The sequence below is a fragment of the Pseudomonas sp. SG20052 genome, assembly GCF_031766055.1.
Lineage (GTDB): Bacteria > Pseudomonadota > Gammaproteobacteria > Pseudomonadales > Pseudomonadaceae > Aquipseudomonas > Aquipseudomonas mandelii.
On sequence record NZ_CP134498.1, the window covers coordinates 2,227,220 to 2,282,905 of the forward strand.

Sequence of the window (55,686 nt, forward strand, 5' to 3'; positions counted from 1 at the left end):
GCAAGGGCGAACTGCGCTACCTGGCGGTCAGCACCCAGCAATCGCCGGAGATTTGCGAGTACCCGGATTCCGGCAAATACGTGGTGATGGACCACTTCAAGGTCGACGCCGAAGGTAATCCCTCAGGCTTCGTCGCCATCGCCCGGCCGGGCGATGGCGTGGATTACTGGGACGGCGAGTAGCACTCCCTTTAGTAGGCGCGAGGCTTGCCCGCGAAGGCGATTTTCAGTTCGACGATAATGTTGAATCGCTTTCGCGGGCAAGCTCCTACAAATCACAACGTTGGTTATTCGAGGCGCGCCAGGCGCTCTTCGAGTGCGGCAATCCGCGCTTCGAGCTCTTCGATTCGTTCAACCGACACACCGCTACCGGCACTGCGTTCGGCCGGGTTTTGCCGGGCGGCGAGGATGACTTCGATATCCGCCGGATCCCCCAGCGCATGCATATAGCGGTCTTCCCGCTGGCCGGACTGACGCGGAATCAGCAGTGCCAATCCGCGAGCAATCAGACGTTCCAGTTGATGCACAACCTGCTCGGCATCTTCAAACTCATGCATGCGTGCGCTGCGGGTCAGCAGTTCATTGACCGTCTGCGGACCGCGCAAAAACAACAGCCCCGTCAGAATCACCTGGGCTGGCACCAGTTCCAGCGCCTTGTCGACCTTATGTTCCCAGCGATCGGCACGGCTGCCCATCACCAGTTTGGTAAACCCGCGGACTTCAAGGGCGCGCAGGCTCTGGCCGACCTGGCCCTGAGTGAGGTTCATCACCGGTTCGCGACTGGTTTTCTGGTTGCAGGCAATCACCAGCGCATTGAGGGTCAGCGGATAGGTTTCCGGGCTGGTGGCCTGCTTCTCGATCAACGAGCCCAGAATGCGGATTTCCGTGCTGTTGAGGCGCGGCTCGTCGAAGGTCGTTTCTTGCTCAGTGCTCATCGCGCTTTTCCCTATGCAATCGAAGCATGCAGTCGAAGCCGCCTAGCCTAATCCTTGCTGGATAAAAGACAAGCCGCAGGAGGGGCGGGCATGGCTATAATCGGCCCACGTTTTCCTCCTGTCACCACACGAGACTGTCATGACTATTTCCCTGTATGCCGCTTCCGTTCCTGTTTTCAAACAAATGCTCAGCGCCCTGAGCGACGTTCTGAACAAGGCCGAAGCCCACGCCACCGCCAAGAACATCGACCCGAACGCATTCCTGCAAGCCCGCCTGTACCCGGACATGTTCCCGCTGGTGCGTCAGGTGCAGATCGCCGTTGATTTCGCCAAAGGCGTATCCTCGCGCCTGGCCGAGATCGAAGTGCCGAAGTACGACGACACCGAAACCACCTTCGCTGAACTGCAAGCCCTGATCACCAAGGTTCTGGCCTACATCGGCGAGATCAAGCCAGAGCAGATCGACGGCAAGGAAGGCATCGAGATCGTGACGCGTCCAGGCACGCCAAAAGAGAAGCGCTTCAGTGGCCAGGCTTACCTGCTGACCTACGGCCTGCCGCAGTTCTTCTTCCACGTCACCACCGCTTACGCACTGCTGCGTCACAACGGTGTGGAAGTGGGCAAGCGCGATTACATGGGCGCGTTCTAAACCGCCCGCGCACAAAAAAGCCCGCCAAGGTACAAGCCTTGGCGGGCTTTTTTGTGCGCTTGGCGGCTCACGCCAAAGCTGTAGGAGCCAGGCCAGGCGAAGGCGTCATTGAGATCGCCTTCGCCGGCAAGCCTGGCTCCTACAAGGGGCGGGGTCAGGCCAGGCGTTCGGCTTTTGCTTCTTCACCCAGGCAAGCCGCGGCGGTGAACAGCACGTCAGTGGACGAGTTCAGCGCCGTCTCCGCAGAATCCTGCAACACACCAATAATGAAACCCACCGCTACCACCTGCATGGCGATTTCACTCGGAATGCCAAACAGGCTGCACGCCAGCGGGATCAGCAACAACGAACCACCGGCCACGCCCGAAGCACCACACGCACAGATCGCCGCCACCAAACTGAGCAGAATGGCTGTCGGGATATCCACGGCGATGCCCAAGGTATGCACGGCCGCCAGGGTCAGCACGGTGATGGTAATCGCCGCGCCGGCCATGTTGATGGTGGCACCCAGCGGGATCGATACCGAGTAAGTGTCTTCATGCAGGCCCAGGCGCTTGCTCAATTCCAGGTTGACCGGAATGTTCGCCGCCGAGCTGCGGGTAAAGAACGCGGTGATGCCGCTTTCTCGCAAGCACATCAGCACCAGAGGATACGGGTTGCGGCGCAGTTTCCAGAACACGATCAGTGGATTCATCACCAGCGCGACAAACAACATGCAGCCCAGCAGCACGGCCAGCAGATGCACGTAGCCGATCAACGCCCCGAAGCCAGACGTGGCCAAGGTCGACGCGACCAGGCCGAAGATCCCCAGCGGTGCGAAACGAATCACCAGGCGCACGATCAGGGTCACGCCATTGGACAGGTCGCCGAGCACTTCGCGAGTGGTGTCACCGGCATGGCGAATCGCAACGCCCATGCCGATCGCCCAGGCCAGAATGCCGATGAAGTTGGCGTTCATCAGCGCACTGACCGGGTTGTCGACCACACTGAGCAGCAGACTTTGCAGCACTTCGCTGATGCCGCCCGGCGCAGTCACGGCGACGTCATGACTGGACAGCACCAGACTGGACGGGAACATCATGCTGGCAACCACCGCGACAACCGAGGCGGCAAACGTCCCCAGCAAGTACAAAAACAGAATCGGCCGGATGTGGGTTTCCTGGCCGTGCTTATGGTTGGCGATCGACGCCATCACCAGCACGAACACCAGAATCGGCGCGACGGCTTTGAGTGCCGAAACGAAGACCTTGCCGATGAATGCCGTGGATTTCGCCACCTCAGGCGCGATCAGCGCCAGGGCAATCCCGGCGATCAGGCCGATGACGATTTGCGAGACCAGGCTCAAGCGTTTCAAGCGTTGCAATAGCGAAGGGGATGAAGCAGTCATAAAACGGCATCTCTGATTATTAGGTGCGGGGGTGTCGCGACATCAATGCCAGTGAATGGCCGATGAACAAGGTGTACGTATCGCAGGGCGCGGACTTTATCACAGCGTGGTCTTGATCCTTCAGACCTGTGACGATCTGCCGCCCGCACGTTCAACGAGATCGGCAGGTTCGTGCAACCCTGATCGGAAACACTCTGTTAAGATTGCGCATCCTCATTTTCAAGTCATGCCAGTGGGCCTTCGGGTTATCGCTGGTGTCGTCGTTTTCTGGAGTTCTGCATGCTGTTGCCCATCCTTCTGTTGTCGGCCGCCGGTTTTACCGTGCTGACCACGGAATTCGTCATCGTCGGCCTGTTGCCGGCGATTGCCCGAGACCTTGAAGTCAGCATCCCCCAAGCAGGTTTGCTCGTGACCCTGTTCGCCTTTACCGTCGCCGCGTTCGGGCCGTTCCTGACCGCGTACTTCGCAAGGTTCGAGCGGCGCAAGCTTTTCATCTCGGTGCTGATCATGTTCGGCCTGGCCAACACCCTCGCGGCGTTTGCGCCGAACATCTGGGTGATGGCCATCGCCCGCTTGATCCCCGCGTTGGGGTTGCCGGTTTTCTGGGCGCTGGCCAGTGAAACCGCCGTGGACATCGTCGGGCCGGATTACGCCGGGCGGGCAATTGCCAAAATCGGTTTCGGCATTGTCTGTGCCACGGTGTTCGGCATTCCGGTGGGCACGTTGATTTCCGATGCGTTCGGCTGGCGCAGTGCCTTCGGCATTCTGGCGGTGATCGCCTTTGCCAAGGCGTTGCTGCTGTTTATCTACCTGCCGAAAACCAACCTGCATCAGCATCAGGTGAGCTTCCGTTCGCAGTTCAAGATCTTGCGCAGCCCGTTGATGCTGGGCCATGTGCTCCTGTCGATCCTGGTGTTCAGCGGCATGTTTACCGCTTACACCTACCTGGCGGACATCCTTGAACGCCTCGCCGGTTTCAACGGTACGGTGGTCGGCTGGTGCCTGATGGGCTTCGGCGCGGTCGGTCTGATCGGCAACTCGTTGGGTGGTCGCGCGGTGGATCGTCATCCGTTGATGGCTTCGATGATGTTCTGCACGTTCATGATCGCCGGCATGGTGGCGTTGGTACCGAACATTCATTCGCCGCTCGGTCTGGCGGCGGCGATGGGCATCTGGGGCGTGACTCAGGCGGCGTTGTTCCTGGTCAGTCATGTGCGATTGATGAAGGCCGCGCCCGAGGCACCGGCCTTTGCCGCGTCGCTGAACATCGCCGGGGCCAACCTCGGGATCGGCCTGGGTGCGATGGTCGGTGGACGGGTGATCGACAGCGTTGGCCTGGGCGGGCTGGGTTTTGCGGCTGCCGCGTTTATCCTGGTTTCGATTCTCCTGGCCATGGCGCTGATGACCATGAAACCTCGGGAAATCTGCGCCTGACCTTCACAGCTCGGTAAACAGCTCGCGTCGGGCACCTTCGGTAATCGCCACGATGCCGGGGTGCTTGACCTTGCGTTCCACGGAAATGGCGTAGAACGACTCCGTCACAGCGTCGGTCTGGCCAATCAACTCCACGCCGTATTGGCGTTTCACTTCGTCGGCAATCACGCTCGGGCCGATGAAAATCCCGCTGCCCGATTGACCGAAAGCCTGCATCAGCGCGCTGTCGTCGAACTCGCCGACAATGCGCGGCTGGATTTGCTGCTCGGCAAACCAGCGCTGCAAGCGACTGCGCACCACGGTTTCCGGCCCGGGAATCAGCAGTGGTGCGCCGTGCAGGCTGCGTGGGAAATCCTGACCGTACTGTGCTGCCAGCTCGGCGGTGGCGAAGAAGCTGATCCCGCATTCACCGAGTTTCTGGCTGTAACCCTTGATGTCCAGGTGCGAGGGCATCGGGCTGTCGGAAATCACCAGGTCCAGCCGCTGGATCGCCAGGTCGGCGAGCAGCCGTTCCAGTTTGTCTTCGCGGCAGGTGATGCGCAGCGGTTCACTCAACTCCATGGTCGGTGCGATCAGGCGATAGACGATGGATTTGGGCACCACATCGGCGACGCCCACCCGAAACAGGATCTGCTGTTCATTGGGTTGCGCCCGCAGCATCAACTCCAGTTCGCCGCCCAGCTGAAACATTTGCTCGGCGTAGGGCAGGGTCTGACGCCCGGCCTCCGTCAGCTCAAGCTGGCGACCGACCCGCCTGAACAGCTCGATGCCATAGGTTTGTTCGAGCAGGGAAATCTGCCCGCTGATGGTCTGGGGCGTCAGGTTCAGCTGCTCGCAGGCGCGCACGATGCTGCCGGTCTTGGCCACCACCCAGAAGTAATGCAATTGCCGATAGTTGAGCATGACGGCCTACAGTTCGTGAAAATCGAAGTATAACCGCTAAAAATACGAATTTTCCTGAAGTGTTTGCCTCCCTAGAATGCCTCGCTATCAACGGGCCATCGTTTCGGCCCGTTTTGTTCTATCGAGGAAAGCATCATGAAGCTTAAAACCACGGCACTGTTGATTGCGTCTTTACTGGTATTGGCCGGTTGCGACCAGGCCGAGAAAAGCGCGCAGCAATTGATGGGCAAGGCTGCCGAAACCGCCAAACAGGCGATCGACGACACCCACAAAGCCGCCGAACAAGCGATCAGTGATGCCACCGGCGGCCTGATCAGCAAGAAAGAACCATCGGCCGAAGACCAGCGCAAAACCGAATCTTCGTCCCAGGAAATCTAAACCGTCTACAACGAGTCAGGACTGACCCATGGAATACCTTTTAGAACTTGCTGCAAGCCCCACCGCCTGGGTCGCCCTGGCCACTTTGATCGTCATGGAGATCGTGCTCGGCATCGATAACCTGATCTTCATCTCGATCCTGACCAACAAGCTGCCCGAGCAGCATCGGCAGAAAGCACGCCGCATCGGTATCGGCATGGCGCTGATTCTGCGACTGGGCCTGCTGAGCACTATCGCGTTCATCGTCCAGTTGACCGAGCCTGTGATCGATATTCTCGGCCATGCGTTCTCCTGGAAGGACATGATCCTGATCGCCGGTGGCCTGTTCCTGTTGTGGAAGGCGACTACCGAGATCCATCACAGCATGGACCCGGCCCCGGATGATCCGATGTCGGCGACCTCGACCGTGACCCTGGGCTTTGCTGCCGCGATCGGTCAGATCCTGATGCTGGACATGGTGTTTTCCATCGACAGCATCATTACCGCTGTGGGCATGACCGAGCATTTGCCGATCATGATCATCGCCGTAGTGGTGTCGGTGCTGGTGATGTTGCTGGCGGCTGATCCTCTGGCCAAATTCATCAACGACAACCCGACCGTGGTGATGCTGGCGCTGGGCTTCCTGATCATGATCGGTATGACACTGATCGCTGAAGGTTTCGGGGCTCACGTGCCTAAAGGCTACGTCTATGCGGCCATGGCTTTCTCGGCGACCATCGAGGGCTTGAACATGATGTCGCGTCGGGCCAAGCAGAAGAAAATAGCGGCTGAAGCTTAACCCGCGGAAAAATGAAACGGCCGCCTGCGCTCGAAAGAGCCCAGGCGGCCGTTTTTGTTGGCGAATCCGAAGGATCAGTGCGCGGTCGCGTGGTGGACCGGTGGTTTATCGGTCTTCGCCAAAGGCGCCGATTGAACGGGGTGGTGATGGTGCCGACGGGTAATCCGCAAAACGCCCCACAGCATGGCGGCGGCCACGGCCAGCCAGCCGGAAATCAACATCACGATTGTCATTGTCAGGCTCATCAGTGCCTCCTCTTTGCCCTGCATCGGGCACACACTCTTTGCAAATGACAGTCTAGTCGCTGCTGTGTTTCAGGCTATTGACCAAAGGTCGGCTGTCATCAACCAGTTCGCTCTATCGAATGCACTCAACTGTAGGTTAAGGCTATACCGCCGCCGCGTGGCGTCCTATGATCGACGGCCAAGCCGGGAGCGTATTAACTGGCGTCTGAACAAGAGAGTGATGATCGTGCGGGTATTTTCTCGAATTCGAGCGGCGGCGCTGATTGTCGGCTGCGTTGCAGGTTTGGCCGGATGCGCGGGGACTGTGGCGCCGGAGATCAAGCGGTTGCCCGAGCGGGTAGAACTCAGCGGCACGTTCTACCGTGGCCAGGACTATCAGAGCGGACCACAGGTATTGGCCAGCATGCTGGCACAGCAGGGCATCGTGATTACGCCCGGGTTGCTGCAAAAACCCCTGCACTTGCCCGGCGCCGAAGCACAACTGCAACAGAATATGCAAAACCTGGCGCGTGAGTACGGGATGGTGGTGTATCCCCTCGACGCCCATTTGCCGGCGCTGTTGACCCAGGTCGCGGCCGGTTATCCGGTGATGGTGCGCTTCACTGAAGGCTCGGCGCTCTGGGCTGAGCCGCGTTACGCCATTCTCGCCGGATACAATCGCCAGAAGCAGACGGTGTTGCTGCGTGCCGGGATGAATCGCCGGAATTTGATGAGCTTCAGTTCGTTTGAGTCCTCTTTCAAGGATGCTGGCGGCTGGGCCGTGTTGATTCAGAAACCCAATCAGATCCCTGCCAACGTTGATCAGCAGCGCTGGCTGAAGGCGGCGAGCGATCTTGGCCAGGCCGGTCAGGAACAGGCTGCTGCCCGCGCGAAGAAGGCGTTGACCGCACAATAAGCTTCCGTTCGTCATGTGCCCGGCACCGTCGGGCATGCCTGGCCTCTAAAGGACAAGACCCGGTTTCTCCGGGCCAGATCCCAGGAGGCGCCCCATGGCACATTCCAATACCCCCGACGGCCCGCATTCATCCGAACATTCTTCGGGCGACGAATTGGGATTCGACCCCGATTCGCCGGACCTCGCCGATCCTCAGGTCGATCCCATCGGCCCCGCCAAGGCGCCGAGGGATGTAAAGCCGGGCGACAATCCCAAGGCTCCGGCGAAGCCTTACGACCCACTCGCTGATCTGAAACCCTAACCCTTGGTGAGGTGCGTATGTCTACTGATTCGAGTTTCAACGACAAACGTCCGGACAGTGTTCCAACGACCCCTGAAGAGGGTGTTGATCCGGTGATGGATCCGAACGATCCGTTAAGGGATCCGTTGGCCCGTCCGATGGTGGTCCCGACGGAGCATCCCCATGGCATGAAAGATCCAAGCGCCGGGGATGGCATTCCAGATGACGATCAGATGCCGCTGCCCAACGATTAACGCCAGACGAAAAAAAGCCCCGAATGATCGGGGCTTTGTTTTTTCTGTCGCTGACTTATTTCGAGGCTTCAACCACACCGCTCTGGCGGTGCTTGAGGTTCTTGTCCGACTTGTACTGCAAGGCTACCGACGGCACGTCTGCGCCTTTGCCGGTTTCCACCCAGCTGCGGATGCGGGCGGCATCGGCAAAATGCGTGTACTTGCCGAAGGCGTCGAGAATCACCAGCGCCACTTGGCGATTGCCCATGCTGGTCACCAACACCAGGCAGTGACCGGCTTCGTTGGTGAACCCGGTTTTGGTCAGCTTGATGTCCCAGTTTGGCTTGCGGACCAAATGGTCGGTGTTACGGAAACCCAGGCTGTAGTTGGGTTTGCGGAAGGTGACGGTTTTTTCTTTGGTGGTGCTCAACTCGGTCAATAACGGGTATTTGTGTGCGGCGATCAGCAATTTGCTCAGGTCGCGGGCAGTAGAGACGTTACGCGGGGAGAGGCCCGTCGGCTCGACGAAGTGGGTGCTGGTCATGCCCAGCGCCTTTGCCTTGGCGTTCATCGCGGCAATGAATGCGACGTAGCCACCCGGATAGTGATGAGCCAGGCTCGCCGCTGCACGGTTTTCCGAGGACATCAGGGCGATCAGCAGCATTTCCCTGCGCGGCAATTCACTTTTGAGTTTGACCCGGGAAAACACGCCTTTCATTTCTGGCGTGTCGCTGATGTTGATATTGATGTACTCGTCCATGTTCTGCCTGGCTTCGACCACAACCAGACCGGTCATCAATTTGCTGACCGAGGCGATAGGGACAACCACATCGGGGTTGCTGGCATAGATGACTTTGTTGGTCTGCATATCCAGCAGCAAAGAGCTGCCGGAAGCGAGCTTGAGTTGTTTCGTGTCTCGGGGGGCTGCGGTGGTCTCCGCGGCGCTGGCGATTGGCGTGATGAACGTCCCTGTAAATACAAAAAATAGGCTCAGGATGGAAAGACGGATTTTCACGCTGGCGGACTCATAAGGTGTTGATAAGCCGTTATGTAACGGGTTATTTCGTAAAAAGCGCGACATTCTGGAGTATGGCTGAATAACTGTCGATGGTTGTTCAAGGAGGAGGTGAAAGTCCTTGGAAACATGAAAAAAAAGTCATTTTCCGGCGGATGGTCGATCTTTCACCCCAGGCAAAAAGAACCCCGCCATTGGCGGGGTTCTTTTGTTCATCGCTTATGTCGAAGCGGGCACTCAGCTGTGCAGTGTTTCTGCCGCGTACAGCGTGTTTTCCAGCAGGCAGGCACGCGTCATCGGGCCGACACCGCCCGGTACCGGCGTGATCCAGCCAGCGCGGGGCAGGGCGGTTTCGTAGATCACGTCACCGACCAGTTTGCCGTCTTCCTGGCGGTTGATGCCGACGTCGATCACGATCGCGCCTTCCTTGATCCACTCACCTTTGACCAGGCCCGGTTTGCCGGCGGCGACGACAACCAGGTCGGCACGGCCGACGTGGCCGGCCAGATCCTTGGTGAAGCGGTGGGTGACGGTCACGGTGCAACCGGCGAGCAGCAATTCCATCGCCATCGGACGGCCAACGATGTTGGAGGCTCCGACGACCACCGCGTCCATCCCGTAAAGGTCGACACCGGTGCTTTCCAGCAAGGTCATGATGCCTTTGGGGGTGCACGGACGCAGCAACGGGATGCGCTGGGCCAGGCGGCCGACGTTATAAGGATGGAAACCGTCGACATCTTTATCTGGACGAATGCGCTCCAGCAATTTGGAGGCATCCAGGTGCTCAGGTAAAGGAAGCTGAAGCAGAACGCCGTCAATTGCCGGATCGTCGTTCAGGCGATCGATCAGGTCGGTCAGTGCTTCTTGAGTGGTTTCGGAAGGCAGGTCGTAGGCTTGGGAAATGAAGCCGACCTCTTCACAGTCTTTACGCTTGTGCGAGACATAAACCTGAGAGGCGGGATCGCTGCCGACCAGGATCACCGCGAGGCCCGGGGTGCGCAGGCCTTGCTCGCGACGCTCGGTGACTCGTTTGGCGATCTGCTGGCGCAGGCTGGCGGCGATCGATTTGCCGTCGATTAGTTGTGCAGTCATTGCGCGTGATTAACCATCGAGAGGGGAAAAAAAGAGAACGCATTCTCGCATGTCATGAGGTGAGGGCAAAGGCGCTTGGTCTGCAAATTCCTCTAAGCCCTTTAATTAAATGAATTTTTTATAAAAAGCATTTGACGGCCTTCGGGGCGCTCTATACTATTCGTCGCACTTGTCGGGCACAGCCTAGCACTGGATGAGAAGGTCAAGCGGAATTACGGTTCTGCGAGGCTGGAAAGCTCTTAGTTTGTAGTCCTCCAAGAGTACAGATTAATAAGGCGCCCGTAGCTCAGCTGGATAGAGCATCCGCCTTCTAAGCGGATGGTCGCAGGTTCGAGTCCTGCCGGGTGCGCCATTAGGCAGCTTTGGCACAAGTAGCGCGATATGGTGGGCGTAGCTCAGTTGGTAGAGCACGGGATTGTGACTCCCGTTGTCGAGGGTTCGATCCCCTTCGTCCACCCCATATTTCAAAAGGCGCCAGATTAACAGTCTGGCGCCTTTGCTTTAACAGCTTCAAACGCGGATGTGGTGGAATTGGTAGACACACTGGATTTAGGTTCCAGCGCCGCAAGGTGTAAGAGTTCGAGTCTCTTCATCCGCACCAAATAAAGCTTCACTCAAGCCGGTTGGCCTGGTTGGGGCGCAGCAAGGGAGTTGATTGGCTTCTTTGCAAGGCAATATGGTGGGCGTAGCTCAGTTGGTAGAGCACGGGATTGTGACTCCCGTTGTCGAGGGTTCGATCCCCTTCGTCCACCCCATATTTCGAGAGGCGCCAGATTTAACAGTCTGGCGCCTTTTTTGTTTTAGCGGTTCGAGTGTCAAGCGGCTGCATGTCCTGGGTCGCAGGGGTGGGGTGTTTCGTCGTATTTATGTTTCTCGATGATGCCGCGCCGCCCGCCGGCTTGCTCGCAAGACCGGCTGTCAGGGAGATGATTGGCAACTTCTTCTATATATAGAAGGATTGGTGCAGAGCCCTGGCGTGACTGGCTGTATTTGCTAACAGGGCGAGGCACAACCGTTTGTCCCCGCCTATAAATTGCCTGCTGCTTTTTTACCCGTTTTCAGTAGGGTGACTTCTTGAGTTTGACCCACTAGAATGCATGCCCTTGATTCTGGGGTCGGAAACGGCCGGCTAACGTCTGTGCAACGAGGAATATCCATGCAAGTTTCTGTTGAAAATACTTCTGCTCTTGAGCGCCGCATGAGCATCACCGTGCCGGCTGAGCGCATCGAGACTCAGGTCAACAAGCGTCTGCAGCAGACTGCCCAAAAGGCCAAGATTGCTGGCTTCCGTCCAGGCAAAGTGCCAATGAGCGAAATCAAGCGCCGTTTCGGTGCTGATGCGCGTCAGGAAGCTGTAGGCGATGTGATCCAGTCTTCGTTCTACGAAGCTGTTGTCGAGCAAAAGCTGAACCCGGCTGGCGCTCCTTCGATCGAGCCTAAATCGATGGAAGCTGGCAAAGATCTGGAATACGTTGCAGTTTTCGAAGTGTTCCCTGAGTTCACCGTTGCTGGCTTCGACGGCATCACCGTAGAGCGTCTGAGCGCTGACGTGGCTGACGCCGATCTGGACAAGATGCTGGACGTGCTGCGCAAGCAGAACACCCGTTTCGAAGTGGCTGAGCGCGCCGCTCAGAACGAAGACCAACTGAACATCGATTTCGTTGGCAAGGTTGACGGTGAAGTGTTCGCTGGCGGTTCTGCCAAGGGTACTCAGCTGGTGCTGGGTTCCGGCCGCATGATCCCTGGTTTCGAAGACGGCCTGGTTGGCGCTAAAGCCGGCGAAGAGCGCGTGCTGAACCTGACCTTCCCAGAGGACTATCAGAACCTCGACCTGGCTGGCAAAACCGCTGAGTTCACCGTGACCGTGAACACTGTTTCCGAGCCGAAACTGCCAGAACTGAACGAAGAATTCTTCGCTCAATTCGGCATCAAGGAAACGGGCCTGGAAGGCTTCCGCACCGAAGTTCGCAAGAACATGGAGCGTGAACTGCGTCAGGCGATCAAATCCAAGGTCAAGAATCAGGTAATGGACGGTCTGCTGGCCACCAACCCGATCGAAGTGCCTAAGGCGCTGCTGTCCAACGAAGTTGACCGTCTGCGCGTGCAGGCTGTTCAGCAGTTCGGCGGCAACATCAAGCCTGACCAACTGCCGGCCGAGCTGTTCGAAGAACAAGCCAAGCGCCGTGTTGTTCTGGGTCTGATCGTGGCTGAAGTGGTCAAGCAATTCGACCTCAAGCCTGACGAAGCCCGCGTTCGTGAAATGATTCAGGAAATGGCTTCGGCCTACCAAGAGCCTGAGCAGGTTGTGTCCTGGTACTACAAGAACGACCAGCAACTGAACGAAGTTCGTTCGGTTGTGCTGGAAGAACAAGTTGTGGATACTGTTCTGCAGAAAGCTAGCGTGACCGACAAATCGGTCTCTTACGAAGAAGCAGTCAAGCCGGTAGAAGCTCCACAAGCCGACTGATCGTTTTTGCGGTAAGAAGCACACACCATAAGCCAGCCTTCGTGCTGGCTTATGCGTATTCAAGACATAACTATTTGGGAGTGACTGCAGAGCATGTTCCGTAATTCGTATATTCAGCAGAACTCTGATATCCAGGCCGCTGGCGGCCTGGTCCCGATGGTTGTCGAGCAGTCTGCTCGTGGCGAGCGCGCCTATGACATCTACTCGCGCCTTCTCAAGGAACGAGTGATTTTTCTGGTTGGCCCGGTAGAGGACTACATGGCCAACCTGATTTGTGCGCAATTGCTGTTCCTTGAAGCGGAAAACCCGGACAAGGACATCCATCTCTATATCAACTCCCCGGGCGGTTCGGTGACAGCGGGCATGTCGATCTATGACACCATGCAGTTCATCAAACCCAATGTATCGACCACCTGTATTGGTCAGGCCTGCAGCATGGGCGCCTTCCTTTTGACGGCCGGTGCCGCCGGCAAGCGTTATTGCCTGCCGAATTCGCGCGTGATGATTCACCAGCCACTGGGCGGTTTCCAAGGCCAGGCTTCGGATATCGAAATCCATGCCAAGGAAATCCTCTTCATTCGTGAGCGTCTCAACACGCTGATGGCCAAGCACAGCGGCCACACACTTGAAGAAATCGAGCGCGATACCAACCGCGATAACTTCATGAGTGCAGAAGCCGCGCGTGATTACGGGTTGATCGATGAAGTGATCAACCAGCGCCCCGCTTAAATTAAGCAGCTCAAAATAGGGTGGGTCGGCTGGTCCGATCACCGGCGGGCTTGAAAAAGCCCGCAATAGCCTTCATCTTGTGTTGCAAGCCTATCGGATTTGGATCGAACGAATGACTGACACCCGCAACGGCGAGGACAACGGCAAGCTGCTCTATTGCTCCTTCTGTGGCAAAAGCCAGCATGAAGTACGCAAATTGATTGCCGGCCCCTCGGTCTTTATCTGCGACGAGTGCGTCGACCTGTGCAATGACATCATCCGAGAGGAGGTGCAGGAAGCCCAGGCCGAAAGCAGCGCGCATAAATTGCCTTCGCCTAAAGAAATCAGCGGCATCCTTGATCAGTACGTGATTGGTCAGGAGCGTGCGAAAAAGGTTCTGGCCGTAGCGGTGTACAACCACTACAAGCGTCTGAACCAGCGCGACAAAAAGAATGACGACGTCGAACTTGGCAAAAGCAACATCTTGCTGATCGGCCCGACAGGCTCGGGTAAAACCCTGCTTGCCGAAACACTGGCCCGCTTGCTGAACGTTCCGTTCACCATCGCCGATGCAACCACCCTCACCGAGGCGGGTTACGTGGGTGAAGATGTCGAGAACATCATTCAGAAGCTGTTGCAGAAGTGCGATTACGACGTGGAAAAAGCCCAGATGGGCATTGTCTACATCGACGAAATCGACAAGATCTCGCGCAAGTCTGACAACCCGTCGATCACCCGGGACGTTTCCGGTGAAGGCGTGCAGCAGGCCCTGCTCAAGTTGATCGAAGGCACGGTCGCTTCCGTTCCGCCGCAAGGTGGTCGCAAGCATCCGCAGCAGGAATTCCTTCAGGTCGACACCCGCAACATCCTGTTCATCTGCGGTGGTGCGTTCTCCGGTCTGGAAAAGGTTATTCAAAACCGTTCCACCAAGGGCGGCATCGGTTTCAACGCGGAAGTTCGCAGCAAGGAAGAAGGCAAGAAGGTGGGTGAATCCCTGCGTGAAGTCGAGCCTGACGATCTGGTCAAGTTCGGTCTGATCCCGGAGTTCGTCGGTCGTCTGCCGGTCCTTGCCACGCTGGACGAGCTTGATGAGGCTGCGTTAATGCAGATTCTCACCGAGCCGAAAAATGCTTTGACCAAGCAGTATGCCAAGCTGTTCGAGATGGAAGGTGTAGACCTGGAATTCCGGGCCGACGCACTGAAATCGGTCGCCAAACGTGCCCTGGAACGCAAGACCGGTGCCCGTGGACTGCGTTCGATTCTCGAAGGTGTATTGCTCGACACTATGTATGAAATCCCCTCGCAGTCCGAGGTGAGTAAAGTAGTGATCGACGAAAGCGTTATAGAAGGCAAGTCCAAGCCACTGTATATCTACGAAAACAGTGAGCCGGCTGCCAAGGCTGCGCCAGACGCTTAAGCGTCCGGCAGCTGGAGCAAAGAAGGGGCCTTCGGGCCCCTTTTCTTTTAAAGCGTTTTTAACACCCTCTTTGCGCTTGTTTTTTTTCAAAGCAGCCCCCATCTTGGTTTCAAGCTTACTTCCATCTGTTTACGGCCATATGGCCGCCGTAGAGGCGAAATCATGAAGACAACCATCGAATTGCCTCTCCTGCCATTGCGTGATGTTGTGGTTTATCCGCACATGGTTATCCCGCTGTTCGTGGGGCGCGAGAAATCCATCGAAGCCCTCGAGGCTGCGATGACGGGCGACAAGCAGATTCTTCTGCTGGCTCAGAGAAACCCTGCTGACGACGATCCCGGTGAAGATGCACTTTATCGCGTAGGCACCATTGCGACCGTTCTGCAGCTGCTCAAGCTGCCTGACGGCACGGTCAAGGTTCTGGTCGAAGGCGAGCAGCGGGGCGCCGTGGAGCGCTTCAGCGAAGTGGACGGCCACTGCCGTGCCGAAGTCTCGCTGATCGACGAAGTCGACGCGCCTGAGCGTGAGTCGGAAGTGTTCGTCCGCAGCCTTTTGGCTCAGTTCGAACAATATGTGCAGCTGGGCAAGAAAGTCCCGGCTGAAGTCCTCTCGTCGCTCAACAGCATCGACGAGCCAGGTCGCCTGGTCGACACCATGGCCGCTCACATGGCCCTGAAGATCGAGCAGAAGCAGGAAATCCTCGAAATCATCGATTTGTCGGCCCGGGTCGAGCACGTTCTGGCGTTGCTGGATGCCGAGATCGACCTGCTGCAAGTCGAAAAACGCATTCGCGGTCGCGTCAAGAAACAAATGGAGCGCAGCCAGCGCGAGTACTACCTGAATGAGCAGATGAAGGCCATTCAGAAAGAGCTCGGCGACAGCGACGAAGGCCACAACGAAATCGAAGAGCTGAAAAAGCGCATCGATGCCGCGGGCCTGCCGAAAGATGCGTTGGCCAAGGCCCAGGGTGAACTGAACAAGTTGAAACAAATGTCGCCAATGTCCGCGGAAGCGACCGTGGTGCGTTCGTACATCGACTGGCTGGTTCAGGTGCCGTGGAAGGCCCAGAGCAAAGTGCGCCTGGACCTTGCGCGCGCAGAAGACATTCTTGATGCAGACCACTACGGTCTGGAAGAAGTCAAAGAGCGGATCCTCGAATACCTCGCCGTGCAAAAGCGCGTGAAGAAAATTCGTGGTCCGGTGTTGTGCCTGGTCGGTCCTCCAGGGGTGGGTAAAACCTCTCTGGCAGAGTCGATCGCCCACGCCACCAACCGCAAATTTGTCCGTATGGCCCTCGGTGGCGTACGTGACGAAGCGGAAATTCGTGGTCATCGCCGGACTTACATCGGTTCGATGCCAGGAAGATTGATTCAAAAGATGACGAAGGTGGGCGTCCGCAACCCGCTGTTCCTGCTCGATGAAATCGACAAAATGGGCAGCGACATGCGTGGCGATCCGGCGTCGGCGCTGCTGGAAGTGCTCGATCCGGAGCAGAACCACAACTTCAACGATCACTATCTGGAAGTCGACTACGACTTGTCCGATGTGATGTTCCTGTGCACGTCGAACTCCATGAATATTCCGCCGGCGCTGCTCGACCGGATGGAAGTGATTCGTCTGCCTGGCTACACCGAAGACGAAAAGATCAACATCGCCGTCAAATACCTCTCGCCCAAGCAGATTACTGCCAACGGCTTGAAGAAAGGCGAGCTGGAATTCGACGCCGAAGCGATCCGCGACATCATCCGCTACTACACCCGCGAAGCCGGTGTGCGTGGGCTGGAACGCCAGATTGCGAAGGTTTGCCGCAAGGCGGTCAAAGAGCACGCACTGGAAAAACGCTTCTCGGTGAAGGTCACTGCCGAGATGCTGGAACACTTCCTGGGTGTGCGCAAATTCCGCTACGGTCTGGCTGAGTCGCAGGATCAGATCGGTCAGGTCACCGGTCTGGCATGGACTCAGGTGGGTGGTGAATTGCTGACCATCGAAGCTGCTGTCGTGCCGGGTAAAGGCCAACTGATCAAGACCGGTTCGCTGGGTGATGTGATGGTCGAATCGATCACGGCCGCGCTGACCGTTGTGCGCAGCCGTGCGAAGAGCCTGGGGATTCCCCTGGACTTCCACGAGAAGCGCGACACGCACATCCACATGCCGGAAGGGGCGACCCCGAAAGACGGCCCTAGCGCCGGCGTAGGCATGTGCACGGCCCTGGTGTCGGCATTGACCGGGATTCCAGTACGTGCGGATGTTGCCATGACAGGCGAAATCACCTTGCGTGGCCAGGTGTTGGCGATTGGCGGATTGAAGGAAAAGCTGCTGGCTGCTCACCGTGGCGGGATCAAGACCGTGATCATTCCTGAAGAGAACGTGCGCGATTTGAAGGAAATTCCTGACAATATCAAGCAAGATCTGCAGATTAAACCGGTTAAATGGATTGACGAGGTCCTGCAAATTGCGCTGCAATACGCGCCGGAGCCGCTGCCAGATGTGGTTCCAGAGATAGTTGCAAAGGATGAAAAACGCGAGTCTGACTCTAAGGAAAGAATTAGCACGCATTAGTACGCATTTGCCTGAGTGGCTTGTTGACAGCTTTTTAGAGCCCTTGTTATAAAGCGGCTCTTAAGTGTCTGTAGGCCATTCAGCACTCGTTTTTGCTTTCACCAAAAAACTTAGAATCATACTCAAATAGATATAAGGGGACTTAGAGTGAACAAGTCGGAACTGATTGATGCTATCGCTGCATCCGCTGATATCCCGAAAGCTGCTGCTGGCCGTGCGCTGGACGCTGTAATCGAATCCGTCACTGGCGCTCTCAAGGCTGGCGACTCTGTTGTTCTGGTTGGTTTCGGTACCTTCTCCGTTACCGATCGTCCAGCTCGCATTGGTCGTAACCCACAGACCGGTAAGACGCTGGAAATCGCAGCAGCCAAAAAACCAGGTTTCAAAGCCGGTAAAGCACTGAAAGAAGCTGTCAACTAAGTTCGTTTCAGGTTTTTGCCTATCCGGGTCGGGGTCATGCCTGACCTGGCAGCGGAGCGGTAGTCCAGTCGGCAAGTTGCCGGTCCGAGACGCCGAGGGTCGCAAGTTCGAACCCTTGGTCCGCTCCGCCAGTTACGAGAAGGCGCATCCTCGGATGCGCCTTTCTTCTATCCGGATTCTACCCACGCTCCACGGTTGCCTAATTTTGAAGTTCAACCGTTTCTGGGGGACGCATGCTGCAGAATATCAGGGACAATTCACAAGGCTGGATTGCCAAGACCATTATCGGGGTCATCGTTGCACTGATGGCTTTGACCGGTTTCGACGCCATTTTTCAGGCCACCACCAGTCGTAATGATGCGGCCAAGGTTAACGGCGAAGAAATCAGCCAGAACGAGCTGAGCCAGGCGGTCGATATGCAACGCCGTCAGCTGATGCAACAGCTGGGCAAGGATTTCGACGCTTCCTTGCTCGACGAAAAAATGCTGCGCGAATCGGCTCTCAAAGGCTTGATCGACCGCAAACTGCTGCTGCAAGGCGCAGAAGAATCGAAATTCGCTTTCTCCGAAGCGGCCTTGGACCAAGTGATCCTGCAAACACCTGAGTTCCAGGTGGATGGCAAGTTCAGTGCTGAGCGCTTCGATCAGGTGATTCGTCAACTGGGCTACAGCCGCATGCAATTCCGCCAGATGCTGGCTCAGGAAATGCTGATCGGTCAGCTGCGCGCGGGCCTGGCGGGTAGCGGTTTCGTCACCGACGCACAGGTTCTGGCCTTCGCCCGTCTGGAAAAACAGACCCGCGATTTCGCTTCCCTGAACGTCAAGGTTGACCCGGCAGCGGTGAAGCTGACCGACGATGAGGTCAAGGCCTACTACGACGAACATGCCAAGGAATTCATGACGCCAGATCAGGTTGTCATCGATTACCTGGAATTGAAGAAGTCTTCCTTCTTCGATCAGGTCAGCGTCAAGGACGAAGACCTGCAAGCGGCGTATCAGAAAGAAATCGCGAACCTGTCCGAGCAACGCCGGGCTGCGCACATTCTGATCGAAGTGAACGATAAAGTGACCGAGGCGCAAGCCAAGGCCAAGATCGAAGACATTCAGGCGCGTCTGGCCAAAGGCGAGAAATTCGAGGCGCTGGCCAAGGAATTCTCCCAGGACCCGGGTTCGGCGAACAACGGCGGTGACTTGGGCTACGCAGGCCCTGGTGTATACGACCCTGCATTTGAAACCGCGCTGTATGCGTTGGCCAAGGATCAAGTGTCGGCACCGATTCGCACTGACTTCGGTTTCCACCTGATCAAACTGTTGGGCGTTGAAGCACCGGAAGTGCCGACGCTGGCCAGCCTGAAAGACAAGCTGACCCGTGAGCTGAAAACCCAGCAGGTCGAGCAGCGTTTTGTCGAGGCGACCAAGCAACTGGAAGACTCTTCGTTCGAGTCCTCCGATCTGGCCCAGCCGGCGCAAGACCTGAAGCTGACTGTCCACACCTCCAAGCCGTTTGGCCGCGAGGGTGGCGAAGGTGTGGCGGCTAACCGTGCCGTGATCACCGCGGCGTTCAGTCCTGAAGTGCTGGATGAAGGTGCCAACAGCACCGCCATCGAGCTGGACCCGGAAACCGTGATCGTGCTGCGCGCCAAGGAACACTTGAAGCCTGCGCAACTGCCGCTGGAAAGCGTCAATGCCAGCATTCGTGCGCAGTTGGCCAAGGAGCACGCCAGTGCTGCCGCCAAGACCAAGGCTGATGAGTTGATCGCCAGTCTGCGCGATGGCAAGACTCCGCTGGACAAGGCGATTGACGGTCAGAACTGGAAAGTGACTGAAGCGGCAACTCGCGCTCAGGAAGGGATTGACCCAACCGTGCTGCAAGCGCTGTTCCGCATGCCAAAACCTGTCGCCAAGGACAAGCCGACCTACAGCAGCGTGACCCTGACGGATGGTAGTCTCGTGATCGTGCGCCTGAACGGCGTGAACGAAGCCGCCGCGCCGACCGAAGAAGAGAAGGCCCAGTACCGTCGCTTCCTCGCCTCGCGCATTGGCCAGCAGGACTTTGCGGCCTACCGCAAACAGCTGGAAAGCCAGGCCGAGATCAAGCGTTTCTGATGCTTGACTGAGTTGCCCGTTCCACAAAGACCCCGGCCGAAAGGCCGGGGTTTTTTATGTGTGCGATCCAGACCGCGACTTCCGAGGGGCCCTTCGGTCACTCAGACGGGACTTTTTCCCATAGCTGACAGTCAGTAGCCTTGTAAATGTTTTAAGACACTAATCGATGCTCCGCTAAGCATCGATCTGTTGCACAATACGCCCCGGACCGTTTCCCTCAGGATGTTCAATGTTTAAATCAATTCCCATGCGTGTTGCCGGGCTGGCGTTGTTGCTGGCCGCCGCTGCCGGCTGCTCGTCGAAGAAAGCCCCCATCTACGAGCATGAGAACTTCGATGACTCCGGGACGTTTTCGCGCAATTACCCGGTGACGGATGCGCAGACCTGCGAAGCCGCCCGTCGGGCGTTGCTGAGCCAGGGCTATATCATCACCAGCGCCGACCCGAAGCTGGTCAGCGGACACAAAAGCTTCCAGCAGACCGGCGAGACCCACATGGAGATCAGCTTCAGTGTGGTGTGTGCCGATGATGGCAGTGAGGGCCATCATGCGACCATGTTCGCCAACGCCCTGCAGGACCGTTATGCGCTGAAGAAAACCAATAACTCGGCCAGTGTGGGCGTGGGTGTGTTGGGTTCGGTGTCGATGCCGATCGGTTCCTCCGACGATTCGATGGTCAAGGTTGCCAGCGAAACTGTCTCGTCGGCCAAGTTCTACGAGCGTTTCTTTGCGCTGGTGGAGTTGTTCCTGCCGCCGGAAGCGAAAAAGGCTGCACACATCCCCGAGAAACCCAAGACCGACCTGGGCATGCCGGAAGCCAAGGCTGCTCCGGCGCCTTTGGCCCCAACGCCGGCCCCTGCTGCGGAGCCTGCGCCAGCGCCTGCGGTTGAACCTGCTCCAGCCCCCGCGGCCTCGGAACCCGTCGCACCACCGCCTGAAACAGCGCCGATCACCCCGGTTGAAAACCCGGAGCCGGTTCCGTCCCCGGAAACCGTTACGCCACCGCCGCAATCCAGCCTGCCGCCACCGAGCGAGCCTATTTCGGCCATGCCGGCTGCCAGCCAGTAATCGATGTACATTTCGGGATCGTGTCAGATGGCACCGTTCCCGAAATGGCTGTTAGTTTGATCCGCGTCAACCAGGCTGCAGTCCTACAGCCTTTATCGAAAAAATCCTGTGATAAATTCCTGACCGCCTGCTACGTTTTATAAGTAGCCGCTGAGCGGTGCGCCCGCGTCATTTTTCTTTCACGCGGGCACTTTATGCTCGGGGCGTTGGTCATTTATTCAGGCATTTTTAAACGAGCGGTAGGGGGATTTCACAATGGACGATTATCAAGAAGAGCTGCTCGAGTATCAGGCATTTGAACTGGACCCATTGGAGCCAGCAGAAGACGCTACAGAGCTTTGAGCATCACGCGGATTGGCGATGGCTGCGGCGAAACTCGCCGGGTGTCTGGCCGTTCCAGCGTTTGAAGGCGCGTTGGAAAGCTTCGGCTGAGGCAAAACCCAGCAGGTAGGCGATTTCACCGAACGCCAGTTCCGTGTCGCGAATGTAGGTCATGGCCAGGTCGCGGCGCGTGTCATTGAGAATGGCGCGAAATTGCGTGCCTTCCTCGGCGAGTTTGCGACGCAAGGTCCAGGTCGGCAGCTTCAGGCGTGCCGCCACTTCTTCCAGGTCGGGTTCCCGGCCACCATTGAGCAATGGCCCCAGCAACTGAGTGATGCGTTCACGCAGGCTGCGGGTGCGTGTCAGTTGCTCCAGTTCCCGCTCACAGAGTTGCAGCAAGTGTCGCCAGGTACTCGGGCAGTGCTCCGGGTTGCGCTGGGCGAGGCTGGCCAGGCTCAGGCGCAGTTGATTCTGTTCGGCGCCGAACTGAATCGGACAATCGCCCAGCGCGGCATATGCTTCACGATAATCCGGTTCGGCAAACTCAATCTCGATCCGTTCGGCGCGTAGCGGGGCAGGGCTCACGCTGGACAATTGCTGCAACCACCCGGCGATGATCGAATCCACCACGAAGCGGTTGTAGGCGTTGTAGGGACTGATGGAATAGAAACGCAGCCACGCGCCCTGAGCGTCTTCATGAAAGCTCGATTGACCACGGTAGTTGGAGCCATACAGGGCTTCAAAACGAATCAGGCAGCGCGCCGCTTCGCGAACCGTCGGCGCCTGGGCGGCGGTGACTCCGGCCAGGCCGGCCTGACTCAGACGACTGAGCTGGCCCATGCGCAAACCCAGCGCCGGGTTATCGGTCAGTTGAATGGCTCCGTGGCCCAGGCGCATGTAGCGCGGGATCGACAGCCGGGCCCCCGCTTCGGCCAGGCGCGCGGCATCGAGGCCGTATTGCTCAAGCAACGGTTGCGGGTCCACACCGTGGCTGCGCACGGCGTCGGCCAGGCTGTGAACAAAGCCCACCGACAGATCCCCAAGGCGCATCGGCAGCGGTTTCATGGGTTACAACCAGAGGTTCAGCAAACGCGCGCCACGGGCGTTGCCGTCGGCGAACTGCTGCCCGTTGTTGCTGAGAAAACTTTGACCCGCGCTGCCCTTGTCCCAGAATTGACCGCGCAGGAACACGCTCATGCCGGCAATGGCCTGGCTGCTGGGCGGCTGGCCGGTCAATGTCAGACGGTGCCAGGCCTGGCCTTCACTGAGTTCACCGGCCTTGAGGCTGACGGAGCTGGGCGTCGACAGCCCCTTGTAACCCCGCCACGGTTTGTCCCAGGTGTCGCGGCCAACGATATACGCCGGAACAGCCACCAAATGGGCGCCCTGTGCGTCGAGTTTGCGGTAGTTGTCCGGGTACCAGCTGTCGCTGCCGATCAGTATGCCCAAGCGTCCAGCCGGTGTGTCGACAACGTTGAGCGTATGCTCGCCATTGGCCTGGATGACATCATGGTCAGCAAAGACCGGATGCATCTGGCGTTGCGGCTGGCCGATTGGCACACCGTCGCGACCGAACACCACGCTGCTGTTGTACAACGCACCGCGGCCGACTTTCAGTGTTCCGTCGATGATGCTCGGTTCGGGCAGCACGATAGTGCCGGCCACCAGGGTCACGTTGAACGCCTTCGCCAGCCCCCCGAACAGTGCCTGATAGTCCTTGGCCATGCTTTTGGCCTTCATTCGCAAGTGAGCGTCATCGAGACGACTGTCGCCCTTGGCGCTGATCAACGCACGGACGAACTGCACAGGATTGCTCACCGCCAGCCAGTTCATGGCTTCCTCAAGTGTGGTCGCCTGGTACAGCTCATCTTTCTCGCCGCTGACCATCAGCCAGGTGCCGATATGTTCGGGCAGCACGACGATGGTCTTTTCATTGAGCAAGCCCTGGTCCTGGGCCTGCTGCAAATAGGCGGCGAGCTTGCGGTGCAGGCGTTCGGGGCTTTGATAGTCGGTGGGAAACAGCTCGGGCTGGATACCCAGCAGATTGCCGCGATCGGCGGGTGTGCCTTGATCGACCGCGAGTTGGATGCGCAGGTCCGACAGGTAATGACCCACCGGACGGTCCGCGGCCCACATGGCGTAGGTCGTGAGGGCGGCAATCAATGCCATGGAGAAAGTCAGGTACAGAAGTTTGCGCATGGAAAACAGTCGACAGCCGTGTGCAGGGTTCGCGACTAGGGTAGGGCCCATGCCGACGCTTGCCAAGGGGCGCTGCACATTTGGATCAATAAGTTGTCAGTTTCGGTCATTGAGTGACGGGGGCGCGACTCTTAGTCTGTCCAACATGACTGACGGGGGCCGAAGAGCTCCTGCATTTTTTCCGTGATCGCTCGATGTGGAGTTACAAATGGCCGCCGCTCATTACCCGCACCTGTTGGCCCCGCTGGACCTGGGTTTCACCACGCTGCGCAACCGCACCCTGATGGGTTCGATGCACACCGGTCTTGAGGAAAAGCCTGGTGGTTTCGAACGCATGGCGGCGTACTTCGCCGAGCGTGCTCGCGGCGGTGTCGGCCTGATGGTCACCGGCGGCATTGGTCCGAACGATGAGGGCGGGGTGTATTCCGGCGCGGCCAAACTGACCACCGAGGAAGAAGCGCTCAAGCACCAGATCGTGACCCGTGCAGTGCACGAGGCGGGCGGCAAGATCTGCATGCAGATCCTCCACGCCGGTCGTTATGCCTACAGCCCGAAACAGGTCGCGCCGAGTGCCATTCAGGCGCCGATCAACCCGTTCAAGCCTAAAGAGCTGGACGAGGAAGGTATCGAGAAGCAGATCAGCGATTTCGTCACGTGCTCGACCCTGGCGCAAAAAGCCGAGTACGACGGCGTCGAGATCATGGGTTCGGAAGGTTATTTCATTAACCAGTTCCTCGCCGCCCACACCAACCACCGCACCGACCGTTGGGGGGGCAGCTACGAAAACCGTATGCGCCTGCCGGTGGAAATCGTCCGCCGTGTACGCGAAGCGGTCGGCCCGAACTTCATCATCATCTTCCGCCTGTCGATGCTCGACCTGGTGGAAGGCGGCAGCAGCTGGGAAGAGATCGTGACCCTGGCCAAAGCCATCGAACAGGCCGGCGCGACCATCATCAACACCGGCATCGGCTGGCACGAAGCGCGGATTCCGACCATCGCCACCAAAGTGCCGCGTGCGGCGTTCAGCAAAGTCACGGCCAGGCTGCGTGGTTCGGTGAGCATTCCGTTGATCACCACCAACCGCATCAATACGCCAGAAGTGGCCGAGCAGATTCTGGCCGAAGGCGATGCCGACATGGTGTCCATGGCGCGGCCGTTCCTCGCCGACCCGGACTTCGTCAACAAGGCGGCCGCTGGCCGTGGCGACGAAATCAACACCTGCATCGGTTGCAACCAGGCATGCCTGGATCACACATTCGGCGGCAAGTTGACCAGCTGCCTGGTGAACCCCCGTGCTTGCCATGAAACCGAGCTCAACTACCTGCCGGTGCAGCAGATCAAGAAAATCGCCGTGGTGGGTGCCGGTCCTGCGGGCCTGTCCGCGGCCACGGTGGCGGCCGAGCGTGGGCACTCGGTGACGCTGTTTGATTCGGCCAGCGAGATTGGCGGTCAGTTCAACATTGCCAAGCGTGTGCCGGGCAAGGAAGAGTTCTTCGAAACCCTGCGCTATTTCAACCGCAAACTGCAAACTACCAACGTCGAGGTGTGCCTGAACACCCGTGTCGACGTGGCGAAACTGGTTGAGGGCGGTTACGACGAAATCATCCTGGCCACCGGCATCGCCCCAAGAACCCCGGCGATTCCCGGCGTTGAAAACGCCAAGGTGCTGAGCTACCTGGACGTGATTCTCGAGCGTAAACCGGTGGGCAAGCGTGTCGCGGTAATTGGCGCAGGCGGTATCGGTTTCGACGTGTCGGAATTCCTGGTTCACCAAGGCGTGGCCACCAGCCAGGACCGCGATGCGTTCTGGAAGGAGTGGGGCATCGACACGCATCTTGAAGCGCGCGGCGGTGTTGCCGGCATCAAGGCTGAACCCCATGCGCCGGCTCGCGAGGTGTTCCTGCTGCAACGCAAGAAATCCAAAGTCGGCGACGGCCTGGGCAAAACCACGGGCTGGATTCATCGCACCGGTCTGAAGAACAAGCAGGTGCAGATGCTCAACAGCGTCGAATACTTGAAGATTGATGATGAAGGCCTGCACATCCGCATCGGCGAAACCGGTGAGCCGCAGGTGCTGCCGGTGGACAACATCGTGATCTGCGCCGGGCAGGATCCGCTGCGTGAATTGCAGGAGGGTCTGGTGGCTGCCGGGCAGAACGTGCATTTGATTGGTGGCGCGGACGTGGCGGCGGAGTTGGATGCCAAGCGCGCGATCAATCAGGGTTCGCGGTTGGCTGCTGAGTTGTAAGCAACTCAATCCCTGTGGCGAGGGAGCTTGCTCCCGTTGGAGTCCGAAGGACTCCCTCTATCAGCGATCGTGGTGTGTCAGGTTAATCACTGTCGCCAGTTTTGCGGCCGCTGCGCAGCCGAGCGGGAGCAAGCTCCCTCGCCACACATTGGCTGCTAAGATGCCGACTCTTCACCCAGAGCCGGCATTGATGCTTCTCCCTCCCAACGACTGGCTACCCCAAGCCCCGCTCCAGCCCCTTGACCTCGACTGGCTCACCACGGCCAGCATCGAAGTCGCCATCTTGCGTCTCGACCGGATCGACCCACTGATCAGCGGCAACAAGTGGTTCAAACTCATCGAACACCTCAACGCCGCTGACCGGATCGGCGCCCAAGGCATCATCAGCCTCGGCGGTGCCCACTCCAATCATCTGCATGCACTGGCAGCTGCCGGCAAACGTTTCGATTTCAAAACGGTCGGCCTGCTGCGCGGTCATCCGCTGGAAACACCGACGGTGAAAGACTTGCAAGCGTTCGGCATGCAGTTGCACTGGTTGGGTTATGGCGGTTATCGAGCGCGGCATGAAGCGGGCTTCTGGCTGCCCTGGCAGGTGCAATATCCCGACCTGTATCCGGTGCCTGAAGGGGGCGGCGGTCTTCGGGGGGCGCGGGGTTGCAGGCAGTTGATGGCGATGGTCCTCGATCAACTCGGCGACCTGGGCTGGAGCGATTACGACGGTTGGTGGCTGGCTTGCGGAACCGGCACGACGCTGGCCGGCCTGATGCTGGCGGAGGCGGGCGAACACCCGGTGTATGGCGCGCTCGCGGTGCCCGACGATCATGGTGTGGCACAGCAGGTTGAATCGATTGTCCGAGAGGCGGGTAGTCATGACGTGGCTTACGAACTGTTCGATGCCAGCCGTGGTGGCTTTGCCAAAGTCGACCCGCTGCTGCTCAGTTTCATCGACCAGGCCGAACAGGCTTCGGGAGTTCCCCTCGAACCGCTGTACACCGGCAAGGCGCTGCTGATGCTCAAGCAGCAAGTCGAGGCTGGAACATTTGAAAAGGGCACACGGCTGATCTTCGTCCACACGGGCGGATTGCAGGGCTGCCGGGGGGGCAGCTTGAAAACCTGAAACCCCCTCGCCACAGGGATCAGTGTTTTTCACCCGCGCTTGGGCATCATCCGCAGCAGCGTGTTATCGCGCACCACATAGTGGTGATAAATCCCCGCCGCCGCGTGCAGGCCGATCAGCCAATAGCCGATGGTGCCGCCGAGTTCATGCCATTCCTCGATTTGCTTGGCCAGCGTCTTGTCCTCCGGGATCAGCAGCGGTAGGTCAACGCCATAAAACATCACCTGATGCCCCTTGGCGCTGGTCACCAGCCAACCGAGTATCGGCATCGCGATCATGAAAATGTACAGCGCCCAGTGCATCAGTCTGGCCAGCACGGTCTGCCAGCGGGGCGAGGCCGGGAAGATCTGTGGTGCCGGGCCCAGGCTGCGCGCGAACAACCGCAGCCAAACCAATACGAACACCGTCAAGCCGAGCATGAAGTGCGATTCGGTGATCAGCGTCCGGCCACCGCTGCCTTTGGGAAAGATCCCGCGAAATTCGATACAGGCGTAAACCAGCGCCAGCAGGACCAGCATCAACCAATGCAGCGTGATCGATACAGTGCTGTAGCGTGATTCGGAGTTCTTCCAGGGCATACGGTGTTCCTCACAGGTCTGGTCAAAAAGCCCACCGTTCTTGTTCGACGGTGTTTTTTAACTGTAAACCGCTTTGGTCGATTTGCCTGTGGCTGTTTGGGCATTCAATGCTCTGGCTCAAGTGATCGCCCAAAAAAAGCGCCAGTTCCGAAACGGAGCTGGCGCTTTTTTATGAATCAGTAAACGTTATCAACTGCTTTGTGGCATCTCACCCTTGGCCAGACGCTTATTGATGTCGGCGATCACTTGCGGCAAGTCGGTGATGGTGTCGATCATGTAGTGCGGCCGCGAACCTTCGAACATCGCGTGGATGCGTTTGCGTTCACTGTCGAGTTGCTCGCTGCCCAAGGCGCGGAAACCTTTGTAATCCAGCCCCAGCGCGTTACCGGAGCAGATCAGCGCCACGGTCCACATGCCGGCGCGACGTCCTTCGAGAATACCCGGCACGGTGTCATCGATCTTCACGCAGGCCGCGACGTCGTCGATGCCCAGCGCAATCACGTTGGCCAAGGCCTGTGCCGGCCATGGACGGCCGTTAGGCACTTCGTCGGTGGCGACCACGTGATCGGCCACGTAACCGTTGGTGGCGGCCAGTTCGACCACCTTGTCCATGACCTGTTTCGGGTAGCCGGAGCAGGAGCCGATCTTGATCCCTTGCTGACGCAGGTTGGCGATGGTGTCGAGTGCACCCGGAATCAGCGCCGAGTGCTCGGCGATTTTCTCGATTTGCAGCGGCATGAAACGCTTGTAGATGGCGGTGACATCATCGTCGGTCGGGGTGCGGCCGAACACGGTGCGATAACGCTCGGCAACTTCCGGCTGATCACACAGGGTGCGAATGTGGTCCCACTTGCCCATGCCCATGGGCCCGCGGGCTTCTTCGATGGAGACTTGGACGTCGAACTCGGCGAAGGCTTCGACAAAAATCTGCGTCGGCGCGAACGAGCCGAAGTCGACCACGGTGCCGGCCCAGTCGAGGATGGCGGCCTGGAGTTTGGTTGGGTTGTTGTAGTTCATGTGTTGTGTCCCTTGTAGGAGCGAGGCTTGCCCGCGAAGAACGATAATTCGGTGTGTTCGAAGAACCGCGTCGTCTGCATTCGCGGGCAAGCCTCGCTCCTACAGGATCAGCGGTGCCTGCTCATTCAGATTTCGAGGACTTCCATCTCGCGCAGTACTTCGGCGACCGCCGCTACCGCTGCGTGCATCTCGGCTTGGTTGACGTGTCCGATGCAGCCGACGCGGAAGGTTTCGACCTGGGTCAATTTGCCGGGGTAGAGGATGAAACCCTTGGCCTTGACGCGTTCGTAGAACTCCTTGAACTGATAGCGCGGGTCTTTCGGCGCGTGGAACGTGACAATGATCGGGGCCTGGATCGCGGCGGGCAGGAAGCTGCGCAAGCCGAGTTTGGCCATGTCATCGAGCAGCACCTGGCAGTTGTTGGCATAGCGCTGATGCCGCGCCGGCAAACCACCTTCTTCGTTGTATTGCAGCAAGGCTTCGTGCAGCGCGGCGACCACATGGGTGGGCGGCGTAAAGCGCCATTGGCCGGTCTTGGCCATGTAGGTGTGCTGGTCGAACAAATCCATCGCCAGCGAGTGCGAATTGCCAGCCGCGTTGGCCAGTGCGTCTTTGCGGGCAAAGACGAAACCCATGCCCGGCACGCCTTCCAGGCATTTGCCCGAGGCGGCGATCAGCGCGTCGAACGGCACCTGTTGCGCATCGATTGGCAGCGCGCCAAAGGAGCTCATGGCGTCGATGATCAGGCGTTTGCCGTGTTGCGCAATGACGTGGGCAATCTCCGGCAGCGGATTGAGGATGCCGGTGCTGGTTTCGCAGTGAATCAGCGCAACGTGGGTAATGCTGGCATCGGCGTGCAGCAGACGGTCGACGTCGGCGGCGGTGGTCGGTTCGTCTTCGGCGGTTTCGAAGGTGCTGAAGGAGCGCCCGAGCACTTCGCAGATTTTCGCCAGGCGTTTGCCGTAGGCGCCGTTGATCAGCACCAGCACTTTGCCGTCGCGAGGCACCAGCGTGCCGATGGCCGCTTCGACCGCGAACGTACCGCTGCCTTGCAAGGGCACGCAGTGGTGGCTGTCGCCGCCGTTGATGATTGCCAGTAATTGCTCGCACAGGCTGGCGGTCAGTTGATTGAAGCGGTCATCCCATGAACCCCAGTCGACCATCATCGCCTGACGGGTGCGGGCCGACGTGGTCAGTGGGCCGGGGGTGAGCAGGATTGGCTCGGCAGTGCTCATTCTTGTGTCCTCGCAAAAGCTCTCTGTGGGATGAAGCTACGGGGCATAAATTGCAATTTCGGGTGCTATCAATCAAATTGTTTATTGTTATGCCAGCCATCAGTGAGAGTTATTCATGAACCTGTTCCAGCTTCGAGCCTTCGACGCCGTGGCCCGCGAAGGCAGCTTCACCCGTGCGGCCGAGCGGCTGTTCATCAGCCAACCGGCGGTCACCGGGCACATCAAGGCGTTGGAGGAGCATTATCAAATCACCTTGCTGCGCCGCACCGCGCGACGCGTGGAGCTGACGGAGGAGGGCACCAAGCTGGCGGCGATCACCCGGGCGATGTTTGGCCTGGCCGAAGAAGCGCAAGTGCTGCTGGAAGCGAATCGACAGTTGCTGACCGGGCGCCTGGAAGTCGCAGCGGACGGGCCGCACATGGTGATGCCGATGCTCGCCAGTCTGCGCGCGCGATACCCCGGAATTACCGTGAATCTGCGCTTGGGCAATGCTCAGGAAACCCTGGCAGCGTTGTTGTCCGAGCATGCCGACGTGGCGGTGTTGACTGAAGTCGAGCCGCGCAAAGGCCTGCATCTGCAAGCGTTGAGCGAATCACGGATTTGCGCGCTGGTGCCTGACAGTCATCCCTGGGCCAAGGCGTCCAAGGGCGTGAAGCTCAAGGAGCTGGATCAGGTGATCATGGTGTTGCGTGAGCCGAGTTCGATTACCCGGCGGACATTCGATGAAGCTTGCGCGTCGGCATCGGTCAACCCGAGGGTGTTGCTGGAGCTGGACAGTCGCGAGGCGGTGACCGAGGCCGTGGCCGCCGAGTTGGGGGTTGGCGTGGTGTCTTCGGTTGAGGTCAGTCATGACCCGCGGGTGGCGGCAGTGCCGATTTTGGGTGAAGGGCTGGTTAACCGGCACATGATCGGGTGCATGGAACGGCGGCGGGATTTGCGTTTGATTCGGGCGTTTTTTGAGTTGGCGCCTATCCGATAAACCGAGGCGCGGCCTTCGCGGGCAAGCCTCGCTCCCACAGGTTATGCGTCGTATACAAGATCTGTGGCCAGCATAAACCCCTGTGGGAGCGAGGCTTGCCCGCGAAGAGGCCAGACCTGCCTACACCAGACTCTCGCGCACCATCTCCAGAAACGTCGCCACCACCCGCCGCGAACTCTGCTCGCGCAAGCACACCAGCGTTTCGGTCAGGCGCCGTGTGCAATCGGTAATCGGCAACGCACACACCCGCGAATCCGCGCCAAACTCGGCGGCGGACACCACGCCCACCCCGATCCCCACGACCACCGCCTCACGCGCCGCTTCCCGGCCTTCAACCTGGATCGCCGGGCGGATGGAAAACCCGGCCTGGGCCATTTCCTCTTCCAGTGTCTGACGCGTCACCGAACCGATTTCCCGCAGCACCAGGGGCGTGTCGTGTAAATCCGCCAGGCAAATCGATTCGCGATTCGCCCACGGATGATTGTGTGAAACGAAGGCCACCATCGGGTCATTGCGCAGCGGCAGCGAGATCAGCCGCTCGTCACTCACATCCCGGCCGAGCAACGCCAGGTCGGCCTGATAGTTGAACAGGCGAAACAGCGACTCGTCGGTGTTGCCGGTTTCGATTTTTACGCTGATGCCGGGGTAGCGTTCACAGAAACGCGCAATCTGCGGCAGTACGTGCACCGGCGCATCCACCGCGAGAATCAGGCTGCCGGTCTGCAAGGCCCGGGAGTCATGCAAGAGCTCCTGCGCCTCGTCCTCGATGACGAACAGGCGCTGGGTAATGCTCAACAAGCGCTCGCCCAGATCCGTCAGGCGCACCGAGCGTTTGTTGCGGTGAAACAGCAACACCCCGAAGCGCTCTTCGAGCTTGCGCACTTGGTCGGAAATCGCCGGTTGCGTAAGAAAAAGCCGCTCGGCGGCTTTGGTAAAGCTTCCGTGGATGGCCACGGCGTGGAAGGCTTTGAGTTGGGCGTGGGAAACCGACATCGAAACCTCCAGTAACAAGCCGAGCCTATATTGGAAATACGATAAATCGATTTCACTTATTAATCAGTAATTGTTTTTATCGAACTGAGCCCCGGTGATTGGTCAGTCGAACAGCGTCGGTGGCCATGAGCCTGCGCGTGCAGTTACAGGCCTCATCTGACCGGTATCGCCTCAGGGAAGCAGCGGTATCGAAGTGCTCAACAATAAAAAAACAGGCGTTATTTCTCAATTTCTGCCGGCACACTCACACCCTGAGGTCAGAAATCACAATGAACAACTCCATCGGCACCATCAAGCGGTGGCGCGTGCAGATCTTCGCGATCACCTGGCTCGCCTACGCCGCTTTCTACTTCACCCGCAAAGCCTTTTCCGTGGCCAAACTGGGGATCGCCGAAGACCCCACCTTCATGCTCGACAAAATGGCCATGGCCAACCTCGACGCCCTCTACCTGACCGCCTACGCCTTCGGTCAATTCACTTGGGGCATCCTCGCCGACCGCTTTGGCCCTCGGGTCGTGGTGCTTGGCGGATTGCTCATTTCCGCGGCGGCCGCCCTGGTGATGGGCAGTTTCGCGACGTTACCGATCTTTGCCACCTGCATGCTGATTCAAGGCCTGGCGCAGTCCACCGGATGGTCGGGGCTGTGCAAGAACATGGGCAGTTTTTTCCCTGCCCGGCAGCGCGGAAGGGTGCTGGGGCTGTGGAGTTCCTGCTACGCCTTTGGAGGTCTGGTGGCCTCGCCGTTTGCCGGCTGGTGGGCGTATACGCTCATCGGCAGCTGGCACGCGGCGTTCATTTCCAGTGCGGCGGTGGTTGGGCTGGTCGCCGTGCTGTTTTTTATTTTCCAACGCAATAAACCGCAAGACGTCGGCTTGCCCGCAGTGGAGCCGGAACTGACAACGAAAGAGGACTGCGCGCAAAGCAAGACCAGCGTGCTTGAACCGTTAAAGGAAATCCTGCGCAACCGCACGGTGCTGGTATTGGGCCTGGCGTATTTCCTGTTGAAACCGGCGCGCTACGCGATTCTGCTCTGGGGGCCGGTGATCGTCTTCGAGCAGATGCCCTCGGTGGGCAAAGTGGGCGCGGCAATCATTCCTACCGCGTTTGAACTGGCCGGGCTGCTGGGGCCGATCCTGCTCGGGCTGGCCTCGGACAAACTGTTCGGCGCCCGGCGCATGCCGGCCTGCGTGATCAGTCTGTTGGCATTGACCGTTTCCCTGGCGCTGTTCATGGGCGCTCTGCACACCGGCAGCGTGTTGTGGGTGGTGGCGCTGCTGTTTGTCATGGGCCTGACCTTGTACGGGCCGGATTCGATGATCAGCGGGGCGGCAGCGATTGATTTCGGCACCGCCAAGGCGGGCGCCACGGCCGCCGGGTTCGTCAACGGTTGCGGCTCGGTCGGGGCGATTCTCGGCGGATTGCTGCCGGGTTACTTCGACTCGGTCACCGTGTTCATCGTCTTCGCCGGCTGCGCATTGTTTTCCGCCCTGGTGCTGATCCCCCACTGGAACAGCCGTCCGGCTGGCCTGCGCGTCGAAAGCGCTTCCGTGCCTAACCAGGCGATGACCGTAAAACCCCTGCGTACCTGAGGAAAAACCGATGAGACCTTTCTGGCTGGAACAGGCGCTGGAGGCTTGGTCCTGCGTGCCGTAAAAACATACAGGAACCTGCAGGAGCGAAGCTTGCTCGCGAAAGCGCTGTGGATGTGCGCCTGACCAGGTTCGCGGCGGCTGGCAAGGCTGACAAGGGCTGATCAGTCCCGACGGTTGACCAGCCAATCGAGCAACAGAAGGCCATCGCTGCGTGGCTGGCGAGTGGGTCGAGGCGCTGGCGGGTTGCTGGCCGCCGCACACAACACAGGACGATCCGGGTCGCTGTCGAGAAAACTGATGAGCACGTCAGTGCCGGCGAGCGGCAGCCTGGACGGGTCGATCCGACCGTCCGGTGCGGCGAGGGCCACGGGTAGCCAGAGGCCGGTAGATTCCTTGTCGTCGGCTTGCGCGGTGGGCCACAACCGGACCTCAATCCGCCCTTGAGCATCCAGCACCGCGGGTTGCCCGACAGCGCCCAGCACTCGCGCCTTCTGATAGCCCGGAATGCTCGGTCTGGCCTGTGTGAGCGCTGGCCGGAACACCGTGGACCACGGAATCGCGCTGAACTGATTGCTGTAACGCCGGAGCTTGTCGGCGGTGTCCTCGGCGAGAATCGACGGCTGTCGGCCCTGATGCCGGATCTCGGTCAGCAGCCATTGGTCGTTGAAGTTCGCGATGGGATGTTCCGACACTTGCACGATGCATCCGCCGCGCAAATCACTGTGATTGCTCTGCCCCTGAATCTGCCGATGCCGGCAGCGCAGCCGTTCCAGTGATCGACGGCTCGATTGCTCGCGCTGGAGCTGTTGCGGTGCAGGCGAGGCATGGCGCTGGAACAACTCAGTGATCACCGGCACGCTGGCGGGGTCGGCCGTCTCGCCGTGAAAGGGCATCAGCAGCGGTTCCTGGGGAAAGCTCAGGCTGTCATCCGCCAACACCAGCACATGGCCGTCGTGCTGATGTTCGAAGTGATAGTGGATGCCTTCTTCTTCGCAGAGACGTTGCAGGAACGCCAGGTCGGTCTCATCAAACTGAATGCAGAACGGTCGCACCGCATAGCGTCCGTTGGGCAGTTCAAAACGGAAGCTGTCTTCGGCGATCGCGTTTTCGCTGAGCAACTGACGCAGGATGGCGGGCGCGTCGAGTTGATGAAAAACCCGACGGCAAGGGTGTCGGTCCAGTTGCTGCAACCAAGGCACCAGCACCAGATGGTAGCCGATTCGGTGCGGGCCACGGTGCTCGCGACTGGCGCTGTGCAAGATGCCGTGAATGCCGCTGTCACCCCTCAGGCTCAGGAACGCCGGTTGCTGCAGCAACTGCTCGAGGTTCATGGCGGGTGCCAGGCCGATTACTTCGATCTCGAAACGATAGGGCTGGTTGAGACTTTCTCGGCCACTGAACTGCAACACCTGCAGAGTCAATCCACTGTCCAGGAGGGTCAGGGTGTAGGGACTTTCCTTGTCGTTGTGCATCGAACGCGCTTCTGCCATGGAATATGGGCGCAGAGGGTACGAAACCACGGACCTTTATGGTCACCGCAAGTGAACATTTCAGAATCGCCCTACAACCGCCGGTGAAGAAGTCGATTGGTCATGCCGGTGAGCCGGGTGGATTTTTTGGTCGATTGCCAACTTTAGGCCGTATAAACTTGCGCAAAGCGTCGGCCAATAGATGTCTCGGCGCCACAGATAAGAGAGTGAGTAATGGGCGCACAGTGGAAGGTTAAACACAAAGAAGCGGCATCTAACGCCAAGGGCAAGATCTTCGGCAAATTGGTGAAAGAAATCACTATTGCTGCCCGCAACGGTGCCGATACCGCCACCAACGCACACCTGCGTCTGGTGGTCGAGCAGGCGAAAAAAGCCTCGATGCCCAAGGAAACCCTGGATCGTGCGATCAAGAAAGGCGCGGGTCTGTTGGGCGAAACCGTGCAATACCATCGTGTGACGTATGAAGGTTTCGCTCCGCATCAGGTGCCGCTGATCGTTGAATGCGTCACCGACAACATCAACCGCACCGTCGCGGAAATCCGCGTGGCTTTCCGCAAGGGCCAGTTGGGCGCTTCCGGTTCGGTATCGTGGGACTTCAACCATGTGGGCATGATCGAAGCGTCTCCGGACAGCCCTGACGCCGATCCGGAAATGGCTGCGATTGAAGCCGGAGCCCAGGATTTCGAGCCAGGAGACGAAGAGGGCACGACCCTGTTCCTGACCGACCCTGCGGACCTGGACGCCGTTCAGAAAGCGCTGCCTGAGCAAGGTTTTACCGTGTTGTCGGCCAAATTGGGGTATCAGCCAAAAAACCCGGTAAGCGGTTTGAGCGATGAGCAGATGGCTGAAGTCGAGGCGTTCCTGGAAGGCCTCGATAACCATGATGATGTGCAGGATATGTTTGTGGGTTTGGCGGGTTAAGCCGAACCGGTTGTAATTCTATTTGTGGCGTGGGAGCTTGCTCCCGCTCGGGTGCGCAGCAGCCGTCGTTTTTGGGACGGCTGCGCCGTCCAGCGGGAGCAAGCTCCCTCGCCACAGGTTTTGTACTTGCCTTTAGCTCAGTTGAACGCGGCTAACGCCTGTCCTATCTCACTGAACCCCGGCCGCGCCAGCACCTGCGGCTGGCAGCAGCGCTGCTGCAACGCCTCCAGCTGCAAACGCCTTTCATCACTCAACCCCGAGTCGATCCGCTCCAGCGATTCCCCCAGCAACACCCCGAATGCCCGCACTTCGATCCGTTGCAGCGCACGGCTTTCAAGGCTGTCGCACGTCGCATGGAAAGACGCCGCGCCAAAGTCCCCCAACAGGCAATTACCGTGCTCGTTGCACAAAATATTGTGGCCATAGAGATCGCCATGAGTGATGCCCTGGTGATGCAGATGCTCGGCCACCGAGGCGATTGCGCGGGCCATGCGCAGTGCTACGTGCGCACTGAAACGGGTGCCATCGGCATAGACGTCACGGGTACAGGACGCCAGGCTCGGCAGCCCGGCCAGGTTGCGATAACTCGGATCAATCAGTTGCATCACCAGCCCGGCCTGCTCCTCGGGATGCCCGACGATTCGGCCTTCGACCCGGATCAGATTGGGGTGAAGACCGGCGGTAATGCAGGCGTTCATTTCGTGCAGCGGTGAACCGTCGCTGGTCATTTCGCCTTTGTAGAGTTTGACCGCAACCTGGGTGGCCGGTTGACCCGGTTGCTCCCACGCCGCCCGATGAATAACTCCCGAAGCACCTTCGCCCAACTGTTGCTCCAGGCGCAGCTCGGACCACGCAATACTCGCCGTGGCATCGAGGGCTGCGGCATCGGCTTCGGTTTCCAGCGGGTTACCGGCATAGGCCAGCCAGGTCAGGCTTGGCAGGGTCAGCAGCCACTCGGGCAGCTCAGTCAGTTGATTGGCGGCGATGCGGATCAGTTCGAGTCGATGGCATTGGCTCAGGCTTTCGGGCAGGCGCTGCAAGCGATTGCCGGCGAGCATGAGTTTTTGCAGGTGTGGGCGCTGACCCAACTCGGCGGGCAATTCACTGAGGCGGTTATCGGTCAGGATCAGCCAACGCAGCAATGGCGGCAGCGCAGCGGCGGGCACCGTCTCGATGGCATTGGCCTTGAAGCCGATCATCGTCAATGCGGTGCATTGGCCGAGGCACGAGGGCAGTTCGGTGAACAGGTTGTCCGAGCAAAACAGCACACGTAAGCGGGTCAGGCGGTGCAGATCATCTGGCAGCCGGCTCAAGGCGTTGCCGCTGAGGTTGAGCACTTCCAGCGAGTCCGCCAGGTCGAAGATTTCTCGCGGAAATTCAGTCAGGCCGCAGGCCAGGTCCAGGCGGGTGATACCTGTCAGTTGACCGGCGCGCAGTTGGGCAAGGGTATCCATGGGCGGGTTCGCTATTGATCGAGGGGAGGGCGCGGGGGCTTGGAAATGGGCGACATGATAGCGGCAAAGGTGTGCAGCCGGTGCTGCAATACACAATTTACGGCGGCCCGACTTCCACCAACCGTGTGCAACAAACCTTCCGAGGGATAATGGGCGCTCGCCCCTCAGCAGAATGCCCCGTTGGGCTGCTTCGCAGTCCAACGGGGTGATGCGGCGTTCCGACAAGCTAACTCGCCGCAGGGGTGTGGTGTTCGGCAGATTCTGTTGGGTCAGTCACTACCGCTCGATACTGCGATTCCACCGTGCATTCCACGCCGGGCGCTGCTCATTGACCTGGTCCCAGTCAACGGCAATCGCGGTGGTCAGATACTGTTTCATCGCCTCGACCTGACCCCGGGTTTTGTCGGTGGTCGGCGTATTCGGGTTGGACGGGATCTGGTCGCCATCCTCCAGCGCCGTGGCCTGGGCTTGCGGCGTCAGCAAAAACGCCGCGAGTTTCTGCGCCAGTTCCGGCTGCGTGTTGTTGGCGATGGCGCACTCGGCCACGTTGAGCACCACGGCGCCTTCCTTGGGCTGCGCGTATTCCACCGGCATGCCTTTGAGTTTCAGCGCAGTGACTTGGGTCGGGGTCAGCGGGAACAGTGCGGCTTCGTCGGTCTGGAGCATTTCGGAAATCTTCGCCGAGCTCGGAATGTATTCCAGTACGTTGCGGCCGACGGTGTTCGGCCAGGCCTTGAAGCCCGGCTCGACGTCGGTTTCGCTGCCGCCCTGAATCCGGTTGAACATCAGGAAGCCATGCAGGCCGAAGGTCGAGGAGGCCATCGACTGGAACACCAGCTTGTCCTTGAAGCGCGGGTCGGCCATGTCCATCCACGAGGTCGGCGCCGCCCAGCCTTTTTCCTTGAACAGACGCGTGTTGTACGCCAGCCCGGTCACGCCGAGGCTGACCGCCACCGCTTGATCCTTGATGCGACCCTTGGCCGGAATCTGCGCCAGCGGTGCGCTGTCTTCGAGTTTGTCGCACAAGCCCATGGCGATGGCGCGGTACATGATGCCGTCGTCGAGAAACATCACGTGCATCTGCGGGTTGCCTTTGCTGGCCTGGACCTTGGCCAGGATATCGGCGGAAGTCCCAGGTACGATCACCACTTTGACGTTGTTGGCTTTCTCGAACACCGGCAGCACCTTGTCGGCGTAGAGCCGCTCCATGGTCCCGCCGTTCATGCCGAGATAAAGCGTGGGTTCGGCCTGTGCCTGGGTGACCGTGAGCAGGGCAGTCAGACAGGAGAAACCGAGCAGTGCAGTGCGTTTGACGTTATTCATTGGCGCGACCTTCCTCTATCAAGCAACGGAGATGGAGTGAAACCGGGTGATGGAAAACGCATCCAGTGGCGTCTTGGAGGCGCCACTGCAGATGATCTCGGTGAGCGCCTGGCCCACCGCAGGACCGATCTGGAAACCCGCACCGGCAAAGCCGAAGGCGTGCAACAGACCGGGTTGAGTGCTGCTATGACCGATCACCGGTTGGCGATCAGGCAAGTAGCCTTCGGTACCGCTCCAGGTGCGAATCGCCTGGGCGCCTTGAAGAAACGGGTAGAGTTCGACGGCCTGGCGCAGGATCTCGATCACGGCGTGTTGGCCGGGGCGTGCGCGAGCGTCATCGAGGGCAAAACCCTGGCCGCCACCGAGCACGCAATTGCCACGTGCCACCTGACGCGCATAGATGCCGCCACCCTCGACGCCGGTGCTGGCATTCATCACCCATGGCAACGGCTCGGTGACCAGCATCGCCGGGTGGCCGGCGTGCATCGGCACCGCTTCGCCGAATTGTTCAGCCAGGCGTCCGGCCCAGGCCCCGGCGCAGTTCAGCAGCCAGGGCGCGTGCAATTCGAGGCCGGTTTGCGTGCGGACGCGAAAGCGCTGACCGTCGTGTTCTACCGCTGTGACGGCGCATTGTTCATGGACTTGCGCGCCGTGCCGACGGGCCGTTTGAGCAAAGGCGGGGGACACCAGGCGCGGGTTGGCGTGGCCGTCGTCCGGGCAAAACGATGCGCCGGCCGCGACGTCGCCGACCCACGGAAACCGCGCGCGCAATTCATGGCGGTCGAGCAGCTGCAAATCAAGGCCGAAGCCCTGGCTGCTGACGGCATAGTGCTGCAAGGCGTGCAGATCGTTGAGGCTGCGGGCCAGTTTCAAATGACCGCTGCGTTGATATTCGCCGTCGATGCCGATCAGTTGCGGCAACTGTCCCCAGAGCTCGTGAGCCCGTTGCGACAGCGGCAATTGCGACAGTGGGCGCCCCTGACGCCGAACACCGCCGTAATTCACGCCGCTGGAATGCGAGCCGCAAAAGTCGCGCTCCAGCAGTGCAACGCGCCGGCCGGCCTTGCTCAGGAACAGCGCGGCCGAGGCCCCGACAATGCCGCCGCCAATGATCACTGCATCGACTTCGATCATGCCTTGACCTCCAGGCCAAACGGCAGTGGTTTGATCGGCGCCTGCGCCCGCAAGCGACCGATGTCCGAGACCGGGCGCCGGCTTTCGCAGGCGATGATTTCCGCCGCTGCGGCGCCGCACATGCGCCCCTGACAACGGCCCATGCCAATGCGGCAATGCGCCTTGACCCGATTGATTTCCCAGTGACCTTCGCGCACCACCTGGCGGATGTCGCCGGCCAGCACTTCTTCGCAACGGCAGACGATCACCTCATCGGCGGTTTCGCTGGCCCAGTGCTCGGGGAAGGCGAAGGCGCGCTCCAGTCCGTTGCGGAATTCGCCGATGCGCTGCAGGGCGCGTTCAAGGTGGTCGGGATGTTTTGGCGGAATCAGGTAACCGATGTCTTCGAGCAACGCCAGCGCCGCCCGTTCGCCCGCCATTTCAGCGGCGTCGGCGCCCATGATGCCGGCGCCATCACCGGCCAGATAAACCTCGGCGACACTGCTGCGACCGGCGGGGTCACGTTGCGGTAGCCAGGCGCGGTTGAGTGGGTTCCAGGCGAATTCACAGCCGAGCAAATCGGCGAGTTGGGTTTCACTGCGCAGGCCGTGGGCGAAAGCAACCGCGTCGCAATCGAGCAGATGTTCGCCTTTGGCGTTGGACCAATCCACTGATTGCACGCGCTGTTCGCCATTGATGCGTTTGAGGGTTGCGCCCTGATGCACCGGGATGCCGTGGGCGGTCAGCCAGCTGCGGTAATAAATGCCTTTGGCGAGTGTGGCCGGTTGCGACAGCAGGCCGGGCAGGGCGCGGGCCTGAGCGCTGAAGGGTGAGCTGTCGAGCACCGCGAGCACTTTCGCACCGGCCTTGGCGTATTGATACGCCACCAGGTACAGCAATGGGCCGCTGCCAGCGAACACCACCCGCTCACCGATGGCGCAGCCCTGAAACTTGAGCGCGATCTGCGCTGCGCCAAGGCTGTAGACACCCGGTAGCGTCCAGCCTGACACCGGCAGAATCCGGTCGGTGGCCCCCGTGGCGACAATCACTCGGGAGAATTCCAGTCGTGAGGCTCGGCCCTCATGCACCGTGTCCAGCGCACCGTCTTCGGCGTTCCACACCAGCGTCTCGGGGCGGTAGTCGAGTTGCCCGCGTAGCGTGTCGATCGTTTGATGCAAGGCACTGGCCTTGCGCGCTTCAAAGCCGTACAGCTTGACCGCCGAGCGTTTGAAATTCTCCGGCTGACGTCGATAAATCTGCCCGCCACCGCGCGCCGCTTCGTCCAGCAGCACCGGACGAACACCATGCGCCACCAACGTCTGCGCCGCACGAATCCCTGCCGGGCCTGCGCCAATGATGACCACAGCCTTCATACCCACCTCATCCATGAGCACTGCAAATCCCCTGTGGGAGCGAGCCTGCTCGCGATGGTGGCGGCACATTCAACAGATGTGTTGGCAGACAAACCGCTTTCGCGAGCAGGCTCGCTCCCAAAGGGGATTCCGGTTCTGCGGGTAGTCAATGTATTCATAGGGTGCGTCCCGGTTCGCGGCTTATTTGTTGGCCAGCTTCGAGCAGCGTCGAGCAGGCCCGCACGCGGCGGCCGTCGCCCAGGCGGACCCAGCAGTCCTGACAGGCGCCCATCAGGCAGAAACCGGCGCGGGGTTCGGCGCTGAAGTCGCTGCCGCGCAGGTGTTCGCTGCAAGTCAGCACTGCGGTCAGCAAGGTATCGCCGAGCAGGCCGCTGGCCGGTTCGCCGTCCAGGGTAAATTCCACAGCCGGGCGATCGCCTTCGGCCAGTCGTTTCAGCAGAGCCATGGCGCCCTCATTGTTTACCCACCAGAACCCGATCCAGGCCGTACACCCGATCGAGCAGAATCATGGTCAGCGCGGTCAGGCCGATCACCAATGCCGACACCGCCGCCATCATCGGGTCGATGGACTCGGTGGCGTAGACGTACATGCGCACCGGCAGGGTTTGCGTGGCCGGCGAGGTGACGAAGATCGACAGCGTGACCTCGTCAAAACTGTTGATGAACGCCAGCAGCCAGCCCCCGGCAACCCCCGGCAGAATCATCGGCAAGGTGATTTCCCGGAACAGCGTGAAGCGTCCGGCACCCAGCGACTGCGCGGCGTGTTCGGCGCTGCGGTCCAGGCCAATGGCCGACGCCAACACCAGGCGCAGCACATACGGCGTGATCACCAGCACATGAGCGAAGATCAGCCAGGCGAAACTGCCGTTGACGCCCATCAGCGCAAACAGACGCAACAACGCCACGCCCAATACCAGGTGCGGAATGATGATCGGTGACAGAAACAGGCCGTTGAGAAAGTCCCGTCCTGGGAACTCGAAACGCGTGATCGCCAGCGCCGCCGGCACCGCAATCAGCGTGGCAATACTGGCCGCGCAGAACGCCAGGATCAGACTGTTGTAGAACGCATCGATAAAGTCGGCACGCTCGAACACCGCACGAAACCATCGCAATGAAAACTCGGTGGTCGGCAGGCTCAGGGTGTTTTCCGGGGTGAAGGCCACGAGGCACACCACCACCAGCGGCGCGAGCATGAACAGCACCACCAGGGCATGGAACAGCAGGGCGAAAGGACCGTTCTTGGACATGACGAGTTATCCCAATGACTTCTTGTAGCGGCCTTCGATCATCCGGTTCCACGACAGCATGATCAGCAGGTTGAGCAACAGCAGCGCGACCGCGATGGCCGCGCCCATCGGCCAGTTGAGCTCCGACAGGTATTGGTCGTAGATCAACGTGGCGACCATCTTCAAGCGACGTCCGCCGAGCAGACCGGGAATGGCGAACGAACTGGCGGCCAGACCAAACACAATCAAGGTGCCCGAGAGCACGCCGGGCATGATCTGCGGCAACACCACCTGGCGCATCACCGTGAAGTGGCTGGCGCCCAGCGACAGCGCGGCCTGCTCGGCGGCGGGGTCGAGTTTTTGCAGCGAGGTCCACACCGGAATGATCATGAACGGCAGCATCACGTGCACCAGCGCAATCACCACCGCGAACGGCGTGTACAGCAACTTCACCGGTGAGCCACCAAAGGCTTGCAGGGTCTGATTGACCAGCCCGTCGGCACCCAGCAGCAGGCTCCAGCCGAAGGCACGCACCACCACCGAAATCAGCAGCGGCGTGAGGATCAGAATCAGGAAAATCGAGCGCCAGGGTGCGCCCATGCGGCTGAGGATGTAGGCCTCGGGTACGCCGATCACTACGCAGAGCAGGGTGGTCAGGGCGCTGATCCACATCGTGCGCAGGAAGATCTCGTAGAAGTACGGATCGCCCAGCAAGCTGCTGTAGTGGTCGAGGGTGAAGGCGTCGCCGTTGATCCCCGAGCTGTAATCGAAGACGTTGAACGACAGCACCAGAGTCAGCAGCAGCGGGATGATCAGCAGGCCGAGGTACAACGCCAGGGCCGGTGCCGACAGCCAATACCCCTGGCGTCCCTGGCGAATGGCAGCAAGCGTACTCATGCCGGCACCTCATCCACGCTCAATACCCGCAGCAAGGTCGCGTCCCAATCGAGTCCGACTGCTGTGCCTTCGGTCAAGGGTGCCGAGCCGTCGTTGCGGCGCACCACGCTGAGTTCGCCCAAGGTCGTCGAGACGCCGTACAACCATTGGCTGCCAAGGAAGAAACGGCTGACGATCTGGCCTTGCAGCCGACCTTGGCCGTGCTCCTGCAGATCGATTTTTTCCGGGCGCAGACTCAGGGTCAGTTCACCGCCCCTTTGCACCTGGACCACGCCCGCGCCATCACGCTCGCCGGGCAGCAAATTGGCTTTGCCGACGAACCCGGAAATGAACTCGGTGCGTGGGTGTTCATAAAGGGTGTAGGGCGCGTCGATCTGGGTGATGCGCCCGGCCTGCATCACCACCACGCGGTCGCTGATGGACAGCGCTTCGGACTGATCGTGGGTGACCATCAACGTGGTGATCCCGACTTCACGCTGGATGCGGCGGATCTCGAACTGCATCTCTTCGCGCAGGTTGGCGTCGAGGTTGGACAGCGGTTCATCGAGCAGCAGCACGGGAGGCTCGATCACCAGCGCCCGGGCCAGCGCGACACGCTGACGCTGGCCGCCGGAGAGTTCCCGTGGGTAACGCTCGGCGTGCTGATTCAGGCGCACCAGTTTCAACACCCGATCCACCCGTTGCTGCAACTCGGCGCCTGGCACTTTGCGCATCCGCAGGCCGAAGGCGACGTTGTCTTTGACAGTCATGTGCGGGAACAGCGCGTAACTCTGGAACACCACGCCCAAGCCACGGCTGGCGGGTTTGGCGTGGGTGATGTCGCGACCGTCGAGCAGGATGCGTCCGCTGCTGACTTCGACGAAGCCGGCGATCATTTGCAGGGTGGTGGTTTTGCCGCAGCCGGAGGGGCCGAGCAGGGACACGAACTCGCCTTTCTCGACCGAGAGGTTGGTGGCGACGACGGCGTCGATCTCGCCGTAACGTTTGCCGAGTCCTTCAAGTTGCACAAAAGCCATGACTGCGCTCCACCTGAGATTGTTATGCGTCGCCCGAAGGCGCGCTTTTTTGTATGGGCAGATACGAAAAGATGTTGCGGGGTGCGTTGGCGCTCGACTTCAGTCGGCTGCCGCTGTTGTTCGAATCGCCCCTGTCTGGACGCAGAGTAGGACGAAGAATAGGATGGGCTCAATGGCCTATTTCACTGAAGCGATGACTATTTTCAGTTTCATTCGGTGAGTAAATTTTTTGTCGAGTAATCACATGCCTGATTCCACTGATCGGAATGAAAACAAAAATGAAGTCGGTGTCGGGGCTGTGTCCAGACTGTTTGCCGTGTTGCGCAGTCTGGGTGACGCCGTCGAGGGCGGGGAGCGTGTGACCCAACTGGCCCAGCGTATCGGCCTGTCGCAACCGACCACGCACCGTTTGTTGCGCAGCCTGATGGACGAAGGCATGGTCGAACAGGACGCTCGCAGCAAACGCTATCGCTTGAGCCTGGATTTTTTTGCGTTGGCGGCGCGGGCCGGCAACACCGGGAATCTGCGCGAACTGGTGCGACCGTCGTTGCTGCGACTGTCGGCTTCGTTGGGGGATTCGTTGTTTTTACTGGCGCGCAGCGGGTTTGATGCAATCTGCCTGGACCGCAGTGAAGGGCCGTTTCCGATCCGCACCTTTACCGGTGATATCGGCGGGCGGGTGGCGCTGGGCGTCGGCCAGGGCAGTCTGGCGATTCTGGCGTTTCTGCCGGAAGAAGAGCGCGATACGGTGATCCATTACAACTTGCCGCGGCTCAAGGATTTTCACCTGTACGACGAGGTGTTCCTGCGTTCGGAAGTCGAGAACGTGCGCACGCTGGGTTACGCCGGGCGCAACACTGGCGTACTGCAAGGCATGGCCGGCGTGGCGGTGCCGATTCTGGATCGGGAAGGACGGGCCGTGGCGGCGTTGAGCGTGGCCACGGTGAGTGATCGCCTGGGGCCGGATCGTTTGCCGACGGTGGTGGAGATGCTCAAGCGCGAAGCGGCGCTGATCGGGCCGCGGATCAATCCGTTTGATCCGCTGCTGCGAAGGCCTTCGCAGGTGTTCGGGCAGGGCTGAGCACATTCTCCAAATAACCGCCGCTCCCCTGTATGAGTGAGCCTCAAGGGGAATGCGGTGGTGGTCAGAATTGGGTGGTTTGCTTGAGCTTCTGCGCCGCCGGTGTATCGCTCGGGCTGACCATCGCATAGTTGTAGCCGGCGCCGGACCAATACTCGGCCTGCAACTCGCCATCGCTGCGACTGCCCCGAGGCAGCAGGTTGTTTTTCGGTCCTGGTGGTCGCACGTAGAAGCTGATCTTGTGACCGCCCTGGTCTTCGTAAACCACCATCGCTGCCGGCCCTTGCTCGGTGCTGAGCAAGCGACCACTGACCGGCTTGTACCCCGAATCCGTCAGGTCCGGCAGTCGGTTGGCGCGGGTGAAATAACGGTCGAGCCAGGCCTGCATGTCACCGTCGTCGCTGACCTTGAAGTCGGCCGGCAGAATGCCTTGCTGGGCGATCAAGCGGTAAGCCTGCAGGGCATCGGTCATCGGCGGTTGCGCGCTGACCAGTGTCATTTCCCGCGCCTGCCAGCCGCTCAGTCCACCGACGCTGACGGCGATCAAGAGCACCGCGGCGCTGGCCAGATGACGGCGCGACTGGCGTTTGATCCGCTGGCGAATCAGCGCCGGGTCGAGATCCGGGTTGGCCGTATGGTGCAACGCGCCGCTCATGGCCGCGCGCAGGTGCTGGGCGTCCTGCTGCCAGGCGCGCACTTGCGCGGCGGTTTGAGGGTTGCTGGCCAGGTAAGTCTCGACCAGGCGTCGGTCGGCGTCATTGAGTTGATGATCGACGTAGGCGTGCAGGTCGCGTTCGCTCGGGGGCATGCTGATCATTTGAGTATCCGCAGAGAAGGGCTGGTGATTTCGCCGTCGCTGAGTTGGCGCAGGGCCTGACGGGCGCGGGACAGGCGGGACATCACGGTGCCGGTGGGGACGTCGAGAATCTCGGCGACCTCTTTATAACTCAAACCTTCCACCGACACCCAGAGCAGCAGCGCGCGCTGTTCGGTGGTGAGTTGGTCGAAGGCTTGCAGAGTCGATTGGGCGAGCACGGTACGTTCTACCGACGGTTGCGCATCGTCACGACCGGTAAAGAATTCGAGCATCCGCGCATAACGCCGGGAGCGTCGGTGGGCGTCGAGAAACTGCCGATAAAGGATCGAAAACAACCACGCGCGCAAGTCGCCCTCTGGGCGTTTGTCGCCCCAGCTCGACAGGGCGCGCTCCAGGCTCGACTGCACCAGATCGTCGGCGCTGCTGGGATTGCGGGTCAGCGACACGGCAAACCGTCGCAACCTGGGAATGATTTCTCTGAGTTGTTCGTCGATATCGTTCATGAAGTTCTGACTAGTCACTACGCTGTGGACTAGGAAGACGCCCGGCATTGGAGGTTATTCCACGTCCGGAAAAATAAATACCGGGCGATGGAATAAAGCGCTGTGGCGTACGTCTGCTTGGTTCTTCTCACTTGTGGCCGATGGCCCTGGAGTCATTCATGGTAGATCGTTCATCACCGCCCACCCGGCCACCGCTGAGTGCTGCAAGCCTGACGTTACGCCTGGGCGGCATTGCCGTGGTAGTCGCGGCGCTGGCCGGTGCTTTTGCCTACGTCAACGGCACGCTCGACCCACACCGCCTGACGCCGAAAAAGCTGATCAATGTGCTGGAAACCAACAACGGTGTGCACCCCGGATTTCGTCGTAACCACTCAAAAGGGGTGTGCGTGATCGGGCATTTCGAAAGCAGTGGCGAGGCGCGCAGCTATTCCAGCGCCCAGGTCTTCAACGAGGCGCAGACCCCTGTGGTCGGGCGTTTTGCCTTGCCTGCGGGTAATCCCTACGCGCCGGACAGCAGCGTGCCGATCCGCAGCATGGCGTTGCGTTTTACCCAGGCCAACGGCCAGCAATGGCGCACCGGGATGAACAGCATGCCGGTGTTCCCGGTGGGTACGCCTGAAGCGTTCTATCAATTGCAGCAAGCGCAATCGCCGGATCCGGCCACCGGCAAGCCCAATCCTGCGGCGGTTCCGGCGTTCTTTGGCGCTCACCCGGAAGCCGCGCCATTCCTGGCCTGGATCAAGACGGCCAAGCCGTCGGCCAGCTATGCGACGGAGACGTACAACAGCGTTAACGCGTTTTACCTGGTGAACGCTGCCGGCCAGCGCCAAGCGGTGCGCTGGAGCATGACGCCGGTTGCCCAGGATGCTGCGGGTGCCACGGCGCCTGAAGGGGCTGACTTTCTTGAAAAAGACCTGGTTCAGCGTTTATCCGCCGGGCCGCTGCGTTGGCAGTTGAACATCACCCTGGCTAACCCCGGTGATCCGGTCAACGACGCCAGCAAGGCCTGGCCTGACGGTCGCAAAGTGGTGAATGCCGGCACCTTGGTGCTGGAACGCACCCAGCCGCAACTCGATGGCGAATGCCGCGACATCAACTATGACCCGCTCGTATTGCCGGCCGGTATCGAAGGCTCCGACGACCCATTGCTCGCCGCTCGCTCGGCGGGGTACGCCAGTTCCTATCTGCGCCGCACCAGTGAAGTCAAACAGTTGCCTGCCGCCAACGCTAAACAGGAGGCTCATCAATGAGTGCTCAACCGAATCATTTCGCGCCGTTGGCGCGGCTGCTGCATTGGCTGATGGCGCTGATGGTCATTGCAATGCTGTTTATCGGCGCAGGCATGGTGGCCTCGGTGTCCGAGCGGCATGAGTGGCTGATCCATCTGCACAAACCGTTGGGGATTGCGATTCTGCTGCTGGTGATCGTGCGCCTGGTCGTTCGTTTTTCCACTCGGCAACCACCATTGCCGGCGGATTTGCCCGGATGGCAGGCACTGGCGGCGAAGGCTTCGCATGTCTTGTTGTACGCACTGATGTTCATTTTGCCGCTGCTGGGCTGGGCGATGATTTCAGCGGCCGGGGATCCGGTAATGCTCAGCAATTCGTTCCAGTTGCCGTCGATCCTGCCCGCCAATGCGCAGATGTTTGCGTTTTTGCGCAAGGCTCACGGGTATCTGGCGTACTTGCTGTTTCTGACCGTGTTGCTGCATCTGGCGGCAGCGTTGTTTCACGGTTGGGTGCGGCGTGATGATGTGCTGGACAGCATGTTGCGCGGGAAGGATCGCGGCTGAAGGCATCATGGCTGCATGCCGGGCATGCAGCCATCGAGGGCGATCAGCGCAGGGTATCGATCATATCGGCAACGGTCGTCAGCACGTCCTTGCCCAACTGCTTGGAGCGCTTGCCCGACCAGCCGGTCAAGGCGTTCGGCGCATCGTTGTTGTCCTTGAAGGGCATCTCCAGGGTCAGCGACAGGCAGTCGAATTTCTGACCGACACTGTTACAGGCCAGCGTCATGTTGGCTTTGCCCGGTTCGTCGCGGGTATAGCCGTGCTTGGTCTGGAAGTCCTTGGTCAAGTGTTTCAGATGGCTGCGGAAATGCTCTTCGAGTTTTTCGATCCGCGGCGTGTAGCCCGGGTTGCCTTCGCAACCGGCGGTGAATACGTAGGGGATTTCTTCATCGCCATGGATGTCGAGGAACAAGTCGACGCCGTACTTTTCCATCTGCTGCTGAACGAACAGCACTTCCGGGCTGATGTCCTGGCTGGCGCTCTGCCAGGCGCGATTGAGGTCCTGGCCCATGGCGTTGGTGCGCAAGTGACCGTGAAAGGCTCCGTCCGGATTCATGTTCGGCACCAGGTACAGGTCGGCGCTGGTCAGCAGTTTGTTCAGTACCGGGTCGTCGTGCTTTTCCAGGCGTTCGATCACGCCTTCCATGAACCATTCGGCCATGTGTTCGCCGGGGTGTTGCTGGGCAATCATCCAGACTTTGCGCTGACCTTCGGCGCCGTTGCCTTTACGCAGTAACTGGATGTCACGACCTTCCACGCTTTTGCCGGTGGCGAGCAGTTCGGTGCCAGCCTTGGTCAGCGCCTGTTCGATCAACCAGTCGTGACGGCCACGGCTGTAGGGTTCGAAGTAGGCAAACCAGGCGTGGGTGGCCGTCGCTTCGAGGCTGAAGCGCAGGCAGTCGCCTTCGAAGATGGTCGGTACGCGGAACCAGTTGACGTGGTCGTAGGACGCCACCGCCTGATAACCGTCCCAAGCCTTGTTGTACGAGGATTTGCTGGCATTGTTCAGACGAAACCAGTGCTCCTGACCGACATGCAGACCGCTGGCCTTGAAATGAAACCACTGGAAATGCTGGCTGCGGGTGTCCGGTTTGATGGCCAGCAGGGCTTGAAGTGGATTACTGATGTCCAGCACTTCAATGTTGCCGCTGTCGAAATTTGCGCTGATGTCGAATGAGGATTTAGCCACGGTCATAGTCGGTTCCTGAATATGATTTTTATGGCTGCTACTTTACACGCTGGGAAGGGAAAAACCGGGGGAAATTGCGGGGTAAAAGGGGGGCGTCTTCCTTGACGCAGACGCAGCTTAGAGACTGTGTGATTGATTCTCAAGCGCTATTTTTCATTAGTTTGAGCCAATGATGCCGGGCTTCTCTTGCCAATGGATATTCTTTTGATATCATCCGCGTCAATCGAATTCGCAACACCTGAAGACTTCATTAGCCTGAAGCCAAAGCCAGAATAACTGGCAAAAAAAAGACCCGGCAAAAAGCCGGGTCAAAAACCGTGATTAGCCTGATGAGGAGATAGTCCAGGAGACCGACCTAAGGTCTCTTGGTCCATCGACTGATCTCGCGATCAGCTGCATGCAATAATAATCATTCTCGTTTGCAAGTCAAATGATTTTATCTGCGCGATTGGAAAATTCTTTCCCGTCTTTCCTCAAAAGTGCGTCCGGCTCAAACGCGCTGACCCTGTAAAGAACGATCAATCATCGCCTTGGCCATATCGATCATATGCACTGTCGAAAAGGCCAGGTCCCGACTTGCGCCGTGCAAGTTGCTGGCCGACTCGTAGGCGGTCGCTGCAGCACAGCGCAACAGATCCGACGCATGCACCAGCGCTTCTTCACCGCTGACCGCAGGGTTCACATCAAAAAATCGCTCCTCGACCACCGCTTCTGACACAGTTGGTTTCAAGTAATAGTCCAAGGCTTTTTGCGCGGCGGCGTTGCCTTTGGGCGAGGTGAGGGTGGTGTCCATTTGCATATCCGACAGGTCATTGCGGGGTAACGTCATGGCGATGGCAAGCTCCGTGATAGATTCAGATCCGTGAACCAATCCTAGTACTAACTGTATTTGTGACGAGAATTTAAATACTACAATTTGTGTTTTGTTGCCCGGAGTCCGCCACGTATCGTGCCGCCCATGGATAAATGGATTGAGTTGGTCAAAGCCAAGATGAGTGAGTTGAAAGTCACTCAGGAAGTACTCGCCGATCGCCTCGGGATGTCCCAGGGCGGTGTGGGTCACTGGCTGAATAAGCGCCGTCAGCCGAGCATCGAAGACATGAATCGTGTCTTGCGGGCGCTCGGGATGGATTTTCTGGAAGTGGCGATGGTCATTCGCGAGCCTTTGGTCGTATCGGACGACGAGATGCCCCTGACGCAAAAGTACAACCCGTACTTCCGTTACCCGGTCAGTGACTGGCGCGAGCCTGCGCAGCTGCGTGACGGTGAGCTATCGGTCTACGGCAAGCCGCGTTTCGAACTGACCGATTACCACGCTCAGGGCGCAGCCTTCTGGCTCGAGGTGGTCGGCGACGCGATGACCGCGCCCAGCGGAATCAGCATTGCCGAAGGCATGATGATCCTGGTGGACCCGGCCATTGTGCCGGAACCCGGAAAGCTGGTGATCGCGCAATGGGCGGGCAGTGTTGAAGCGATCTTTCGCAAGCTGATCGAAGAGGGCGGGCAGCGTTACCTGGTCCCGCTCAATCCGACATATCCGAAAGCCCTTTTCACCGAAGAGTGTCGAATCCTCGGCGTGGTGGTTCAGGCAACGGCCAAATTCTAATCAGATCGGTCCTCGCAATGCGTAGGACCGATCTTCATTTCACGCTTCTTCCAGTTCGACCAACGCACTGCCTTCGCTGACCATCTCGCCTTCCTGGCAGTACAGCGCCTTGATCACCCCGGCATGGGGCGCGCGAATGCTGTGCTCCATCTTCATCGCTTCCAGCACCACCAGTTGCGCACCGGCCTCAACCGTTTGCCCAGCCTCGACCAGCACGCGCACGATGCTGCCGTTCATGGGCGCGGTGAGCCCACCCGGATGACTGTGACTGGCTTCGACGGCGCTGATCGGGTCGTAAGCCTCGATGCGGCGCAATTCCCCTTCCCACTGCAGATACACGACCTCGCCACGGCGAATGACCCGGTGCTGGCGGCGTACGCCGTTGTGCTCGGTCAGCAGCTGTTCGCCCTTGAACTGTGCGGTGTGGGCATCAACGTTACCCAGCGTCAGCGCCCGGTCCTGTCCTTCACAACTGAGGTGGAGGGTGATTTCCCTCGGCAGTCCAGCACGAAAACCATTGCCCACAGCCCAAGGCGAGCTCAGGTCATCAGCGCGCGGAGAACCTGGCTGGCTCTGGGCAAACGCCTGAGCGGCGGCTTGCCAGAACTCGTCACTGAGGTCCGCTGGCTCTGGCAACAATTGCTCCTGATAACGCGGAATAAACCCGGTATCCAGTTCTGCCGCAGCGAATGCTGGGTGAGCGATGATCCGGCGCAGGAAGTTGATGTTGGTCTTCAGCCCGCCGATCGCAAACTCATCGAGCATGCTCAACAATCGCAGCCGCGCCTGCTCACGGTCCTCGCCCCAGGCAATCAGCTTGCCGAGCATCGGATCGTAGAACGGCGAGATCTCGTCGCCTTCTTCCACACCGCTGTCGACCCGACGTCCCGGACCTTCGGCCGATTCGCGATACAACGCCAGGCGCCCGGTGGCCGGCAGGAAATCATGGCTCGGGTCTTCGGCGTACAACCGCACTTCAATCGCATGGCCGATCAACGGAACCTGCTCTTGAGTCATCGGCAACGCTTCACCGCGCGCCACACGAATCTGCCACGCCACCAGGTCGAGGCCGGTGATCGCTTCGGTGACCGGGTGCTCGACCTGCAGACGCGTGTTCATCTCCATGAAGAAAAACTCGCCGCGCGAATCCAGCAAAAACTCCACGGTGCCGGCGCCGACATAGCCGATGGCCTGTGCCGAACGCACGGCAGCTTCGCCCATGGCGCGACGCAGTTCCGGACTCAAGCCGGGAGCGGGCGCTTCTTCGACGACTTTCTGATGGCGACGCTGAATCGAGCAGTCACGTTCATTGAGGTACAGGCAGTTACCGTGCTGATCGGCGAACACCTGGATTTCCACATGACGCGGCTTGAGCAGGTATTTCTCCACCAGCATCCGCGAATCGCCAAACGAGGATTTCGCTTCACGCTGCGCCGAGGCCAGGGCTTCGGCCAGCTGGCTGACGTCCTCAACCACTTTCATGCCTTTGCCGCCGCCACCTGCTGTCGCCTTGAGCAACACCGGATAACCGATGCGTTCGCAGGCATCGCGGAAGGTATCGAAGTCCTGGGCTTCGCCGTGGTAGCCGGGCACCAGGGGCACGCCGGCGGTTTCCATCAAGGCTTTGGCGGCCGACTTGCTGCCCATCGCGTCAATGGCCGAGGCGGGCGGGCCGAGGAAGATCAGGCCAGCGTCTTCAATGGCGCGGGCGAAACCGGCGTTCTCGGACAAAAAGCCATAACCGGGGTGAATCGCCTGAGCGCCGCTGGCCTTGGCCGCAGCGATCAATTTATCGATTTGCAGATAGCTGTCAGCGGCTTTGCTGCCGCCGAGGTCGACGCGGATATCCGCTTCGCGGCTGTGCCGGGCGTCGCGGTCAGTGGCGCTGTGCACGGCCACGGTGGCCAGGCCCAGCGCCTTGGCGGTGCGCATCACCCGGCAGGCGATTTCGCCACGGTTGGCCACCAGCAGAGAGGTAATCACAGGTGCGCTCATCAACGCGGCTCCTTGGGGGTGGTCGGTGCTTGCCAGCTCGGCGGACGTTTTTGCAGAAAAGCCCGCAGACCTTCCTGGCCTTCGGGGCTGACGCGGATGCGGGCGATGGCATTCTCGGTGTAACGGCGCAGCGCCGGGGTCAGCGCGCCGTTGCCGACTTCACGCAGCAAGTCCTTGCTGACGCGCATGGCGGCCGGGCTGTTGAGCAGCAGGTTGTCGATCCACTTCTCCACGTTCTGCTCCAGCTCAGCGACCGGATAGCTCTCCGACAACAGGCCGATTTCCCGCGCCCGTTGCCCGCCGAAACGTTCAGCCGTCAGGGCATAACGGCGTGCTGCGCGCTCGCCGATGGCTTGCACCACGAACGGGCTGATCACCGCCGGTGCCAGGCCGATGCGCACTTCTGACAGACAGAACTGCGCGTCATCGGTGCCAATCGCCATGTCGCAGCAACTGATCAGGCCCAGCGCGCCGCCGTAGGCCGCGCCTTGCACCACGGCCAGGGTAGGGATTTTCAGCTTGGCAAGGTTGTACATCAATTCCGCCAGTTCCCGGGCGTCGTCGAGGTTGGTGTGGTAATCGAGCTCGGCCGATTGCTGCATCCAGGCCAGGTCGGCACCGGCGCTGAAATGCTTGCCGCGGCCGCGCACCAGCAGAAACCGCAGGCTGGCATCGGTTGATACTTTGTCCAGTGCGAGGATCAGTTCGCGGATCATCTCGGCGTTGAACGCGTTGTTCTTTTCTTCACGGCTGAGCCACAGGGTCGCGAAACCTCGTGGGTCGGTCAGCAGTTCGAGGGTGTTGAAGTCGCTCATGTTTGTCCGTCTCCACAACTCTATTCTGTGGGAGCGAGGCTTGCCCGCGAAGGTGGTTTGTCAGTCACATCGATGCTGGATGTGCCAATGCCTTCGCGGAAAAGCCTCGCCCCTACAGGGTCGGATCACATCCGGAACACGCCGAAGCGGCTCGGTTCGATTGGCGCGTTCAGCGACGCGGACAAGGCCAGGGCCAGCACGTCGCGGGTCTGCGCCGGGTCGATGACGCCGTCGTCCCACAGCCGTGCGCTGGAGTAATAAGGGTGGCCCTGTTCTTCGTATTGATCGAGGATCGGTTGCTTGATCTCGGCTTCCTGCTCGGCGCTGAAACCCTGGCCACTGCGCTCGGCCTGCTCGCGCTTGACCTGCACCAATACGCCAGCCGCTTGCTCGGCGCCCATCACGCCGATGCGCGCGTTCGGCCACATCCACAGGAAGCGCGGGTCGTAGGCGCGTCCGCACATGCCGTAGTTACCGGCGCCAAAACTGCCGCCGATGATCACGGTGAATTTCGGCACCTTGGCACACGCCACGGCGGTCACCAGTTTTGCGCCGTGCTTGGCGATGCCGCCGGCCTCGTATTTCTGGCCGACCATGAAGCCGGTGATGTTTTGCAGGAACAGCAAAGGAATGCCGCGCTGGCAAGCCAGTTCGATAAAGTGCGCGCCTTTCTGCGCGGCTTCGGCGAACAGGATGCCGTTGTTGGCGAGGATCGCGATAGGGTAACCGTGCAGATGCGCGAAGCCGCACACCAGCGTGGTCCCGAACAGCGCCTTGAATTCGTCGAACACCGAACCGTCGACCAGTCGCGAGATCACCTCGCGCACATCGAACGGTTGCTTGGCGTCGGCCGACACCACGCCGTACAGCTCATCGCTGGCGTAGAGCGGGGCGATGGGTGTGCGCTGCTGCAGTTCGCCGAGCTTGCGCCAGTTGAGGTTGGCGACGCTGCGCCGCGCAATGGCCAGCGCGTGTTCATCGCTCTCGGCGTAGTGGTCGGCGACACCGGAAATCTTGCAATGCACATCAGCCCCGCCGAGGTCTTCGGCGCTGACCACTTCGCCGGTCGCGGCTTTCACCAACGGCGGACCGGCGAGGAAAATGGTGGCCTGCTGGCGCACCATGATCGCTTCGTCAGCCATCGCTGGCACATAAGCACCACCCGCCGTGCAGGAGCCCATGACCACGGCAATTTGCGGGATGCCCATGGCGCTCATGTTGGCCTGGTTGAAGAAGATCCGTCCGAAGTGCTCGCGGTCTGGAAACACTTCATCCTGACGGGGCAGGTTGGCACCGCCCGAATCCACCAGATAGATGCACGGCAGGCGATTCTGCTGGGCGATGGTCTGGGCACGCAGGTGTTTTTTCACCGTCAGCGGGTAATACGAGCCACCTTTCACTGTGGCGTCGTTGGCGACGATCATGCACTCGACGCCTTCGACACGGCCGATCCCGGCAATCACGCCCGCCGCCGGAACGTCTTCGCCGTAGACCGCGTAGGCCGCCAGTTGGCTGATCTCTAAAAACGGTGAGCCCGGATCGAGCAGGCGATTGATCCGCTCACGCGGCAGCAATTTGCCCCGCGAGGTGTGACGTTCTTGCGCCTTCGGACCGCCACCTTGCTGCACTTGGGCGAGCAGGGTGTGCAGGGCGTCGACCTGTTTGAGCATCGCCGCGCTGTTGGCCGCGAACTCCGCCGAACGGGGGTTGAGCTGGGTATGCAGAATCATGGGGCTACTCCGTAGCAGCTTCGAGTTGCAAGCGACAAGCTACAAGTTGAAGCAAGAGCACGGTCCTCTTGCAGCTTGAAACTTGCCGCCTGCCGCTGACG

Annotated in this window: 51 protein-coding genes, 4 tRNA genes and 1 pseudogene (1 of these 56 running past the window's edge); 28 read left to right on the forward strand and 28 right to left on the reverse strand. The window is 59.7% G+C overall.

The window, feature by feature from the left end:
• Positions 1-182, forward strand: partial view of a cupin domain-containing protein gene (locus RHP74_RS10055; RefSeq protein WP_010458675.1) — the 3' portion only. The gene continues 337 nt to the left of window position 1, outside the view; 182 of the gene's 519 nt are visible here — the last part of the coding sequence; the start codon falls outside the window, past its left edge; the stop codon is at positions 180-182.
• A 104-nt stretch (positions 183-286) separates the two neighbouring features.
• Here RHP74_RS10055 and RHP74_RS10060 read toward each other — a convergent pair whose 3' ends face one another.
• Positions 287-934, reverse strand: coding sequence for a DUF480 domain-containing protein (locus RHP74_RS10060; RefSeq protein ID WP_311099194.1), 648 nt, complete (start codon positions 932-934; stop codon positions 287-289).
• 139 nt (positions 935-1,073) lie between these two features.
• Between RHP74_RS10060 and RHP74_RS10065 the strand changes: the two genes are divergently transcribed.
• Positions 1,074-1,583: a DUF1993 domain-containing protein gene (locus tag RHP74_RS10065; protein ID WP_311099196.1), complete on the forward strand. Its 510-nt coding sequence runs from the start codon at positions 1,074-1,076 to the stop codon at positions 1,581-1,583.
• A 154-nt stretch (positions 1,584-1,737) separates the two neighbouring features.
• Here RHP74_RS10065 and sstT read toward each other — a convergent pair whose 3' ends face one another.
• On the reverse strand, positions 1,738-2,970 hold the full coding sequence (gene sstT, locus RHP74_RS10070; protein ID WP_145309543.1) for a serine/threonine transporter SstT: 1,233 nt from the start codon (positions 2,968-2,970) through the stop codon (positions 1,738-1,740).
• Between the two features lie 279 nt (positions 2,971-3,249).
• Between sstT and RHP74_RS10075 the strand changes: the two genes are divergently transcribed.
• Positions 3,250-4,404, forward strand: coding sequence for an MFS transporter (locus RHP74_RS10075; protein WP_010458683.1), 1,155 nt, complete (start codon positions 3,250-3,252; stop codon positions 4,402-4,404).
• A gap of 3 nt (positions 4,405-4,407) precedes the next feature.
• On the opposite strand, the gene nhaR is transcribed toward RHP74_RS10075, so the two are convergent.
• Positions 4,408-5,307: a transcriptional activator NhaR gene (nhaR, locus tag RHP74_RS10080; RefSeq protein ID WP_010458685.1), complete on the reverse strand. Its 900-nt coding sequence runs from the start codon at positions 5,305-5,307 to the stop codon at positions 4,408-4,410.
• 135 nt (positions 5,308-5,442) lie between these two features.
• Here nhaR and RHP74_RS10085 point away from each other — a divergent pair, with 135 nt between their 5' ends.
• Positions 5,443-5,685 carry a hypothetical protein gene (locus RHP74_RS10085; protein ID WP_102593405.1) on the forward strand — a complete coding sequence of 81 codons (243 nt, stop codon included), beginning with the start codon at positions 5,443-5,445 and terminating at the stop codon, positions 5,683-5,685.
• 28 nt (positions 5,686-5,713) lie between these two features.
• Positions 5,714-6,463, forward strand: coding sequence for a TerC family protein (locus RHP74_RS10090; RefSeq protein WP_010458689.1), 750 nt, complete (start codon positions 5,714-5,716; stop codon positions 6,461-6,463).
• 74 nt (positions 6,464-6,537) lie between these two features.
• Here the strand turns inward: RHP74_RS10090 and RHP74_RS10095 are convergent, their stop codons facing one another.
• A complete protein-coding gene (locus RHP74_RS10095) occupies positions 6,538-6,708 on the reverse strand; it encodes a hypothetical protein (protein ID WP_178082292.1) in 171 nt (56 codons plus the stop codon).
• Positions 6,709-6,875: 167 nt separating this feature from the next.
• On the opposite strand from RHP74_RS10095, the pseudogene RHP74_RS10100 reads away from it, so the two are divergent.
• The 3 genes and pseudogenes from RHP74_RS10100 (at position 6,876) to RHP74_RS10110 (ending at position 8,137) form a co-directional block, all read left to right on the forward strand.
• Positions 6,876-7,603: pseudogene (locus RHP74_RS10100) on the forward strand (peptidase C39 family protein).
• 94 nt (positions 7,604-7,697) lie between these two features.
• Positions 7,698-7,904, forward strand: a complete 207-nt coding sequence (locus RHP74_RS10105) for a DUF6021 family protein (protein WP_010458694.1) — start codon at positions 7,698-7,700, stop codon at positions 7,902-7,904.
• A gap of 17 nt (positions 7,905-7,921) precedes the next feature.
• On the forward strand, positions 7,922-8,137 hold the full coding sequence (locus RHP74_RS10110) for a hypothetical protein (protein ID WP_010458697.1): 216 nt from the start codon (positions 7,922-7,924) through the stop codon (positions 8,135-8,137).
• Positions 8,138-8,192: 55 nt separating this feature from the next.
• Here RHP74_RS10110 and pbpG read toward each other — a convergent pair whose 3' ends face one another.
• Together pbpG and folD are read right to left on the reverse strand one after the other, a co-directional pair.
• Entirely contained in the window at positions 8,193-9,131 is a 939-nt protein-coding gene (gene pbpG, locus RHP74_RS10115; protein ID WP_010458699.1) for a D-alanyl-D-alanine endopeptidase, read from the reverse strand.
• Positions 9,132-9,368: 237 nt separating this feature from the next.
• Positions 9,369-10,223, reverse strand: a complete 855-nt coding sequence (folD, locus tag RHP74_RS10120; RefSeq protein WP_010458702.1) for a bifunctional methylenetetrahydrofolate dehydrogenase/methenyltetrahydrofolate cyclohydrolase FolD — start codon at positions 10,221-10,223, stop codon at positions 9,369-9,371.
• A 275-nt stretch (positions 10,224-10,498) separates the two neighbouring features.
• Here folD and RHP74_RS10125 point away from each other — a divergent pair.
• The 11 genes from RHP74_RS10125 to RHP74_RS10175 all read left to right on the forward strand — a co-directional run bounded on the left by RHP74_RS10125 (position 10,499) and on the right by RHP74_RS10175 (position 20,965).
• A tRNA-Arg gene (locus RHP74_RS10125) sits at positions 10,499-10,575 on the forward strand.
• Between the two features lie 32 nt (positions 10,576-10,607).
• Positions 10,608-10,683: transfer RNA gene (locus tag RHP74_RS10130), tRNA-His, on the forward strand.
• A 56-nt stretch (positions 10,684-10,739) separates the two neighbouring features.
• Positions 10,740-10,824 (forward strand) — tRNA-Leu (locus RHP74_RS10135).
• A 78-nt stretch (positions 10,825-10,902) separates the two neighbouring features.
• Positions 10,903-10,978: transfer RNA gene (locus tag RHP74_RS10140), tRNA-His, on the forward strand.
• 401 nt (positions 10,979-11,379) lie between these two features.
• Positions 11,380-12,690 (forward strand): trigger factor, encoded by a 1,311-nt coding sequence (gene tig, locus RHP74_RS10145; protein WP_010458704.1) that lies wholly within the window; start codon positions 11,380-11,382, stop codon positions 12,688-12,690.
• A 93-nt stretch (positions 12,691-12,783) separates the two neighbouring features.
• Complete coding sequence (gene clpP / locus RHP74_RS10150; protein ID WP_311099209.1) at positions 12,784-13,419, forward strand: ATP-dependent Clp endopeptidase proteolytic subunit ClpP; 636 nt, start codon at positions 12,784-12,786, stop codon at positions 13,417-13,419.
• Between the two features lie 112 nt (positions 13,420-13,531).
• Positions 13,532-14,815 carry an ATP-dependent Clp protease ATP-binding subunit ClpX gene (gene clpX / locus RHP74_RS10155; protein ID WP_007946893.1) on the forward strand — a complete coding sequence of 428 codons (1,284 nt, stop codon included), beginning with the start codon at positions 13,532-13,534 and terminating at the stop codon, positions 14,813-14,815.
• Between the two features lie 162 nt (positions 14,816-14,977).
• Entirely contained in the window at positions 14,978-17,374 is a 2,397-nt protein-coding gene (lon, locus tag RHP74_RS10160) for an endopeptidase La (protein ID WP_010458711.1), read from the forward strand.
• Positions 17,375-17,521: 147 nt separating this feature from the next.
• Entirely contained in the window at positions 17,522-17,794 is a 273-nt protein-coding gene (locus tag RHP74_RS10165) for an HU family DNA-binding protein (RefSeq protein ID WP_002552737.1), read from the forward strand.
• Positions 17,795-18,027: 233 nt separating this feature from the next.
• Positions 18,028-19,899: a SurA N-terminal domain-containing protein gene (locus RHP74_RS10170; RefSeq protein WP_083377196.1), complete on the forward strand. Its 1,872-nt coding sequence runs from the start codon at positions 18,028-18,030 to the stop codon at positions 19,897-19,899.
• 229 nt (positions 19,900-20,128) lie between these two features.
• Complete coding sequence (locus tag RHP74_RS10175; RefSeq protein ID WP_145309551.1) at positions 20,129-20,965, forward strand: DUF2242 domain-containing protein; 837 nt, start codon at positions 20,129-20,131, stop codon at positions 20,963-20,965.
• A gap of 345 nt (positions 20,966-21,310) precedes the next feature.
• On the opposite strand, the gene RHP74_RS10180 is transcribed toward RHP74_RS10175, so the two are convergent.
• Together RHP74_RS10180 and RHP74_RS10185 are read right to left on the reverse strand one after the other, a co-directional pair.
• Positions 21,311-22,351: an AraC family transcriptional regulator gene (locus RHP74_RS10180; RefSeq protein WP_010458719.1), complete on the reverse strand. Its 1,041-nt coding sequence runs from the start codon at positions 22,349-22,351 to the stop codon at positions 21,311-21,313.
• Between the two features lie 3 nt (positions 22,352-22,354).
• Positions 22,355-23,485, reverse strand: coding sequence for a nitrilase-related carbon-nitrogen hydrolase (locus tag RHP74_RS10185; RefSeq protein WP_311099215.1), 1,131 nt, complete (start codon positions 23,483-23,485; stop codon positions 22,355-22,357).
• 208 nt (positions 23,486-23,693) lie between these two features.
• Here RHP74_RS10185 and RHP74_RS10190 point away from each other — a divergent pair, with 208 nt between their 5' ends.
• Entirely contained in the window at positions 23,694-25,733 is a 2,040-nt protein-coding gene (locus RHP74_RS10190; protein ID WP_311099217.1) for an NADPH-dependent 2,4-dienoyl-CoA reductase, read from the forward strand.
• 190 nt (positions 25,734-25,923) lie between these two features.
• Complete coding sequence (locus RHP74_RS10195; RefSeq protein WP_311099218.1) at positions 25,924-26,850, forward strand: pyridoxal-phosphate dependent enzyme; 927 nt, start codon at positions 25,924-25,926, stop codon at positions 26,848-26,850.
• A 29-nt stretch (positions 26,851-26,879) separates the two neighbouring features.
• On the opposite strand, the gene RHP74_RS10200 is transcribed toward RHP74_RS10195, so the two are convergent.
• The 3 genes from RHP74_RS10200 to RHP74_RS10210 form a co-directional block, all read right to left on the reverse strand.
• Positions 26,880-27,428 carry a cytochrome b gene (locus RHP74_RS10200; protein WP_083377193.1) on the reverse strand — a complete coding sequence of 183 codons (549 nt, stop codon included), beginning with the start codon at positions 27,426-27,428 and terminating at the stop codon, positions 26,880-26,882.
• Between the two features lie 189 nt (positions 27,429-27,617).
• The gene (gene phnX, locus RHP74_RS10205; RefSeq protein ID WP_145309552.1) at positions 27,618-28,445 is read right to left on the reverse strand and encodes a phosphonoacetaldehyde hydrolase; all 828 of its coding nucleotides are present in this window, start codon (positions 28,443-28,445) and stop codon (positions 27,618-27,620) included.
• 125 nt (positions 28,446-28,570) lie between these two features.
• The gene (locus RHP74_RS10210; RefSeq protein ID WP_077749746.1) at positions 28,571-29,680 is read right to left on the reverse strand and encodes a 2-aminoethylphosphonate--pyruvate transaminase; all 1,110 of its coding nucleotides are present in this window, start codon (positions 29,678-29,680) and stop codon (positions 28,571-28,573) included.
• Positions 29,681-29,795: 115 nt separating this feature from the next.
• Between RHP74_RS10210 and RHP74_RS10215 the strand changes: the two genes are divergently transcribed.
• Positions 29,796-30,659 carry a LysR substrate-binding domain-containing protein gene (locus tag RHP74_RS10215; RefSeq protein ID WP_010458735.1) on the forward strand — a complete coding sequence of 288 codons (864 nt, stop codon included), beginning with the start codon at positions 29,796-29,798 and terminating at the stop codon, positions 30,657-30,659.
• A gap of 120 nt (positions 30,660-30,779) precedes the next feature.
• Here the strand turns inward: RHP74_RS10215 and RHP74_RS10220 are convergent, their stop codons facing one another.
• Positions 30,780-31,652, reverse strand: coding sequence for a LysR family transcriptional regulator (locus RHP74_RS10220; protein WP_311099222.1), 873 nt, complete (start codon positions 31,650-31,652; stop codon positions 30,780-30,782).
• Positions 31,653-31,921: 269 nt separating this feature from the next.
• On the opposite strand from RHP74_RS10220, the gene RHP74_RS10225 reads away from it, so the two are divergent.
• Positions 31,922-33,241, forward strand: a complete 1,320-nt coding sequence (locus tag RHP74_RS10225; protein WP_311099224.1) for an MFS transporter — start codon at positions 31,922-31,924, stop codon at positions 33,239-33,241.
• Between the two features lie 164 nt (positions 33,242-33,405).
• On the opposite strand, the gene RHP74_RS10230 is transcribed toward RHP74_RS10225, so the two are convergent.
• Positions 33,406-34,716, reverse strand: a complete 1,311-nt coding sequence (locus RHP74_RS10230) for a type VI secretion system Vgr family protein (RefSeq protein WP_172790586.1) — start codon at positions 34,714-34,716, stop codon at positions 33,406-33,408.
• A gap of 231 nt (positions 34,717-34,947) precedes the next feature.
• On the opposite strand from RHP74_RS10230, the gene RHP74_RS10235 reads away from it, so the two are divergent.
• Positions 34,948-35,655, forward strand: coding sequence for a YebC/PmpR family DNA-binding transcriptional regulator (locus RHP74_RS10235; RefSeq protein ID WP_010458744.1), 708 nt, complete (start codon positions 34,948-34,950; stop codon positions 35,653-35,655).
• Between the two features lie 137 nt (positions 35,656-35,792).
• Here the strand turns inward: RHP74_RS10235 and RHP74_RS10240 are convergent, their stop codons facing one another.
• The 8 genes from RHP74_RS10240 to RHP74_RS10275 all read right to left on the reverse strand — a co-directional run bounded on the left by RHP74_RS10240 (position 35,793) and on the right by RHP74_RS10275 (position 44,057).
• Positions 35,793-37,109: a leucine-rich repeat-containing protein kinase family protein gene (locus RHP74_RS10240; protein ID WP_311099227.1), complete on the reverse strand. Its 1,317-nt coding sequence runs from the start codon at positions 37,107-37,109 to the stop codon at positions 35,793-35,795.
• A gap of 276 nt (positions 37,110-37,385) precedes the next feature.
• Complete coding sequence (locus tag RHP74_RS10245) at positions 37,386-38,432, reverse strand: ABC transporter substrate-binding protein (protein WP_077749751.1); 1,047 nt, start codon at positions 38,430-38,432, stop codon at positions 37,386-37,388.
• 18 nt (positions 38,433-38,450) lie between these two features.
• Positions 38,451-39,566, reverse strand: coding sequence for an FAD-dependent oxidoreductase (locus RHP74_RS10250; RefSeq protein ID WP_311099230.1), 1,116 nt, complete (start codon positions 39,564-39,566; stop codon positions 38,451-38,453).
• Positions 39,563-40,918, reverse strand: coding sequence for an FAD-dependent oxidoreductase (locus RHP74_RS10255; protein ID WP_311099231.1), 1,356 nt, complete (start codon positions 40,916-40,918; stop codon positions 39,563-39,565). The genes RHP74_RS10250 and RHP74_RS10255 overlap by 4 nt, the downstream gene beginning before the upstream one ends.
• Positions 40,919-41,072: 154 nt before the next feature.
• Positions 41,073-41,363, reverse strand: coding sequence for a (2Fe-2S)-binding protein (locus RHP74_RS10260; RefSeq protein ID WP_010458754.1), 291 nt, complete (start codon positions 41,361-41,363; stop codon positions 41,073-41,075).
• Positions 41,364-41,370: 7 nt separating this feature from the next.
• Positions 41,371-42,165, reverse strand: a complete 795-nt coding sequence (locus tag RHP74_RS10265) for an ABC transporter permease (RefSeq protein WP_010458756.1) — start codon at positions 42,163-42,165, stop codon at positions 41,371-41,373.
• 6 nt (positions 42,166-42,171) lie between these two features.
• Positions 42,172-43,041, reverse strand: a complete 870-nt coding sequence (locus RHP74_RS10270) for an ABC transporter permease (RefSeq protein WP_282411192.1) — start codon at positions 43,039-43,041, stop codon at positions 42,172-42,174.
• Positions 43,038-44,057, reverse strand: a complete 1,020-nt coding sequence (locus tag RHP74_RS10275) for an ABC transporter ATP-binding protein (protein WP_311099233.1) — start codon at positions 44,055-44,057, stop codon at positions 43,038-43,040. Before RHP74_RS10275 ends, RHP74_RS10270 begins: the two co-directional genes overlap by 4 nt.
• A 244-nt stretch (positions 44,058-44,301) precedes the next feature.
• On the opposite strand from RHP74_RS10275, the gene RHP74_RS10280 reads away from it, so the two are divergent.
• Positions 44,302-45,138: an IclR family transcriptional regulator gene (locus tag RHP74_RS10280; protein WP_311099235.1), complete on the forward strand. Its 837-nt coding sequence runs from the start codon at positions 44,302-44,304 to the stop codon at positions 45,136-45,138.
• Between the two features lie 64 nt (positions 45,139-45,202).
• On the opposite strand, the gene RHP74_RS10285 is transcribed toward RHP74_RS10280, so the two are convergent.
• Both RHP74_RS10285 and RHP74_RS10290 read right to left on the reverse strand, forming a co-directional pair.
• Complete coding sequence (locus tag RHP74_RS10285; RefSeq protein ID WP_102595255.1) at positions 45,203-45,955, reverse strand: anti-sigma factor; 753 nt, start codon at positions 45,953-45,955, stop codon at positions 45,203-45,205.
• Positions 45,952-46,458, reverse strand: a complete 507-nt coding sequence (locus tag RHP74_RS10290) for an RNA polymerase sigma factor (RefSeq protein WP_010458766.1) — start codon at positions 46,456-46,458, stop codon at positions 45,952-45,954. The genes RHP74_RS10285 and RHP74_RS10290 overlap by 4 nt, the downstream gene beginning before the upstream one ends.
• A gap of 158 nt (positions 46,459-46,616) precedes the next feature.
• Here RHP74_RS10290 and RHP74_RS10295 point away from each other — a divergent pair, with 158 nt between their 5' ends.
• Positions 46,617-47,708: a catalase family peroxidase gene (locus RHP74_RS10295; RefSeq protein ID WP_077749755.1), complete on the forward strand. Its 1,092-nt coding sequence runs from the start codon at positions 46,617-46,619 to the stop codon at positions 47,706-47,708.
• Positions 47,705-48,250: a cytochrome b gene (locus tag RHP74_RS10300; protein ID WP_010458769.1), complete on the forward strand. Its 546-nt coding sequence runs from the start codon at positions 47,705-47,707 to the stop codon at positions 48,248-48,250. Before RHP74_RS10295 ends, RHP74_RS10300 begins: the two co-directional genes overlap by 4 nt.
• 43 nt (positions 48,251-48,293) lie before the next feature.
• Here RHP74_RS10300 and RHP74_RS10305 read toward each other — a convergent pair whose 3' ends face one another.
• Both RHP74_RS10305 and RHP74_RS10310 read right to left on the reverse strand, forming a co-directional pair.
• Positions 48,294-49,445 (reverse strand): M14-type cytosolic carboxypeptidase, encoded by a 1,152-nt coding sequence (locus tag RHP74_RS10305; protein WP_077749756.1) that lies wholly within the window; start codon positions 49,443-49,445, stop codon positions 48,294-48,296.
• Between the two features lie 484 nt (positions 49,446-49,929).
• Positions 49,930-50,268 carry a DUF6124 family protein gene (locus tag RHP74_RS10310; RefSeq protein ID WP_010458773.1) on the reverse strand — a complete coding sequence of 113 codons (339 nt, stop codon included), beginning with the start codon at positions 50,266-50,268 and terminating at the stop codon, positions 49,930-49,932.
• Positions 50,269-50,397: 129 nt separating this feature from the next.
• Here RHP74_RS10310 and RHP74_RS10315 point away from each other — a divergent pair, with 129 nt between their 5' ends.
• On the forward strand, positions 50,398-51,045 hold the full coding sequence (locus RHP74_RS10315; RefSeq protein WP_010458775.1) for a LexA family transcriptional regulator: 648 nt from the start codon (positions 50,398-50,400) through the stop codon (positions 51,043-51,045).
• 39 nt (positions 51,046-51,084) lie between these two features.
• On the opposite strand, the gene RHP74_RS10320 is transcribed toward RHP74_RS10315, so the two are convergent.
• The 3 genes from RHP74_RS10320 to RHP74_RS10330 form a co-directional block, all read right to left on the reverse strand.
• Positions 51,085-53,040 (reverse strand): acetyl/propionyl/methylcrotonyl-CoA carboxylase subunit alpha, encoded by a 1,956-nt coding sequence (locus tag RHP74_RS10320; protein ID WP_311099241.1) that lies wholly within the window; start codon positions 53,038-53,040, stop codon positions 51,085-51,087.
• Positions 53,040-53,855, reverse strand: coding sequence for a gamma-carboxygeranoyl-CoA hydratase (locus RHP74_RS10325; RefSeq protein WP_010458779.1), 816 nt, complete (start codon positions 53,853-53,855; stop codon positions 53,040-53,042). The genes RHP74_RS10320 and RHP74_RS10325 overlap by 1 nt, the downstream gene beginning before the upstream one ends.
• A gap of 125 nt (positions 53,856-53,980) precedes the next feature.
• Positions 53,981-55,585 (reverse strand): carboxyl transferase domain-containing protein, encoded by a 1,605-nt coding sequence (locus tag RHP74_RS10330; RefSeq protein WP_010458780.1) that lies wholly within the window; start codon positions 55,583-55,585, stop codon positions 53,981-53,983.
• Positions 55,586-55,686: the final 101 nt, after the last annotated feature.

Excerpts from the sequence above, each read along its gene's own strand:
- RHP74_RS10060 (WP_311099194.1), bottom strand. The coding sequence starts at position 934 with ATGAGCACTGAGCAAGAAACGACCTTCGACGAGCCGCGCCTCAACAGC.
- lon (WP_010458711.1), top strand. The coding sequence starts at position 14,978 with ATGAAGACAACCATCGAATTGCCTCTCCTGCCATTGCGTGATGTTGTG.
- RHP74_RS10290 (WP_010458766.1), bottom strand. The coding sequence starts at position 46,458 with ATGAACGATATCGACGAACAACTCAGAGAAATCATTCCCAGGTTGCGA.
- RHP74_RS10185 (WP_311099215.1), bottom strand. The coding sequence starts at position 23,485 with ATGCGCAAACTTCTGTACCTGACTTTCTCCATGGCATTGATTGCCGCC.
- RHP74_RS10075 (WP_010458683.1), top strand. The coding sequence starts at position 3,250 with ATGCTGTTGCCCATCCTTCTGTTGTCGGCCGCCGGTTTTACCGTGCTG.
- RHP74_RS10085 (WP_102593405.1), top strand. The coding sequence starts at position 5,443 with ATGAAGCTTAAAACCACGGCACTGTTGATTGCGTCTTTACTGGTATTG.
- RHP74_RS10315 (WP_010458775.1), top strand. The coding sequence starts at position 50,398 with ATGGATAAATGGATTGAGTTGGTCAAAGCCAAGATGAGTGAGTTGAAA.
- RHP74_RS10170 (WP_083377196.1), top strand. The coding sequence starts at position 18,028 with ATGCTGCAGAATATCAGGGACAATTCACAAGGCTGGATTGCCAAGACC.
- RHP74_RS10330 (WP_010458780.1), bottom strand. The coding sequence starts at position 55,585 with ATGATTCTGCATACCCAGCTCAACCCCCGTTCGGCGGAGTTCGCGGCC.
- RHP74_RS10260 (WP_010458754.1), bottom strand. The coding sequence starts at position 41,363 with ATGGCTCTGCTGAAACGACTGGCCGAAGGCGATCGCCCGGCTGTGGAA.
- RHP74_RS10285 (WP_102595255.1), bottom strand. The coding sequence starts at position 45,955 with ATGATCAGCATGCCCCCGAGCGAACGCGACCTGCACGCCTACGTCGAT.
- RHP74_RS10200 (WP_083377193.1), bottom strand. The coding sequence starts at position 27,428 with ATGCCCTGGAAGAACTCCGAATCACGCTACAGCACTGTATCGATCACG.
- clpX (WP_007946893.1), top strand. The coding sequence starts at position 13,532 with ATGACTGACACCCGCAACGGCGAGGACAACGGCAAGCTGCTCTATTGC.
- RHP74_RS10180 (WP_010458719.1), bottom strand. The coding sequence starts at position 22,351 with ATGAAACCGCTGCCGATGCGCCTTGGGGATCTGTCGGTGGGCTTTGTT.
- RHP74_RS10270 (WP_282411192.1), bottom strand. The coding sequence starts at position 43,041 with ATGAGTACGCTTGCTGCCATTCGCCAGGGACGCCAGGGGTATTGGCTG.
- RHP74_RS10250 (WP_311099230.1), bottom strand. The coding sequence starts at position 39,566 with ATGATCGAAGTCGATGCAGTGATCATTGGCGGCGGCATTGTCGGGGCC.
- RHP74_RS10255 (WP_311099231.1), bottom strand. The coding sequence starts at position 40,918 with ATGAAGGCTGTGGTCATCATTGGCGCAGGCCCGGCAGGGATTCGTGCG.
- RHP74_RS10215 (WP_010458735.1), top strand. The coding sequence starts at position 29,796 with ATGAACCTGTTCCAGCTTCGAGCCTTCGACGCCGTGGCCCGCGAAGGC.
- RHP74_RS10320 (WP_311099241.1), bottom strand. The coding sequence starts at position 53,040 with ATGAGCGCACCTGTGATTACCTCTCTGCTGGTGGCCAACCGTGGCGAA.
- RHP74_RS10245 (WP_077749751.1), bottom strand. The coding sequence starts at position 38,432 with ATGAATAACGTCAAACGCACTGCACTGCTCGGTTTCTCCTGTCTGACT.
- tig (WP_010458704.1), top strand. The coding sequence starts at position 11,380 with ATGCAAGTTTCTGTTGAAAATACTTCTGCTCTTGAGCGCCGCATGAGC.
- RHP74_RS10325 (WP_010458779.1), bottom strand. The coding sequence starts at position 53,855 with ATGAGCGACTTCAACACCCTCGAACTGCTGACCGACCCACGAGGTTTC.
- phnX (WP_145309552.1), bottom strand. The coding sequence starts at position 28,445 with ATGAACTACAACAACCCAACCAAACTCCAGGCCGCCATCCTCGACTGG.
- RHP74_RS10280 (WP_311099235.1), top strand. The coding sequence starts at position 44,302 with ATGCCTGATTCCACTGATCGGAATGAAAACAAAAATGAAGTCGGTGTC.
- RHP74_RS10195 (WP_311099218.1), top strand. The coding sequence starts at position 25,924 with ATGCTTCTCCCTCCCAACGACTGGCTACCCCAAGCCCCGCTCCAGCCC.
- RHP74_RS10230 (WP_172790586.1), bottom strand. The coding sequence starts at position 34,716 with ATGCACAACGACAAGGAAAGTCCCTACACCCTGACCCTCCTGGACAGT.
- RHP74_RS10300 (WP_010458769.1), top strand. The coding sequence starts at position 47,705 with ATGAGTGCTCAACCGAATCATTTCGCGCCGTTGGCGCGGCTGCTGCAT.
- RHP74_RS10090 (WP_010458689.1), top strand. The coding sequence starts at position 5,714 with ATGGAATACCTTTTAGAACTTGCTGCAAGCCCCACCGCCTGGGTCGCC.
- RHP74_RS10305 (WP_077749756.1), bottom strand. The coding sequence starts at position 49,445 with ATGACCGTGGCTAAATCCTCATTCGACATCAGCGCAAATTTCGACAGC.
- RHP74_RS10310 (WP_010458773.1), bottom strand. The coding sequence starts at position 50,268 with ATGACGTTACCCCGCAATGACCTGTCGGATATGCAAATGGACACCACC.
- clpP (WP_311099209.1), top strand. The coding sequence starts at position 12,784 with ATGTTCCGTAATTCGTATATTCAGCAGAACTCTGATATCCAGGCCGCT.
- RHP74_RS10275 (WP_311099233.1), bottom strand. The coding sequence starts at position 44,057 with ATGGCTTTTGTGCAACTTGAAGGACTCGGCAAACGTTACGGCGAGATC.
- RHP74_RS10065 (WP_311099196.1), top strand. The coding sequence starts at position 1,074 with ATGACTATTTCCCTGTATGCCGCTTCCGTTCCTGTTTTCAAACAAATG.
- RHP74_RS10225 (WP_311099224.1), top strand. The coding sequence starts at position 31,922 with ATGAACAACTCCATCGGCACCATCAAGCGGTGGCGCGTGCAGATCTTC.
- RHP74_RS10175 (WP_145309551.1), top strand. The coding sequence starts at position 20,129 with ATGTTTAAATCAATTCCCATGCGTGTTGCCGGGCTGGCGTTGTTGCTG.
- RHP74_RS10190 (WP_311099217.1), top strand. The coding sequence starts at position 23,694 with ATGGCCGCCGCTCATTACCCGCACCTGTTGGCCCCGCTGGACCTGGGT.
- RHP74_RS10240 (WP_311099227.1), bottom strand. The coding sequence starts at position 37,109 with ATGGATACCCTTGCCCAACTGCGCGCCGGTCAACTGACAGGTATCACC.
- sstT (WP_145309543.1), bottom strand. The coding sequence starts at position 2,970 with ATGACTGCTTCATCCCCTTCGCTATTGCAACGCTTGAAACGCTTGAGC.
- RHP74_RS10210 (WP_077749746.1), bottom strand. The coding sequence starts at position 29,680 with ATGAGCACTGCCGAGCCAATCCTGCTCACCCCCGGCCCACTGACCACG.
- folD (WP_010458702.1), bottom strand. The coding sequence starts at position 10,223 with ATGACTGCACAACTAATCGACGGCAAATCGATCGCCGCCAGCCTGCGC.
- nhaR (WP_010458685.1), bottom strand. The coding sequence starts at position 5,307 with ATGCTCAACTATCGGCAATTGCATTACTTCTGGGTGGTGGCCAAGACC.
- RHP74_RS10105 (WP_010458694.1), top strand. The coding sequence starts at position 7,698 with ATGGCACATTCCAATACCCCCGACGGCCCGCATTCATCCGAACATTCT.
- RHP74_RS10295 (WP_077749755.1), top strand. The coding sequence starts at position 46,617 with ATGGTAGATCGTTCATCACCGCCCACCCGGCCACCGCTGAGTGCTGCA.
- RHP74_RS10265 (WP_010458756.1), bottom strand. The coding sequence starts at position 42,165 with ATGTCCAAGAACGGTCCTTTCGCCCTGCTGTTCCATGCCCTGGTGGTG.
- RHP74_RS10095 (WP_178082292.1), bottom strand. The coding sequence starts at position 6,708 with ATGAGCCTGACAATGACAATCGTGATGTTGATTTCCGGCTGGCTGGCC.
- RHP74_RS10110 (WP_010458697.1), top strand. The coding sequence starts at position 7,922 with ATGTCTACTGATTCGAGTTTCAACGACAAACGTCCGGACAGTGTTCCA.
- RHP74_RS10235 (WP_010458744.1), top strand. The coding sequence starts at position 34,948 with ATGGGCGCACAGTGGAAGGTTAAACACAAAGAAGCGGCATCTAACGCC.
- RHP74_RS10220 (WP_311099222.1), bottom strand. The coding sequence starts at position 31,652 with ATGTCGGTTTCCCACGCCCAACTCAAAGCCTTCCACGCCGTGGCCATC.